Source organism: Pseudomonas sp. FG6, assembly GCF_057809015.1.
Window position 1 is genome coordinate 1 of record NZ_JBMDJD010000038.1, and the last position, 47,669, is coordinate 47,669.

Annotated in this window: 44 protein-coding genes and 1 pseudogene; 27 read left to right on the forward strand and 18 right to left on the reverse strand. The window is 61.3% G+C overall.

All coding sequences use genetic code 11. The annotated features are described in order from the left end of the window. Window positions 1–59 precede the first annotated feature (59 nt). The 6 genes from msrQ to ACODSJ_RS20885 form a co-directional block, all read right to left on the reverse strand. The gene (gene msrQ, locus ACODSJ_RS20860; RefSeq protein WP_489103539.1) at window positions 60–680 is read right to left on the reverse strand and encodes a protein-methionine-sulfoxide reductase heme-binding subunit MsrQ; all 621 of its coding nucleotides are present in this window, start codon (window positions 678–680) and stop codon (window positions 60–62) included. Continuing rightward, window positions 680–1,693 (reverse strand): protein-methionine-sulfoxide reductase catalytic subunit MsrP, encoded by a 1,014-nt coding sequence (gene msrP / locus ACODSJ_RS20865; RefSeq protein ID WP_489103540.1) that lies wholly within the window; start codon window positions 1,691–1,693, stop codon window positions 680–682. Before msrP ends, msrQ begins: the two co-directional genes overlap by 1 nt. A gap of 75 nt (window positions 1,694–1,768) precedes the next feature. After that, window positions 1,769–2,614 (reverse strand): CDP-diacylglycerol--serine O-phosphatidyltransferase, encoded by an 846-nt coding sequence (gene pssA, locus ACODSJ_RS20870; protein WP_260962668.1) that lies wholly within the window; start codon window positions 2,612–2,614, stop codon window positions 1,769–1,771. Window positions 2,615–2,758: 144 nt separating this feature from the next. Continuing rightward, window positions 2,759–3,775, reverse strand: coding sequence for a ketol-acid reductoisomerase (gene ilvC, locus ACODSJ_RS20875; RefSeq protein WP_489103541.1), 1,017 nt, complete (start codon window positions 3,773–3,775; stop codon window positions 2,759–2,761). 45 nt (window positions 3,776–3,820) lie between these two features. After that, a complete protein-coding gene (gene ilvN, locus ACODSJ_RS20880; RefSeq protein ID WP_003205610.1) occupies window positions 3,821–4,312 on the reverse strand; it encodes an acetolactate synthase small subunit in 492 nt (163 codons plus the stop codon). A 2-nt stretch (window positions 4,313–4,314) separates the two neighbouring features. Next, window positions 4,315–6,039 carry an acetolactate synthase 3 large subunit gene (locus tag ACODSJ_RS20885; protein WP_489103542.1) on the reverse strand — a complete coding sequence of 575 codons (1,725 nt, stop codon included), beginning with the start codon at window positions 6,037–6,039 and terminating at the stop codon, window positions 4,315–4,317. Between the two features lie 400 nt (window positions 6,040–6,439). On the opposite strand from ACODSJ_RS20885, the gene ACODSJ_RS20890 reads away from it, so the two are divergent. Next, window positions 6,440–6,862 (forward strand): DUF4124 domain-containing protein, encoded by a 423-nt coding sequence (locus ACODSJ_RS20890; RefSeq protein WP_489103543.1) that lies wholly within the window; start codon window positions 6,440–6,442, stop codon window positions 6,860–6,862. Window positions 6,863–6,868: 6 nt separating this feature from the next. On the opposite strand, the gene ACODSJ_RS20895 is transcribed toward ACODSJ_RS20890, so the two are convergent. The 3 genes from ACODSJ_RS20895 to mrcB are packed head-to-tail and all read right to left on the reverse strand — an operon-like array spanning window position 6,869 to window position 10,252. Continuing rightward, window positions 6,869–7,198 carry a YqcC family protein gene (locus tag ACODSJ_RS20895; protein ID WP_489103544.1) on the reverse strand — a complete coding sequence of 110 codons (330 nt, stop codon included), beginning with the start codon at window positions 7,196–7,198 and terminating at the stop codon, window positions 6,869–6,871. Further along, on the reverse strand, window positions 7,198–7,917 hold the full coding sequence (locus ACODSJ_RS20900; RefSeq protein ID WP_489103545.1) for a tetratricopeptide repeat protein: 720 nt from the start codon (window positions 7,915–7,917) through the stop codon (window positions 7,198–7,200). The genes ACODSJ_RS20895 and ACODSJ_RS20900 overlap by 1 nt, the downstream gene beginning before the upstream one ends. Window positions 7,918–7,933: 16 nt before the next feature. Then, window positions 7,934–10,252, reverse strand: a complete 2,319-nt coding sequence (gene mrcB / locus ACODSJ_RS20905; protein ID WP_489103546.1) for a penicillin-binding protein 1B — start codon at window positions 10,250–10,252, stop codon at window positions 7,934–7,936. Window positions 10,253–10,368: 116 nt separating this feature from the next. On the opposite strand from mrcB, the gene ACODSJ_RS20910 reads away from it, so the two are divergent. The 3 genes from ACODSJ_RS20910 (at window position 10,369) to ACODSJ_RS20920 (ending at window position 12,861) form a co-directional block, all read left to right on the forward strand. Beyond that, window positions 10,369–11,925: a bifunctional aminoglycoside phosphotransferase/ATP-binding protein gene (locus ACODSJ_RS20910; protein WP_489103547.1), complete on the forward strand. Its 1,557-nt coding sequence runs from the start codon at window positions 10,369–10,371 to the stop codon at window positions 11,923–11,925. Window positions 11,926–12,015: 90 nt separating this feature from the next. Beyond that, window positions 12,016–12,357, forward strand: a complete 342-nt coding sequence (locus ACODSJ_RS20915; RefSeq protein ID WP_489103548.1) for a pentapeptide repeat-containing protein — start codon at window positions 12,016–12,018, stop codon at window positions 12,355–12,357. A 231-nt stretch (window positions 12,358–12,588) separates the two neighbouring features. Then, window positions 12,589–12,861 carry a TfoX/Sxy family protein gene (locus ACODSJ_RS20920; RefSeq protein ID WP_003205623.1) on the forward strand — a complete coding sequence of 91 codons (273 nt, stop codon included), beginning with the start codon at window positions 12,589–12,591 and terminating at the stop codon, window positions 12,859–12,861. A gap of 223 nt (window positions 12,862–13,084) precedes the next feature. On the opposite strand, the gene ACODSJ_RS20925 is transcribed toward ACODSJ_RS20920, so the two are convergent. Next, window positions 13,085–13,933 (reverse strand): ChaN family lipoprotein, encoded by an 849-nt coding sequence (locus tag ACODSJ_RS20925; RefSeq protein WP_489103574.1) that lies wholly within the window; start codon window positions 13,931–13,933, stop codon window positions 13,085–13,087. A 108-nt stretch (window positions 13,934–14,041) separates the two neighbouring features. Between ACODSJ_RS20925 and ACODSJ_RS20930 the strand changes: the two genes are divergently transcribed. Continuing rightward, window positions 14,042–14,359 carry a Rieske (2Fe-2S) protein gene (locus tag ACODSJ_RS20930; protein ID WP_489103549.1) on the forward strand — a complete coding sequence of 106 codons (318 nt, stop codon included), beginning with the start codon at window positions 14,042–14,044 and terminating at the stop codon, window positions 14,357–14,359. Here the strand turns inward: ACODSJ_RS20930 and sfsA are convergent. Then, window positions 14,315–15,082, reverse strand: a complete 768-nt coding sequence (gene sfsA, locus ACODSJ_RS20935) for a DNA/RNA nuclease SfsA (protein WP_489103550.1) — start codon at window positions 15,080–15,082, stop codon at window positions 14,315–14,317. The genes ACODSJ_RS20930 and sfsA overlap by 45 nt on opposite strands. Further along, window positions 15,082–16,254: a pyridoxal phosphate-dependent aminotransferase gene (locus ACODSJ_RS20940; RefSeq protein WP_489103551.1), complete on the reverse strand. Its 1,173-nt coding sequence runs from the start codon at window positions 16,252–16,254 to the stop codon at window positions 15,082–15,084. The genes sfsA and ACODSJ_RS20940 overlap by 1 nt, the downstream gene beginning before the upstream one ends. A gap of 350 nt (window positions 16,255–16,604) precedes the next feature. On the opposite strand from ACODSJ_RS20940, the gene dksA reads away from it, so the two are divergent. The 14 genes from dksA (at window position 16,605) to ACODSJ_RS21010 (ending at window position 36,152) form a co-directional block, all read left to right on the forward strand. Next, window positions 16,605–17,048 carry an RNA polymerase-binding protein DksA gene (gene dksA, locus ACODSJ_RS20945; RefSeq protein ID WP_489103552.1) on the forward strand — a complete coding sequence of 148 codons (444 nt, stop codon included), beginning with the start codon at window positions 16,605–16,607 and terminating at the stop codon, window positions 17,046–17,048. A 236-nt stretch (window positions 17,049–17,284) separates the two neighbouring features. Continuing rightward, window positions 17,285–18,172 (forward strand): tRNA glutamyl-Q(34) synthetase GluQRS, encoded by an 888-nt coding sequence (gene gluQRS / locus ACODSJ_RS20950; RefSeq protein WP_489103553.1) that lies wholly within the window; start codon window positions 17,285–17,287, stop codon window positions 18,170–18,172. Between the two features lie 77 nt (window positions 18,173–18,249). Beyond that, window positions 18,250–18,426, forward strand: coding sequence for a hypothetical protein (locus ACODSJ_RS20955; RefSeq protein WP_003176118.1), 177 nt, complete (start codon window positions 18,250–18,252; stop codon window positions 18,424–18,426). Then, on the forward strand, window positions 18,410–21,364 hold the full coding sequence (locus tag ACODSJ_RS20960; protein WP_489103554.1) for a sensor histidine kinase: 2,955 nt from the start codon (window positions 18,410–18,412) through the stop codon (window positions 21,362–21,364). The genes ACODSJ_RS20955 and ACODSJ_RS20960 overlap by 17 nt, the downstream gene beginning before the upstream one ends. A gap of 22 nt (window positions 21,365–21,386) precedes the next feature. After that, window positions 21,387–22,823 (forward strand): sigma-54-dependent transcriptional regulator, encoded by a 1,437-nt coding sequence (locus ACODSJ_RS20965; RefSeq protein ID WP_489103555.1) that lies wholly within the window; start codon window positions 21,387–21,389, stop codon window positions 22,821–22,823. A 738-nt stretch (window positions 22,824–23,561) separates the two neighbouring features. Next, window positions 23,562–24,956 (forward strand): polynucleotide adenylyltransferase PcnB, encoded by a 1,395-nt coding sequence (locus tag ACODSJ_RS20970; RefSeq protein WP_489103556.1) that lies wholly within the window; start codon window positions 23,562–23,564, stop codon window positions 24,954–24,956. Window positions 24,957–24,959: 3 nt separating this feature from the next. Then, window positions 24,960–25,445 (forward strand): 2-amino-4-hydroxy-6-hydroxymethyldihydropteridine diphosphokinase, encoded by a 486-nt coding sequence (gene folK / locus ACODSJ_RS20975; protein ID WP_489103557.1) that lies wholly within the window; start codon window positions 24,960–24,962, stop codon window positions 25,443–25,445. A 348-nt stretch (window positions 25,446–25,793) separates the two neighbouring features. Continuing rightward, on the forward strand, window positions 25,794–26,594 hold the full coding sequence (gene panB / locus ACODSJ_RS20980; RefSeq protein ID WP_489103558.1) for a 3-methyl-2-oxobutanoate hydroxymethyltransferase: 801 nt from the start codon (window positions 25,794–25,796) through the stop codon (window positions 26,592–26,594). Then, a complete protein-coding gene (gene panC, locus ACODSJ_RS20985; RefSeq protein WP_489103559.1) occupies window positions 26,591–27,451 on the forward strand; it encodes a pantoate--beta-alanine ligase in 861 nt (286 codons plus the stop codon). The genes panB and panC overlap by 4 nt, the downstream gene beginning before the upstream one ends. A gap of 407 nt (window positions 27,452–27,858) precedes the next feature. Beyond that, window positions 27,859–29,523 carry a glucose-6-phosphate isomerase gene (gene pgi / locus ACODSJ_RS20990; RefSeq protein WP_489103560.1) on the forward strand — a complete coding sequence of 555 codons (1,665 nt, stop codon included), beginning with the start codon at window positions 27,859–27,861 and terminating at the stop codon, window positions 29,521–29,523. 171 nt (window positions 29,524–29,694) lie between these two features. Further along, window positions 29,695–31,632, forward strand: coding sequence for an acetate--CoA ligase (gene acs / locus ACODSJ_RS20995; protein ID WP_489103561.1), 1,938 nt, complete (start codon window positions 29,695–29,697; stop codon window positions 31,630–31,632). Window positions 31,633–31,791: 159 nt separating this feature from the next. Then, complete coding sequence (locus ACODSJ_RS21000) at window positions 31,792–32,808, forward strand: class I SAM-dependent rRNA methyltransferase (protein WP_489103562.1); 1,017 nt, start codon at window positions 31,792–31,794, stop codon at window positions 32,806–32,808. A 118-nt stretch (window positions 32,809–32,926) separates the two neighbouring features. Continuing rightward, complete coding sequence (locus ACODSJ_RS21005) at window positions 32,927–35,854, forward strand: DUF748 domain-containing protein (RefSeq protein WP_489103563.1); 2,928 nt, start codon at window positions 32,927–32,929, stop codon at window positions 35,852–35,854. Window position 35,855: 1 nt separating this feature from the next. Next, window positions 35,856–36,152, forward strand: a complete 297-nt coding sequence (locus tag ACODSJ_RS21010) for a DUF2845 domain-containing protein (RefSeq protein WP_489103564.1) — start codon at window positions 35,856–35,858, stop codon at window positions 36,150–36,152. A gap of 197 nt (window positions 36,153–36,349) precedes the next feature. Here ACODSJ_RS21010 and ACODSJ_RS21015 read toward each other — a convergent pair whose 3' ends face one another. Continuing rightward, window positions 36,350–36,703, reverse strand: a complete 354-nt coding sequence (locus ACODSJ_RS21015; protein WP_489103565.1) for a BON domain-containing protein — start codon at window positions 36,701–36,703, stop codon at window positions 36,350–36,352. Between the two features lie 296 nt (window positions 36,704–36,999). Beyond that, window positions 37,000–37,410, reverse strand: a complete 411-nt coding sequence (locus ACODSJ_RS21020) for a pilin (protein ID WP_489103566.1) — start codon at window positions 37,408–37,410, stop codon at window positions 37,000–37,002. A gap of 227 nt (window positions 37,411–37,637) precedes the next feature. On the opposite strand from ACODSJ_RS21020, the gene pilB reads away from it, so the two are divergent. Genes pilB through yacG form a run of 5 tightly spaced genes read left to right on the forward strand, consistent with a single transcriptional unit; the run spans window position 37,638 to window position 42,280 of the window. Further along, on the forward strand, window positions 37,638–39,338 hold the full coding sequence (gene pilB / locus ACODSJ_RS21025) for a type IV-A pilus assembly ATPase PilB (protein WP_489103567.1): 1,701 nt from the start codon (window positions 37,638–37,640) through the stop codon (window positions 39,336–39,338). 2 nt (window positions 39,339–39,340) lie between these two features. Next, a complete protein-coding gene (locus ACODSJ_RS21030; RefSeq protein ID WP_489103568.1) occupies window positions 39,341–40,558 on the forward strand; it encodes a type II secretion system F family protein in 1,218 nt (405 codons plus the stop codon). 1 nt (window position 40,559) lies between these two features. Beyond that, window positions 40,560–41,429: a prepilin peptidase gene (locus ACODSJ_RS21035; RefSeq protein ID WP_489103569.1), complete on the forward strand. Its 870-nt coding sequence runs from the start codon at window positions 40,560–40,562 to the stop codon at window positions 41,427–41,429. Between the two features lie 24 nt (window positions 41,430–41,453). Beyond that, complete coding sequence (gene coaE / locus ACODSJ_RS21040; protein ID WP_489103570.1) at window positions 41,454–42,077, forward strand: dephospho-CoA kinase; 624 nt, start codon at window positions 41,454–41,456, stop codon at window positions 42,075–42,077. Beyond that, window positions 42,074–42,280 (forward strand): DNA gyrase inhibitor YacG, encoded by a 207-nt coding sequence (gene yacG / locus ACODSJ_RS21045; protein ID WP_260962597.1) that lies wholly within the window; start codon window positions 42,074–42,076, stop codon window positions 42,278–42,280. The genes coaE and yacG overlap by 4 nt, the downstream gene beginning before the upstream one ends. A 10-nt stretch (window positions 42,281–42,290) precedes the next feature. On the opposite strand, the gene ACODSJ_RS21050 is transcribed toward yacG, so the two are convergent. Continuing rightward, entirely contained in the window at window positions 42,291–42,506 is a 216-nt protein-coding gene (locus tag ACODSJ_RS21050; protein WP_489103571.1) for a hypothetical protein, read from the reverse strand. A gap of 63 nt (window positions 42,507–42,569) precedes the next feature. Next, entirely contained in the window at window positions 42,570–43,256 is a 687-nt protein-coding gene (locus ACODSJ_RS21055; protein WP_489103572.1) for an energy-coupling factor ABC transporter permease, read from the reverse strand. Between the two features lie 155 nt (window positions 43,257–43,411). Between ACODSJ_RS21055 and ACODSJ_RS21060 the strand changes: the two genes are divergently transcribed. The 3 genes from ACODSJ_RS21060 (at window position 43,412) to ACODSJ_RS21070 (ending at window position 45,697) form a co-directional block, all read left to right on the forward strand. After that, window positions 43,412–44,038, forward strand: a complete 627-nt coding sequence (locus ACODSJ_RS21060) for a DUF1780 domain-containing protein (RefSeq protein WP_260962591.1) — start codon at window positions 43,412–43,414, stop codon at window positions 44,036–44,038. Window positions 44,039–44,146: 108 nt separating this feature from the next. Beyond that, window positions 44,147–44,320, forward strand: coding sequence for a DUF3094 domain-containing protein (locus tag ACODSJ_RS21065; RefSeq protein ID WP_003205686.1), 174 nt, complete (start codon window positions 44,147–44,149; stop codon window positions 44,318–44,320). 78 nt (window positions 44,321–44,398) lie between these two features. Continuing rightward, a complete protein-coding gene (locus tag ACODSJ_RS21070; RefSeq protein ID WP_489103573.1) occupies window positions 44,399–45,697 on the forward strand; it encodes an NAD(P)/FAD-dependent oxidoreductase in 1,299 nt (432 codons plus the stop codon). Between the two features lie 139 nt (window positions 45,698–45,836). Here ACODSJ_RS21070 and ACODSJ_RS21075 read toward each other — a convergent pair whose 3' ends face one another. Both ACODSJ_RS21075 and ACODSJ_RS21080 read right to left on the reverse strand, forming a co-directional pair. Then, window positions 45,837–46,700: a methyl-accepting chemotaxis protein gene (locus ACODSJ_RS21075; protein ID WP_489103575.1), complete on the reverse strand. Its 864-nt coding sequence runs from the start codon at window positions 46,698–46,700 to the stop codon at window positions 45,837–45,839. Beyond that, window positions 46,692–47,462: pseudogene (locus ACODSJ_RS21080) on the reverse strand (MCP four helix bundle domain-containing protein); the annotation flags it as partial. The gene ACODSJ_RS21075 and the pseudogene ACODSJ_RS21080, both read right to left, overlap by 9 nt. Between the last annotated feature and the right edge of the window lie 207 nt (window positions 47,463–47,669).

A 47,669-nucleotide genomic window follows, 5' to 3' on the forward strand; every position in this document is an offset into this window, starting at 1 on the left:
TCGACTGCGCCGGAAGTGGGGCGAATTATAGAGATCCAGAATCTGCCGTCAACCCTTAATTACACTTTTGTTGCAGAAAGGGCCTTTCGCCCCCATAAACGCGGGATCCGCCGCATAACCGGTGGAACCCGGAGGAGCAATAACACGCTGCCAATAACAGCGTAGATCGCCCACTCCTGCAGATCCGCCCGCACGATCCACAACATATGCAACAAACCGAGCCCAAGGATTAGATAAACCAAGCGATGCAACTTCTTCCAGCGTCCGCCCAACCGTCGCTGACTGTAACGATTAGAGGTAATAGCGAGCGCCAGCAAGCCCAGAAACCCTAGCGCACCGACAATAATGTAGGGCCGCTTGCTCAGCTCAACCCCCAACTGCGACCAGTCGAACCCCAATATGAATGCCGCATATCCACTCAGGTGCATCACCACATAAGCAAAGCACCACAAGCCCAGCTGGCGCCTGACCGCTATCCACCCTGCCCACCCCGTCATTTTCTGCAATGGCGTCATGCTCAAGGTGATCAACAAAAAGATCAGCGTCCCCAGCCCCAATCGATCCACCAGCACCTTGCCCGGGTCAGGTCCCAAGGTGTTTATGATCGCCTGGTAAAGCCAGATCAACGGCCAGACCGCCGCCGCGACGAAGACGCCGGCCCGCCATACTGCAAAGCGCATCAGTAGTCTTTCCTCAGATCCATCCCTGCGTATAAAGAAGCCACTTCATCCTGATAGCCGTTGAACATGAGCGTATCGCGAACATTGGGGCGCAACAGCCCGCTCGGCAGGCGCCGCTCATGGGCCTGGGTCCAACGCGGGTGATCGACTGTCGGATTGACGTTGGCATAGAAGCCGTACTCATTTGACGCAATGCTTTGCCAGGTGGTTTTGGGTTGCTCACTGACCAAGCTGATCCGCACGATGGATTTCACGCTTTTAAACCCATACTTCCAGGGCACCACCAAGCGCAACGGCGCACCGTTCTGGTTCGGCAGTTCCCGTCCGTACATCCCTACCGCCAGGATCGCCAGCGGGTTCATCGCCTCATCCAATCGCAAACCTTCCACATAAGGCCAGTCGATCAAGGCGAAGCTGGAGCGCTGGCCGGGCATGACCTTGGGATCTTGCAGCGTTTCGAAACGGATGAATTTTGCCTTGGAGGTCGGCTCGACCTGTTTAAGCAGCGCAGAAAGGGGAAAACCGATCCACGGGATGACCATCGACCACGCCTCGACACAGCGCAGCCGATAGATACGCTCCTCCAGCTGATAAGGCTTCATGAAGTCTTCCAGCCCATAGCGCCCCGGCTTGCCCACCTCCCCGTCCACCACCACGCTCCAGGGTTCGGTTTTCAAGGACCCGGCATTCGCCGCCGGATCGCCCTTGTCGGTTCCGAACTCATAGAAGTTGTTGTAATGAGTGGCGTCCTTGAACGGGGTGATGGCCTCGTCCTTGACCGTGACAGCACCCCATTGGGTAGACACGAGCTTCTCGGCAAACCAGGACGGCGCCTTGCCAGGGTCTACATCGGCATAACGGCCCCCTTCACCCGCATGAGCCCAGCGTGGCAAGCCACCCACGGCGATCCCCGCCACGGTGGCACCCAGTATTTGACGACGGGACAGATAGAAGGATTCCGGCGTGACGTCCGATTCACGGCAATCGGAAGACTTGGAGATCTTGATCAACATGGCAACTCCGCAGTATTGGAGGACAGATGCACCAATAGACTGCGGAGTATGGGGGAAATTACATTAAGGCAACGTTTAGCGTCGGCGAAGACGCAGCAGGTATTGCACCGGGCCGGAAGCGGCATAGGCGAGGAATACCAGCAGCAAGATACGCGGCGGATCACTGAACACCACGGCGAACACCAGCACCACCGCAAGAATCGCCACGAAAGGCACGCGCCCCTTCAAGTCCAGCTCCTTGAAGCTGTTGTACTTGATGTTGCTGACCATCAGCATTCCGGCCGCAGCTACCAGCAAGGCCACAAGGAACGACATCTTCGATCCCTGTATGCCGTAGTCGCTGAACGCCCAGACCACACCCGCCACCACACCCGCCGCAGCGGGACTGGCCAGACCGATAAAGTAACGCTTGTCAGCCTTGCCGACCTGGGTGTTGAAACGCGCCAGGCGCAATGCCGCACCCGCCACGTAGATAAAGGCAACCATCCAGCCGACCTTGCCCATGTCTCCCAGCGCCCAACCGAACGCCAGCAAGGCAGGTGCCACGCCAAAGGCGACCATGTCGGACAGCGAATCATATTCGGCACCGAACGCACTCTGGGTGTTGGTCATGCGCGCTACGCGCCCGTCCAGGCCGTCGAGCACCATGGCGACAAAGATCGCAATGGCGGCAAACGCGAAGTAGCGGCTTGCGCCCGCAGCATCGCCAGCGCTCAAGGCGGCCTGGGCACTCATGGAGTTGATGATGGAGTAAAAGCCGGCAAACAGGTTCGCCGTGGTGAACAGGTTCGGCAGCAGATAGATACCACGATGCCGGACCTTACGGCCTTCAGCATCGTGACCTTCTTCGACGTGTTCGTCGATGGGCAGCAGGCTTTCGGCGTCAGGAGCCTGGTTCGGCTCGTCGGGACGTTCGCTCATGGACAGTACCTTGCAACGGTGTGAAAAAATTCGACAGATGTCTGGGACGACGGTTCGACCGCAAACGATGCAGCTTTATACCAGAACCCACCGTCCAAACGAAAAAACGCGGCCTAGGCCGCGTTTTTCGCACAATTTCGCGACTTAGTTCTTGGCTTTGTCGACGATCTTGTTGGCGCTGATCCACGGCATCATCGAGCGCAGTTGCTCACCGATGATCTCGATACCGTGAGCGGCGTTGTTACGACGCTTGGCGGTCATCGAAGGATAGCCGGTGGCGCCTTCGCTGATGAACATCTTGGCGTATTCGCCGTCCTGAATACGTTTCAGGGCGTTGCGCATGGCCTGACGGGACTCGGCGTTGATCACTTCCGGACCGGTCACGTACTCGCCGTATTCAGCGTTGTTGGAGATCGAGTAGTTCATGTTGGCGATACCGCCTTCGTACATGAGGTCAACGATCAGCTTCAGTTCGTGCAGGCACTCGAAGTAGGCCATTTCTGGCGCGTAGCCAGCTTCAACCAGGGTTTCGAAACCAGCTTTGACCAGCTCGACGGTACCGCCGCAGAGAACGGCTTGCTCACCGAACAGGTCGGTTTCGGTCTCGTCCTTGAACGTGGTTTCGATGATACCGGTACGACCGCCGCCAACGCCGGCAGCGTAGGACAGGGCTACGTTCTTGGCGTTGCCCGATGCGTCCTGGTAGATCGCGATCAGATCAGGGATACCGCCGCCTTTCACGAACTCGGAACGCACGGTGTGGCCCGGGGCCTTCGGCGCGATCATGATCACGTCGAGGTCGGCACGCGGCACAACCTGGTTGTAATGGATCGAGAAGCCGTGGGAGAAGGCCAGGGTGGCGCCTTTCTTGATGTTCGGCTCGATTTCGTTCTTGTACAGGGCGCCCTGGAATTCGTCCGGGGTCAGGATCATGACCAGGTCGGCAGCAGCAACGGCAGTCGCCACGTCAGCCACTTTCAAGCCATGGGCCTCGGCCTTGGCAACGGTGGCCGAGCCGGTACGCAGGCCAACGGTGACGTCGACGCCGGAGTCTTTCAGGTTGCACGCCTGGGCGTGACCTTGGGAACCGTAACCGATGATGGCGACTTTCTTGCCCTGGATGATCGACAGGTCACAGTCTTTATCGTAGAAAACTTTCATGAATTTCCCCTATATCCGGCCGTTCAGGCCATTCGCTAATTTGGTTTAGATGCTCAGTACTTTGTCGCCACGGGCAATGCCGGTGACACCACTGCGTACGGTTTCCAGAATCGAGGCAGTGCCGATCGATTGGATGAAGCTGTCGAGCTTGTCGCTGGTACCGGTCAACTGAACGGTATAGACGCTGGCGCTGACATCAACGATCTGCCCACGATAAATATCGGTAGTGCGTTTGATCTCGGCGCGCTGGGCGCCGGTGGCCTTGACCTTGACCAGCATCAGTTCGCGCTCGATGTGAGCGCTTTCCGACAGGTCCACCAGCTTGACCACTTCGATCAGCTTGTTCAGGTTCTTGGTGATCTGCTCGATGATCTCATCGTGCCCCACGGTGGTCAGCGTCAGACGCGACAGGGTCGGGTCTTCGGTCGGCGCCACCGTCAGGCTTTCGATGTTGTAGTTGCGCTGGGAGAACAGGCCAACTACACGAGACAGCGCACCCGGTTCGTTTTCCAGAAGCAAGGAAATAATATGTCGCATGATTAGGTACGCTCCGTCTTGCTCAGCCACATATCGCGCATGGAGCCGTCTTTGATCTGCATCGGGTAGACGTGCTCGCTGGTGTCCACCGCAATATCGATCACCACCAGGCGATCCTTCATGGCGAACGCTTCCTCCATCTTCGACTTCAAGTCCTTCGATTCGGTGATGCGCACGCCGACGTGACCATAGGCCTCCGCCAGCTTGACGAAATCAGGCAGCGATTCCATGTACGAGTGCGAGTGACGACTGCCATAGCTCATGTCCTGCCACTGGCGAACCATCCCCAGTACACCGTTGTTCAGGATCACGATCTTCACCGGCAAGCCGTATTGCAAGCAGGTGGACAGTTCCTGAATGTTCATCTGGATGCTGCCTTCGCCTGTGATGCAAGCGACGTCCGCTTCCGGAAAGCTCAACTTGATGCCCATGGCCGCCGGGAAACCGAAGCCCATGGTGCCCAGGCCACCGGAGTTGATCCAGCGGTTGGGCTTGTCGAACTTGTAGTACTGCGCCGCGAACATTTGGTGCTGGCCCACGTCGGAGGTCACAAAGGCATCGCCCTTGGTCACTTCGCACAGGGTTTCGACCACAGTCTGTGGCTTGATCACACTGCCGTCGCCCTTGTCGTAAGGGAACAGGCCGCGGTCACCGCGCCACTCATCGACCTGCTTCCACCAACTGGTCACGGACTCCTTGTTGGGAACCTCACCGATTTCCTTGAGGATCGCGACCATTTCGGTCAGCACACTCTCTACCGGCCCCACAATCGGCACGTCTGCCTTGATGGTCTTGGAGATCGAGGCTGGGTCGATATCGATGTGGATGATCTTGGCGTTCGGGCAGAACTTCGCTGCACCGTTGATGACACGGTCATCGAAACGCGCGCCAACGGCCAGGATCACATCGGCATGGTGCATCGCCAGGTTGGCGGTATAGCTGCCGTGCATGCCCAGCATGCCGATGAACTGACGATCGCTGCCTGGGAAGGCGCCCAATCCCATCAGGGTATTGGTGACCGGCAGGTTGAGCATTTTCGCCAGTTCGGTCAGCGGCGCCGAGCCACCACCAAGGATCACACCGCCCCCTGAATACAGCACGGGACGCTTGGCCGCCAAGAGCATTTCGGCTGCCTTGCGGATTTGCCCGGAATGGCCGCGTACGGCCGGGCTGTACGAGCGCAGCTTGGCTTTTTTCGGATAGACGTATTCGAACTTCTCGGCCGGGTTGGTCATGTCTTTCGGAACGTCGACCACGACCGGGCCCGGGCGACCGGATTCGGCCAGGTAGAATGCCTTCTTCATGACTTCCGGGATTTCCGAGGCGTGCTTGATCATGAAGCTGTGCTTCACGATCGGCCGGGAGATACCGATCATGTCGGTTTCCTGGAACGCATCGGTACCGACCATGGTGCTAGGTACCTGGCCGGAAATGATCACCATCGGGATGGAGTCCATGTAGGCCGTGGCGATACCGGTGATGGCGTTCGTGGCGCCAGGACCGGAAGTCACCAGGACCACGCCGGCCTTGCCGGTGGCACGGGCGTAGCCGTCAGCCATGTGGGTCGCCGCTTGCTCGTGACGAACCAGGATGTGGGTCACTTCCGGCTCTTTGAACAGGGCATCATAGACATGAAGAAGAGCACCACCGGGGTACCCGTAGATATATTTGACGCCTTCGTCACGCAAGAAGCGGACGAGCATCTCACCGCCAGATAAAAGCTCCACGTTGTTCACCTCTAAAACGCCAGAATACCGACCCACGAAAGGGGACGGGTCTTAATAGGTTTACTTCTCGGCAGAGCATGAGCGACGGTGGTCGCCGACTACGTCAGCACTGACTGAGCAAGTATTGGGATCGTCCCAAGTGTTGCGGGCTTTTCCCACCCAGCGCGAGGTAACGCGTTGCGGGTGTAACAGGTCGACGCGGGTGTGCGCCTCATGATCTGCCGAGTGGGCCTGCTTCTGGCAGTCCCTCTACAGCGGACTTTGGATTCTTCTGTTTCGCCTTCTGCAAGTCAAGTCGTCAATGTGCTTTATTCGAAGTAAGCGCATGAGAACGCAAGAAAAAACCTTTAATCGACAACTGTGTTAGCTTCAATTGCGCAATCCACGACAAGGAAACAGCATGCGAACCTTCTTCCTGACAGCCAGCCTGTTGGTTGGCCTGAGCCCGATCTGCATGGCCGGCCAGGTCTACAAATGGGTAGACGCCCAAGGCGTGACGCACTTCGATGCCCAGCCGCCCCAAGGCACGCAAGCCACCACCGTGATCAACCCGACATCATCGACCAGCAAACCAGCCGCAGCGCCGTCCGGTGGGGTCATCGGTGACCAGAAGACCATCGACCAACAGGTCAAGAAGCAGATAGCCGAGCAGGAAACTCAGCTCAAGGTTTTCTGCGAGCAGGCACGGACCAACCTGGCCCAATTGCAGAACAATCCAAGGGTGCGTGAAGACGTGGAGGGAGAAATGCGCCGCCTCACGGACGAAGAGCGACGCCAGCGGGTCGAGGAGACCCGCAAGCAGATCGAGGAGAATTGCCAGTGACGGCGCTCAGCCCACGTTGCTGATCAGTTGGTCGAACTGCGCCAGCAATCGCTGCAACCCGATGCCCTGCCCTGGCCGCTGGGCATAGACCATTTCCGCCATGGCCAGGATGCCCGAGGCATTGGGTAGCGGCAGATCGTTTTCCAGGATGGTCTTCATCCGGGGCAGGAAAATCCACTGCAGCCATTGCTCGAAGTCCAGGGTATCGACGGCGAACGGCTCGACACTGGCCAGCGCTTGGGCCGACGGCGCAACGCTGCTCCACCAGCCCTGGACACGCAGTTCCCGCTCGATCAGCAGCAACTGGTTGGCAATCTCTGGAAAGCGGGTATCCATCAGAGCGAAACCTTGGCTTTCTGGCGGGCCAATGCCGCCCCTGCGGAATCGCCTTGTTTCTCACGCGCCTGGGCGATCAATTCCCACAAGCTGGCCTGAAGTGCCGGACGACCGCTGGTGAAGGTCAGGCCACGACGAGCCAGTTGCTCGGCTTGTGGTGCGTCGCCCTGGGCCATGCGCACCTGGGCCAGGCGATAAAGAACCTGGGGTTCGCGCGGTGCTACGCGCTGGGCACGCTCCAGGCTGGAGGACGCACCGTTGAGATCGCCGCTGGCCTGTTGCTGTTGTGCCGTGGTCAGCAGGGCCAGCACCGGACCGTCCAATTGCTCATCGGCAGCCAAGCCACCCGAACCGGACGAAGGAATGCTGCTCGGCGTCGACGGCATGCTGTAGCTGCCCTGATTGATCGGCGAGGTCTCGACAGGGCCCGGCGTGATGGGACCTGGCGTGATCGGCGTCGTACTGATCGGCGCCGAGGTCGTTGCGCCACCGCCGGGCACCATCACCACGACACCGGTATCGCCCTGCGGAATCGCCTGGGTCTGAGCCTGGACCGGGCGCTTCACTGTCGTTTGACGGAAGCCACCGTTGGCCGAGATCCGCTCGCTGTTGGAAACAGCCGTGCCGGAATCGACAACCGGGATAGAACCGCGCTGTACGGTGGAGCAGCCACTGAGCAAAGCCACGGCCGTTACCGCTGGAATCAACCACTTGTTCACTTGAAACCCTCTTTGCTTAATTCATCCAGTCCTTGACCCAATCCATCACCGACTCGGCAGGATTCTGACCGCCGCAGGCGGCACCGGGTGGCGGCTCGCTGCCGCGAATATACGGCATCTGTACCGCACCCGGGCAATTGGCATCGGAGCCTTGTCCAGTGCGCGAATCGACCCAGGCCTGAACGATGTTATCCGGTTGCGGCATGTCCAGCGGCAACGGATCGGCCTTGCGCATGAAACTGGTCCAGACCTGTAACGCGCCGGTGGCGCCGGTGAACGGCGTCTTGCCGTTGTCATCGCGTCCAAGCCAGACCACCGCCAGCAAATCCTGGCTGAAACCGGCAAACCAGCTATCGCGCGAATCGTTACTGGTACCGGTCTTGCCCGCCAGGGTCAGGGTCCGGGGCAGCACGTTATAGACCGAACTGCCGGTGCCTTCGCGCATGACCCGCTGCATGGCGCTCTGGATCAGGTAGATGGAAGCCGGATCGAAACGCTGCTGGATCTGGAACGGATACCGTTTGAGCGGCTCGCCCTCAGCGGTGAGCACGCTGCGGATCCCGCGCATCGGCGTATTGAAACCACCGTTGGCCAAGGTCTGGTACATGGCGGCGACTTCGATTGGTGCAAGACCGCCAGCCCCCAGCAACATCGACGGGAACGCCGGAAGCTCGCGACTCACCCCCAGGCGCGCCACGGTCTTGAGCACGTTCGGCACACCGACTTCCAGCCCGAGGCGAGCCGTCGAAAGGTTGTAGGAATGCGCCAGCCCCTGGTACAGGAAAACCGTACCGTGGGAACGACGGTCGTAGTTCTGCGGCGTCCATACCTGGCCGTCCGCGCCCTTGACCGAGAACGTCTCGTCCGACAGCCAACTGGTCAGCGTGTACTGGCTCGGTTTTTCCAGGGCCGTCAGGTACACCGCCGGCTTGATCAACGAACCGATCGGCCGGACGGCATCCAGGGCCCGGTTGAAACCGGCAAAACTGGCCTGGCGGCTGCCGATCATGGCCTGGACTTCGCCGGTTTCCGGGTTCGTCACCACCATGGCGGCTTCGACTTCATCGGCGCCCTTGCGCGCACCCAGTCGCTTGAACGTGTCTTCCACCGACGCTTCGGCTTTCATCTGCAGGATCGGGTCGAAGCTGGTGAAGATCCGCAGGCCTTCTTCGGTCAAGTCTTCGTCGCGGTAGTCTTCACGCAGCTGGCGCTTGACCAGGTCCATGAAACCGGGGAACGAGCTGTCCGCCAGGCTGCCGCGCTTGGTCACGCCCAGCGGCATCTTCTTCGCGGCTTCAACTTGCTCGGCCGTGGCCACGCCTTGCTCTTGCAACAGGTCGAGCACCAGGTTGCGCCGCTCCAGGGCGCGCTCGGGATTACGCCGCGGGTTATAGGAAGACGGCCCCTTGACCATGCCCACCAGCAGCGCCACCTGATGCAACTTGAGCTCGGACAACGGCTGGCTGAAGAAGAACTGGCTGGCGAGGCCGAAACCGTGCACCGCGCGCTGGCCGTCCTGGCCGATGAACACTTCGTTGAGGTAGGCCTCCAGGATCTCGCGCTTGTCGTAATGCATTTCCAGCAGCAGCGCCATCATGGCTTCGGTGAGCTTGCGGGTCAGGCTGCGCTCGTTGGTCAGGTAGAAGTTCTTGACCAACTGCTGGGTCAGGGTGCTGCCGCCCTGGCGCATGTGGCCCGAGGACGTGTTGACCCAGACCGCCCGGGCGATCGACTTGGGCGAGACGCCGAAGTGATGATAGAAATCCCGGTCTTCGACGGCGATCAGCGTATCGAGCAGGAACGGCGGCACCTGGTCGATCTTGATCAGGATCCGGTCTTCGAGGTTCTTGGGGTACAGGCCGCCGATCAACAGCGGTTCGAGACGCACCACCGACAGGCTGGCGTTGTTGGCACCGGTCAGCGCCGCCACATAATCGCCGGAAAACCGCACCCGCACCGATTGCGGCTGTTCCATGCCCTCATAGAACTGGAAGCCACGGGTATTGAGGTCGACGGTGTTGCCATTGACCGAGGCCGCGCCGGGGCCGTTGGCCACGCTTTCACGGCGATAGCCCAAGGCATCGAGCTCGGTCAGGAAGTCCTCCCGGCTGAGTTTTTGGCCGACGAACAGCTCCAGCGGCCTGGCATAGACCTTGGCTGGAATGGTCCAGCGCTTGCCGGAGAACTTCTCCTGGACAATCGCGTCGAGGTAGACCGCAAAGCCGGCGAGCACAACAAGGCCCACCAGGCTGAGTTTAAGGGCCCAGCCCAGCCATGGCCGCAGGCGGCTGGCGGGTGGTTTCTTGGGGGTACGGGGGGATCGGGTACGAGTCATGGCGGCGGATTATACGCACTTTGCGGCGGTTCAACATGAGGCCATGCGGTTTGCGTTAGCGGCACTTGCCGCCATAATGAGGCCCTCGAATTTTCCCAGACTCTGAAGGATCGCCCGTGAGCCAATCCCTGATCGCTGCCCTGCAAAATCCTGCCCTCTACCCGCATCCCGTCGAAGGGTTCCAGGTCATCGAAACCCATATTTCCTGGGTGTTGCTCACCGGACCTTACGTCTACAAATTCAAGAAGCCGGTCAACTTCGGCTTCCTCGATTTCACCAGCCTCGAGGCGCGTCAACATTTTTGCGGCGAAGAGTTGCGCCTGAACCAGCGCCTGACCCAGGACCTGTACCTGGAAGTCCTGCCGATTACTGGCAGCACCGAAGCGCCCCAACTGGGTGGCGACGGCCCGGCGATCGAATACGCGCTGAAAATGCGCCAGTTCCCCCAGAGCCAACTGCTCAGCACGCTGCAAGCCAACGGCGAACTGACCACCGCGCACATTGATGAAATGGCCGGTCAAATCGCCCAGTTCCACCTTTCCACGCCCAAAGTGCCCGCCGAAAATGACGCCGGCACTCCGCAAAGCGTGATGGCGCCGGTGCTGCAAAACTTCGAACAGATCCGCCCCTTCCTCAATGACAAGGCCGACCTGTTGCAACTCGAAGCCCTGCAAGCCTGGGCCGAAAGCAGCTTCGAACGCCTCAAGCCGCTGCTCGCCCAACGCAAGGCCGACGGTTTCATTCGCGAATGCCATGGCGACATCCACCTGGGCAACGCCACCGTAATCGACGGCAAGGTGGTGATTTTCGACTGCATCGAATTCAACGAACCCTTCCGTTTCACCGACGTCTATGCCGATACCGCATTCCTGGCGATGGACCTGGAAGACCGTGGTCTCAAGTCGCTGGCGCGGCGTTTCGTCAGCCAGTACCTGGAACTGACCGGTGACTACCAGGGCCTGGAGCTGCTGAACTTCTACAAGGCTTACCGCGCCCTGGTCCGCGCCAAGGTCGCGCTGTTCAGCATGCCCGCCGAGGCCGACCCGGTGCAACGCGCCACCACCCTGCGCCAATACCGCAACTACGCCAACCTGGCCGAAAGCTACAGCACTATTCCTTCGCGCTTCCTGGCCATTACCCACGGTGTTTCGGCCGTAGGCAAAAGCCACGTCGCCATGCGCCTGGTAGAGGCACTGGGTGCCATTCGCCTGCGCTCGGACGTGGAGCGCAAGCGTCTGTTCGGCGAGCAGCAAGTACCCAACGATCCACAGGCCGGCATTTATAGCAACGACGCCAGCACCGCCACCTATGCGCGCCTGCATGAAATCGCCGACGGCATCCTGCGCGCGGGGTTCCCGGTGGTGGTCGATGCAACTTACCTCAAGCAGGAGCAGCGTGACGCGGCGGCGAAAATCGCCGAAGCCACGGGGGCGCCGTTTCTGATCCTGGATTGCAATGCACCGCAGGCGGTCATCGAAAGCTGGCTGGCGCAGCGCCAGGCCGACCAGAAAGACCCTTCGGATGCGACCCTGGCGGTCATCGCCGCACAACAAGCCAGCCGCGAGCCGCTCACTCCGGCGGAAATCCTTTGCAGCAAACGGGTCCAAACCAACGAAAGCGGTACGCTCGACGTCGTCGTCGCGCAGATTCGCCAACGCTTGCCAGGCCTGTAGCAACTATTTCGGTCGTGAAGCCATCCCCGGCTTCACGGCCGTCAGGTGGTGGCACTATACTGGCGTCATAAAACCAACAGGTGCTATGCAATGAGCCTTCCCAAGCTTCTCAATACCCCGCTTTATGCCTTGCTGCGCAAAGACGATATCGCGGGTTTCAACAGCGAACGCCCTCAAGGCCCGGTCGACATGCGCGGCGGTGATTTTCGCGGACTTGATCTGCGGGAACTGAACGCCGACGACGTCGACTTCACCGATGCCTACTTCCGCTCCGCCGACTTGCGTGGTGTCGACTTCCGCAAAGCATCACTGGAAGGTGCGAGCCTGGCGCATGCGCAGATTTCGGGCGCCTACTTCCCTCCCGAGCTGTCTGCGGACGAGATCCTGATGTCGATGAACTTCGGCACTCGCCTGCGCTACCGCACCCACTGATTTTTCGTGGACCGGGTCGCCAGACGCGCGAGCCGGCCACACGCCAGACTGACCTCCAGCGCCCCTGCTTGCGCTGGACGATGGCTTTCGCCGCCTTCTGCACGTCATCGTGCGTATTGCCTTAGAAGCTTTTGCGTCATATCCCTCCAAAGAATCACGCTTTTCCTACTGACCGCTACACTCCTCAGAAAACTTGCCCATTGCACCAGTCGGCCGTCGCAAGGAGGCTCGATGAATGATGAACTGCAACACCTGAAGAACCTGGGCAAGACATCAGCCCAGTGGTTGCATGCCGTGGGCATCCACAGCGCTTCGGACCTGCGCCGGCTTGGCGCGGTCGACGCCTATCGTGCGGTACGCACCCGCGGCTTTCGCGCCTCCAAGGTATTGCTGTATGCCATCGAAGGCGCCCTCATGGACGTGCATTGGAACGACATTCCTGCCGAACGCAAGGAAGCACTGAACAAGCAACTGGACGCCATTTCGACGCGCCACAAGGCCTGACGCCCCTGGCCGTTACGTCATACACCACGACCCCAGCCAATTTTCAGCGCATCGAAAAACAATGTTTGACATGGTAATGAGAATCGCTATGATTACCACATCCGGTCGCGAGACTGGTCGATATTTGAACTGGCCTTGGTTCGGACGCTCAAATATCTCCTCATCAGGCTAATCACGGTTATTTGACCCGGCTTTTGCCGGGTCTTTTTTTGTCCGCAGAACGTCATTTCCCCATCTGCTCACGCATCTGCGCGCAATAATCCTGCGCCGCAGTGGCGGGCGTGTACCACACGTAGTCCGCCATGGCCGGCGTCACCTCACTGCCTTCCTCGGCCAACATCAGGACGACCGGTTCCTCACGGGCATTCAGGTCCAGGGCGTGCAGCGCTACGCCGAGGTCCTTGCGTCCGTGCCATGCGCCCGCGAACAACCACGCCGGGGTCGGAGCGGCCAGCAGGCGTTCGGCCATGCGCCGGTCGCGCTGTTGCTGTACAGCCAGCATTGCCGGCATCTGCGATTCCGGCAGCAGCCCGCAGTGGGATGCTCGAATCTGCCCCATCAACTCATCGCGCACCGACGGCGCATTGACGTGAGCACCGCTCAAATCCGGCGTCTGTCGATAGAAGCGCTGGACCTCGACGGTGTCCAGATTGGCCGCCAGCAACGGATAGGGTTGTACCAGGGCGAATTCGACGATGGGCCCATACAAGCGCCAGTCCCAGCCCGGCGACCACTCCAGCGCAGCAGGCAAATCCTTCGGCATTGTTGTTGAGCGGCGCAGCGCATCCACCCGTGGCTGTTGCGAGGGGGTCAACATCTCCAGCACCAAGCTGCCCTGGACACGTTGCTCAGCCACAGACTGGAGCAGCCATAGCTGCAGCGCGTGATGATCTCGATTATCGTGCTGCTCACCCACCACCACCCGCGGCGCCCGAGCCAGGCGTTCGACCAGCTCCCGGGGCGTCACGGCCTCGCCGTTGTGCAAGTCACGGATTCGCCCGCTAACCGGAGGCGGTGCGACGCTCTGGCAGGCGGCCAGTGCACTCAGTACCAGAATCAGGATCAGGCGCATGTTCATTCTCTCAAGACGCCCTCGACGGGCGCGCTCCATTGATGCTCATGGCAGAATCCACGGTCGATGAGCCCCATCAAGGGGAACACTCCACAGAATAGAGCCCCCATGAAGTTTCTTTGCGCCACCGCCCAATTGCCTGACAACCACAGCCGTGGCTTCGACATCGATGGACACAAGTTACTGGCCGTGCGCCGCGCAGGCCAGGTCTATACCTACCTGAATCGATGCCCGCACCGTGGCGTGCCACTGGAATGGCAGCCCGACCAGTTTCTGGACGCCAGCGCCAGCCTGATCCAGTGCGCCACCCATGGCGCACTGTTCTTGATCGAAAGTGGCGAATGCGTGGCCGGCCCCTGCGCGGGTCAGTTCTTGACCGCGCTAGACAGCCGGGAGGATGAGCAAGGTGTCTGGGTTGCGCTGTAGCGGTTCGAGCAGCACCGGCAACGGACGGTCGACCAGGATCTGCCCAGGTGTCAGCGTGACCCCGTAGGCCAGCACTTCCACCCCCGCCGCCACCGCATCGCGCAAGGCAGCCGCGTAGAGCGGGTCGATTTCCTCGGCCGGGCGCACGGCATCGATGCCGCTCAGGTTCACACAATACAATTGCACCGCCCGCACCCCCTCTCGGGCCAGGCAGGCGAGTTCCCTCAGGTGTTTCGCGCCGCGCTGGGTCACGGCGTCGGGAAATGCCGCCACGGCCGTGCCCTCGAACCCCAGCGTGACGCTCTTGACTTCGACCCAGGCCGTGCCGCGTGCATGTTCCTGTGGATAATCCAGCCGAAAATCGATTCGGCTGTTTTCCTGCCCGTACGCCACTTCACGCTTTAGCCCGGTAAAACCGTTCAACTCACTGATGACGCCGGCGCGCAGGGCCTCCTCGATCAAGGCGTTGGCCCGTGCCGTATTGATGCACGCCAGCCGGCCCTGAGGGGTTTCGCCGATTTCCCACGTCCCGGGCAGCTTGCGCTTGGGGTCGCTGGAGCGGCTGAACCAGACGCGCGCGCCCTCGGCCATGCAATTGAGCATCGACCCGGTATTCGGACAATGGATCGTCAGCAACTCGCCGTGAACGGTCTCGATATCGGCGAGAAAACGCTTGTAACGTCGGATCAACCGACCTTCTTCCAAAGCGGGATCGAAATGCATCAGCCTTGCCAGCTCCGCAGCCCACGCTCGATCCGCTCAACCGCTTCCTGTAGCCGCGGGAGGCTCTGGGTATAGGCGAAACGCACATGGTGACCGGCCTGGTGACGACCAAAATCCAGGCCCGGCGTGAACGCCACGTGTTCGGTTTCCAGGAAGTGCTGACAGAACCCATAGGCATCACCGCCGAACGCACTGATATCGGCATAAAGGTAAAACGCGCCCTGGGGTTCTACCGCAATACCGAAACCCAGCGCCCGCAAGGCCGGCAGCAGGTAATCGCGACGCAGCGCGAACTCGGCGCGACGCTGCTCGAAAATTTCGATGGTGGCCGGCTCGAAACAGGCCAGGGCCGCATGCTGGGCCATGCTCGGCGCACTGATATAGAGATTTTGCGCGAGCTTTTCCAACTCGCCCACGGCAGCCGACGGCGCCACCAGCCAGCCCAGCCGCCAACCGGTCATGCCGAAATATTTGGAAAAACTATTGAGGACAAAAGCGTCGTCGTCCACATCCAGCACGCTGGCGGCGTCGGTGCCATAAGTCAGGCCGTGATAGATCTCGTCCACCACCAAATGGCCGTGGCGGCTCTTGATGGCCTTGGACAACCCGGCCAGTTCCTCGCGGGACAGAATCGTCCCGGTCGGATTGGCCGGCGACGCCACCAGCGCACCGACGCTGTCCTGGTCCCAGTAACGGTTCACCAGGTCGGGGGTCAGTTGGTAACGCACCTCCGGCCCCACCGGCACCAACTGCGCCGCGCCTTCCACCAGCCGCAGGAAATGACGGTTGCACGGATAGCCAGGGTCGGCCAGCAGCCAATGCTTGCCCGGGTCCACCAGCAAGGCGCTGGCCAGCAGCAACGCACCAGAGCCGCCCGGGGTGATCAGGATGCGCCGGGGATCGATGTCCACCCCATGGCGCTGCGCATAGAAACCGGCAATGGCTTCGCGCAGTTCGGGAATGCCACGAGCCGCCGTGTAACGGGTCTTGCCCGCCGCCAACGCCGCCTGGCCGGCGCGGATGATCGGTTCGGCGGTGGTGAAGTCCGGCTCGCCGATCTCCAGGTGAATCACATCATGCCCGGCGGCCTGCAATTCGTTGGCGCGGGCCAGCAGCGCCATGACATGGAACGGTTCGATGGCGCGGCTGCGTGCACTATAGGGCTGGGCCATTAGCCTTCCTTCACATGAAAAAGAACCGATTCTACCCAACTCTCTGGCCAAGTCAGAAACCGGGTGTGGGAACGAGCAAGACGCTGAAGTTGTCTGACCCCTTGGATCGTGGGAAATGACTCCGGCGATTGACCCAGGCTTGGCTAGAATCAAGCATTGAGCAGGGTGATATCCCCCGTGCCCCAAACCCGACCACGCCTTGCAGGCCCCAGCCACCGCAGGCTCGACAACCGGGAGTAGCGCGGCCCGATTCGATCTGGTAAGTTCGCCCGCTTGCAGCCGCAGGGCCGGCAGGTGTCGGTATGGAGCATTCCTGCGTAGTGGATTACAAGAGTAGAGGCGGTCCATTCATGCCCACCCAAGCACAGCAACATCCAAACCAGTCGCTCAGCGGGTTCGAGCCTTATGTCCCGGCAGCGGGCGAAGAGTACATGGGCGCCCCCATGCGCGCGCACTTCACCAAGATCCTGAACAAGTGGAAACAGGACTTGATGCAGGAAGTCGACCGTACCGTGGACCACATGAAGGACGAAGCGGCCAACTTCCCCGACCCGGCCGACCGTGCCAGCCAGGAAGAAGAATTCAGCCTCGAACTGCGTGCACGTGACCGTGAGCGCAAGCTCATCAAGAAAATCGACAAGACCCTGCAACTGATCGAAGACGAAGAGTACGGTTGGTGCGAGTCCTGCGGCATCGAGATCGGCATTCGCCGCCTGGAAGCCCGTCCAACCGCCGACCTGTGCATCGACTGCAAGACCCTGGCGGAAATCAAGGAAAAACAGGTCGGTAAATAATTGCCGGCGCTGTAACCGAAAAACGGAGCGTTCATACGCTCCGTTTTTTGTTTCCAAAAACTTTATCCAAACTCAGTACCCCCCTGTGGGAGCGAGCCTGCTCGCGATAGCGGCGGATCAGTCGGCATAGATGTGACTGGTCCACCGCTATCGCGAGCAGGCTCGCTCCCACAGGGGGATATGCTTGCTCATCAAGCGCTGTATTCCTACCAACTGGACCCAGTAACATCCGCCCTATGACTGCCTCCCCCTACATCGGCCGCTTCGCCCCGACCCCCAGCGGCCACCTGCATTTTGGTTCGCTGGTCGCCGCGCTGGCGTCGTACCTCGATGCCCGGGCCGTGGGTGGACGCTGGTTGTTGCGCATGGAAGACCTCGACCCGCCCCGGGAAGAGCCCGGCGCACAAGCGGCGATCCTCAAGGCGCTGGAAAGCTACGGGTTCGAATGGGACGGCGAGATGGTCCGCCAGAGCGAGCGTCACGAAGCCTACGATCAAGTCATCGATCGTTTATTCAGCCAAGGCCTGGCCTACGCCTGCACCTGTTCGCGCAAACAATTGGAGCCGTACCAGGGCATTTATCCGGGGCTTTGCCGCAACGCCGGGCATGGCGCCGACGACGCGGCCATTCGCCTGCGCGTCCCCGAACTTGAATACCACTTCATCGACCGGGTGCAAGGTGAGTTCCGCCAGCACCTGGGTCGTGAGGTCGGCGATTTCGTGATCCGCCGCCGCGACGGGTTCTACGCCTATCAACTGGCGGTGGTGCTGGACGACGCCTGGCAGGGGGTGACCGATATCGTTCGCGGCGCCGATCTGCTCGACTCCACGCCGCGCCAGCTCTACCTGCAAGAACTGCTCGGGTTGTCGCAACCGCGTTACCTGCACGTGCCGTTGATCACCCAGCCGGATGGCCACAAGCTCGGCAAATCCTACCGCTCCCCGCCCCTGGCGGCCCATCAGGCCACGCCGCTGCTGTTGCGGGCATTGCGTGCGCTGGGCCAGCAACCGGGGATCGAACTGGTCGATGCCAGCCCCCGGGAACTGCTGGCCTGGGGCATTCGCCACTGGGATGCAGGCAAGATCCCGCGCACACTGACGCTACCCGAAGCGCAAATCCGTTGACGGCGCTTGCAGCTTGGCGCCCATCCGTTACCATCGCCGCACGTTTTCGGGCACGCATTTAGAAGAGAGAGGCCGGGATGTACATCTATCGCTTGGTCCTGCTCCTGGTAGTGGGGATCTATCTGTTCTCCCCGGCCATCATGGATTGGTGGATCGACGCCACGGGTGCCTGGTATCGGCCGTATCTGCTGTGGCTGATCCTGATTGTCGTGACCTTTATCCTGCAGAGCCAAAAAGATGCCGATGAGCTTTAGCCTGACCCAGATGATCCTGATCAGCGCGGCCTATCTGGCGGTGCTGTTCAGCGTGGCCTGGATCAGCGAACGAGGCATGATCCCCCGGGCGATCATCCGCCACCCGCTGACCTACACCTTGTCCCTGGGCGTTTACGCCAGCGCATGGGCATTCTATGGCACGGTCGGTCTGGCCTATCAGTACGGCTATGGCTTCCTGTCCAGCTACCTGGGCGTATCCGGCGCCTTCCTGTTGGCGCCGGTGCTGCTTTACCCGATCCTAAAGATCACCCGTACCTATCAACTGTCGTCGCTGGCCGACTTGTTCGCCTTTCGTTTCCGCAGCACCTGGGCCGGTGCGCTGACCACGATCTTCATGCTGGTGGGTGTGTTGCCGCTGCTGGCGTTACAGATCCAGGCCGTGGCCGATTCCATCAGCATCCTGACCCATGAACCGGTGCAGCATCGGGTGGCGTTGAGCTTCTGCGGCCTGATCATCCTGTTCACGATTTTCTTCGGCTCCCGGCACATCGCCACCCGGGAAAAACACGAAGGCCTGGTGTTCGCCATCGCGTTCGAATCGGTGATCAAACTGATCGCCATCGGTGGCGTCGGCCTCTACGCGTTGTACGGCGTGTTCGGTGGCCCGCAACAGCTCGAACTGTGGCTACTGCAGAACCAGACCGCCCTCGCCGCCCTGCACACGCCCCTGCAAGAAGGGCCGTGGCGCACGCTGTTGCTGGTGTTCTTCGCCTCGGCGATCGTGATGCCGCACATGTACCACATGACCTTCACCGAAAACCTCAACCCGCGTTCGCTGGTCAGCGCGAGCTGGGGCCTGCCGCTGTTCCTGCTGCTGATGAGCCTGGCGGTGCCGCTGATCCTATGGGCCGGATTGAAGCTGGGGGCCAGCACCAACCCGGAATACTTCACCCTCGGCATCGGCATCGCGGCCCACAGCGAAGCCCTGGCCCTGATGGCTTACGTCGGCGGCCTGTCGGCGGCCAGCGGCCTGATCATCGTCACCACCCTGGCCTTGTCGGGCATGGCCCTGAACCATCTGGTGCTGCCGCTCTACCAACCACCGGCCGAAGGCAACATCTACCGCTGGCTGAAATGGACCCGCCGCGCGCTGATCGTGGCGATCATCATGGCCGGCTACGGCTTCTACCTGATGCTGGGCGAGGGGCAAGACCTGGCCAACCTGGGCATCGTCGCGTTCGTCGCCACGTTGCAATTTTTGCCCGGCGTACTGTCGGTGCTGTACTGGCCGACTGCCAACCGTCGCGGCTTCATCGCCGGGCTGCTGGCGGGCATCCTGGTGTGGCTGGTGGCCATGCTGCTGCCGCTGCTGGGCAACTTGCAGGGCTTCTACATTCCGCTGCTGAACATGATCTATGTGCTCGACGACACCAGTTGGCACATGGCAGCCATCGCCTCGCTGGCGGCGAACGTGCTGATGTTTACCCTGATCTCGCTGTTCACCAACGCCAGCAGCGAAGAGGCCAGCGCTGCCGAAGCCTGTGCGGTGGACAACGTTCGCCGCCCACAGCGCCGGGAATTGCATGCCGCTTCGCCACAGGAATTTGCCACGCAACTGGCCAAGCCCCTGGGCGCCAAGGCTGCGCAAAAAGAAGTCGAACAGGCCCTGCGCGACCTCTACCTGCCCTTCGACGAGCGCCGGCCCTACGCGTTGCGCCGCCTGCGCGACCGGATCGAAGCCAACCTGTCCGGCCTGATGGGCCCCAGCGTGGCCCAGGACATGGTCGAAACCTTCCTGCCCTACAAGGCCGGCGGCGAAAACTACGTCACCGAAGACATCCACTTCATCGAAAGCCGCCTCGAGGACTATCACTCGCGCCTCACCGGCCTGGCCGCCGAACTGGACGCCCTGCGCCGTTATCACCGCCAGACCCTGCAGGAATTGCCGATGGGCGTATGTTCCCTGGCCAAGGACCAGGAAATCCTCATGTGGAACAAGGCGATGGAAGAGCTGACCGGCATCGCCGCGCAACGCGTGGTCGGTTCACGCCTGAGCACCTTGGGCGAGCCGTGGAAAGGCCTGCTGCAAGGGTTCATCGACCTTCCCGACGAGCATTTGCACAAGCAGCACCTGGCACTCGACGGCCAGACCCGCTGGTTGAACCTGCACAAGGCGGCCATCGACGAACCGCTGGCGCCGGGTAACAGCGGCCTGGTGCTGCTGGTGGAAGACTTGACCGAAACCCAGATGCTCGAAGACAAACTGGTTCACTCCGAACGCTTGGCGAGCATCGGTCGGCTGGCCGCCGGGGTGGCCCACGAGATCGGCAACCCGATCACCGGTATCGCCTGCCTGGCCCAGAACCTGCGCGAAGAACGCGAAGACGATGGCGAACTGACGGAAATCAGTAGCCAGATCCTCGAACAGACCAAGCGCGTGTCGCGCATCGTCCAGTCACTGATGAGCTTCGCCCATGCCGGCAGCCACCAACATAACGACGAACCGGTCTGCCTGGCCGAAGTGGCCCAGGACGCCATTGGCCTGCTGGCGCTTAACCGGCGCAACTTCGAAGTGCAGTTCTTCAACCTGTGCGATCCGGATCACTGGGTCGATGGCGACCCGCAACGGCTTGCCCAGGTACTGATCAACCTGCTGTCCAACGCGCGCGACGCCTCGCCGGCCGGCAGCGCGGTACGCGTCAGGAGCGAAGCCAGCGAACACACGATCGACTTGATCGTCGAAGACGAAGGCAGCGGCATTCCCCAGAGCATCATGGACCGATTGTTCGAACCCTTCTTTACCACCAAGGATCCTGGCGAAGGCACCGGTCTGGGCCTCGCACTGGTCTATTCCATCGTTGAAGAGCATTATGGACAAATCACCATCGACAGCCCGGCTGATGTTCAAAGCCAGCGCGGCACCCGTATCCGGGTCACCTTGCCGCGTCATGTCGAAGCGACGTCCGCTGTGAACTGAGACCGTCGAGAGAATTGAATCAATGCCGCACATTCTGATCGTCGAAGACGAAACCATTATCCGCTCCGCCTTGCGCCGCCTGCTGGAACGCAACCAGTACCAGGTCAGCGAAGCCGGTTCCGTGCAGGAAGCACAAGAACGTTTCAGCATCCCGACATTTGACCTGATCGTCAGCGACCTGCGCCTGCCCGGTGCCCCGGGCACCGAGCTGATCAAGCTCGGCCAGGGCACGCCGGTACTGATCATGACCAGTTACGCCAGCCTGCGCTCGGCAGTCGACTCCATGAAGATGGGCGCGGTGGACTACATCGCCAAGCCGTTCGACCATGACGAGATGCTCCAGGCCGTGGCCCGCATCCTGCGCGACCGACAAGCGGCGACCAGCAACCCATCGGAACCCGCCGGCAAGACGTCCAGCTCGGCAAAAGCCGGTGCGAGCGCCAACAACAACGGCGAAATCGGCATCATCGGCTCCTGCCCACCCATGCAGGACTTGTACGGCAAGATTCGCAAAGTGGCGCCGACCGACTCCAACGTGCTGATCCAGGGTGAATCCGGGACCGGCAAGGAACTGGTGGCTCGCGCACTGCATAACCTGTCACGTCGGGCCAAGGCGCCGATGATCTCGGTGAACTGCGCGGCTATTCCCGAAAGCCTGATCGAGTCTGAGCTGTTCGGTCATGAAAAAGGCGCATTCACGGGCGCCAGCGCCGGACGCGCAGGGCTGGTCGAAGCGGCGGACGGCGGCACCTTGTTCCTCGATGAAATCGGCGAGCTCCCGCTCGAAGCCCAGGCCCGTTTGCTGCGGGTGCTGCAAGAAGGCGAAATACGCCGGGTTGGCTCGGTGCAATCGCAGAAAGTCGATGTCCGCCTGATCGCGGCCACCCACCGGGACCTCAAGAGCCTGGCGAAGATCGGCCAGTTCCGTGAAGACCTGTATTACCGCCTGCACGTAATTGCCTTGAAACTGCCGGCCCTGCGCGAACGTGGCGCGGACGTCAACGAAATCGCCCATGCCTTCCTGGCCCGCCAGAGCGCGCGGATCAACCGCACCGACCTGAAGTTTGCGCCGGACGCCGAACAGGCCATTCGTCATTATTCCTGGCCCGGTAACGTCCGTGAGCTGGAAAATGCGGTCGAGCGCGCGGTCATCCTGAGTGAGAGCCCGGAGATTTCCGCGGACCTGCTGGGCATCGACATCGAACTGAGCGACCTGGACGACGAAGAGTTCATCGGCCTGGCCCCTCAACAGGGCGGCGCAGCCAACAACACCAGTCACGAGCCGACCGAAGATCTGTCGTTGGAAGACTACTTCCAGCATTTCGTCCTGGAGCACCAGGACCACATGACCGAGACCGAACTTGCCCGCAAGCTGGGCGTGAGCCGCAAGTGCCTGTGGGAGCGCCGCCAACGCCTGGGCATTCCACGACGCAAGACCGGCGTGGCCAGCGAAAGCTGATGGTAGAGCCCTCCGCAGAGGGAACGCTTGAGTACACACGTATGTGAAAAAACTGTTACCTCAGCTTTTTCACGTAACAGAAGCCGGGGTTTACGGTAACGAAACCCCGGCTTTTTTTTGCCCCTGAAAAACCGGAATAACCTTAGAACCCCCGGTTTCGCTGGGCCTCGCAAAAGTTGGCACGCACCCTGCTATAGCTTTGGTACAAGAACAATAACAAGCAATGCACAAGACAATAAAAATAAGACGAATCGACTCACGCACAATAAAAACAAGACGGCGAGAGGCGTAGCTAACTGATTCTTTTGGAGAGGCGTTGTATTTGGGGCTTGCCCCACAACCAGGCCGAGAACAATAAAAAGCTGTCTCAAGACAGGTGCCTGAACTGGTTGGATCGATTGATCACCGCAACACAGCGACCAAAGCAATCCGTTTGCTCTTGGCTCCCGATTGGGAGGGTCACGAAGGGAAAACCTCGTGACGCGGGCACTCAACAAAAACAAGAAGCCCGAAAACCATAATAAGAACAGAGCGCGTAACTAATTCTGGGGGAGCTTCGGCTCCCCTTGTGGTTTCTGTCATTCGCCCTTTTCCCTGAAGCCTACAGCGCTTACCGCTTGAAGCTTGCAGCTCAAAACGCCTGTGTCCTACACCATCCCCTGACTAAATGCTAGAATCCCGGCCCATCATGCGGTCATCCTTCGTTTTGGCCGAACATTCCTTCAAACAGTGCATCCCATGCTGAAGAAGCTGTTCCAGTCATTCCGTTCTCCCTTGCGTCGTACGCAACACATTCGCAGCACGCCTGAAGTGCTCAACAGCGGCCAGCATTCGTTGCAAAAGGCCCAGTTCAGCCGTTATGCGGTGAACATCGTCGAACGCCTGCAGAACGCCGGCTACCAGGCTTACCTGGTTGGTGGCTGCGTGCGCGACATGCTGCTCAACATCACTCCCAAGGATTTCGACGTGGCCACCAGTGCCACGCCGGAACAGATACGCGCCGAATTCCGCAACGCCCGGATCATTGGCCGGCGTTTCAAGCTGGTCCACATCCACTTCGGTCGCGAGATCATCGAAGTGGCGACCTTCCGCGCCAATCACCCGCAAAACGAAGAGGACGAGGACAGCAACCAGTCTTCGCGCAACGAGAGCGGGCGCATCCTGCGCGACAACGTCTACGGCACGCTGGAAGAAGACGCGCAACGCCGCGATTTCACCATCAACGCCCTGTATTACGACCCGGTCAGCGAGCGCATCCTCGACTACGCCAACGGCGTACACGACATTCGCAATCGCCTGATCCGCCTGATCGGCGATCCCCGCCAGCGCTACCAGGAAGACCCGGTGCGGATGCTGCGGGCCGTGCGCTTCGCCGCCAAACTGGATTTCGGCATCGAAAAACACAGTGCCGCGCCGATTCGCGAGCTGGCTCCGATGCTGCGCGAGATCCCATCGGCCCGCCTGTTCGAGGAAGTGCTCAAGCTGTTCCTGTCGGGCAACGCGGCAGACACCTTCGAAATGCTGGTGGACCTGCAGCTGTTCGATCCGCTGTTCCCGGCCAGTACCGAGGCCCTGGAGCACAATCCGACCTACACCCACACGTTGATCAGCGAAGCGCTGATCAACACCGACTTGCGCATCCAGCAGAACAAACCGGTGACGCCGGCCTTCTTGTTCGCCGCCCTGCTCTGGCCTGCCCTGCCCGCCCGCGTGCTGCGCCTGCAAGACCGTGGCATGCCGCCGATCCCGGCGATGCAGGAGGCCGCCCACGAGTTGATTGCCGAACAGTGCCAGCGCATTGCGATTCCAAAACGCTTCACAATGCCGATCCGCGAGATCTGGGACATGCAGGAGCGCCTGCCACGGCGCAGCGGCAAACGCGCCGACCTGCTGCTGGACAACCCGCGCTTCCGTGCCGGCTACGACTTCCTGTTACTGCGCGAAAGTGCTGGCGAGCAGACCGACGGCTTGGGGGAATGGTGGACCGATTACCAGGACGCCAACGACAGTGAGCGTCGCGAGATGATCCGCGAGCTCAGTGGCAAGGACGACGGTACCGGCCCACGCAAGCGCCGTCGCAGCGGTGGCGCCAAGCGCAAGCGTTCGGGCGTGTCGAGCGCTTCGGACGAATAATCGATGGAACGCATCTACATCGGCATGGGCAGCAACCTGGCCGAGCCCGCCGAACAACTGCGCAGCGCCCTCCAGGCGCTGGCACAACTGCCCGACACACAGTTGGCCGGTGTGTCGGCGTTCTATCAAAGCGATTCCCTGCTGCCCGGCCAGCCGCGCTACACCAATGCAGTCGCGGCGCTGGACAGTCGCCTGGCACCGCTGCAATTGCTCGATGCGTTGCAGGCCATCGAAACCGGCCAGGGTCGCGAACGCCTGGAACGCTGGGGGCCACGCACCCTGGACCTGGACATCCTGCTGTTTGGCGATCGCCTGATCGACGAACCCCGTCTCAAGGTGCCCCACTACCACATGCAAGCCCGGGCCTTTGTGCTCTATCCCCTGGCCGAACTCGCCCCCGCCGACCTGCGCCTGGCCGATGGACGCTTGCTCAAGGACCTGCTTGCGGCGTGCCCGTTCGCTGGCCTGGAGCGCCTGCCCTACAACTGACAAAGCCCATCCCCTGTGGGAGCGAGCCTGCTCGCGATAAGGGTGTGTCAGCCAACCACTATATTGACTGGACCACCGCTATCGCGAGCAGGCTCGCTCCCACAGAGTCCAGCGCCAGGTAACGCCCCCCAGCTGAACCGCATCAGTAACCCCGGTAACACCCATCGGTAACACATCCAATTGACTTCCCCGGTGCTCCTCACGACTATAGGCGTCCCGTTGCCGCCAACGCGGCGCCGAAGGGCGCAATCCAGGCCTTACAAGCACCACGCATAGAGGGTGCGCCTGTATAAGTAACGAATCATGCGCGTTACTCGCAGTTGTCGAGCGCCTAATGAGGACTTTTTCATGCCAGCTATTACCCTGACCACGCTGCAAGGTCTCAAGCAACAAGGTGAAAAGATCACCATGCTGACCTGCTATGACGCAACCTTCGCCCACGCCTGCAACGAGGCCGGTGTCGAAGTGCTGCTGGTGGGCGATTCCCTCGGCATGGTGCTGCAAGGTCACGACAGCACGCTGCCGGTGACCACCGCCGAGATGGCCTACCACGTCGCCGCCGTCAAACGCGGTAACACCGATGCACTGATCCTCGCCGACCTGCCATTCATGGCCTACGCCACCCTCGAACAAACCATGACCAACAGCGCGATGCTGATGCAGGCCGGCGCCCACATGGTGAAGGTCGAAGGCGCGTTGTGGCTGGCCGATTCGATCCGGCTGCTGGCCGAGCGTGGCATACCGGTGTGCGCGCACCTGGGCCTCACGCCCCAGGCGGTGAATATCCTCGGTGGCTACAAGGTGCAGGGCCGCAATGAAAACCAGGCGCGGCAGATGCGCGCCGATGCGATTGCGCTGGAGCAGGCGGGCGCCGCAATGCTGCTGCTTGAATGCGTGCCCAGCGAATTGGCTGAAGAAATCACCCAGGCGGTGAAAATCCCGGTGATCGGGATCGGTGCCGGCAATGCCACCGACGGCCAGGTGCTGGTGCTGCACGACATGCTCGGTTTGTCGATCACAGGCCGCATGCCCAAGTTCGTGAAGAACTTCATGACCGGACACACCACCATCCAGGCCGCCTTGAGCGCTTACGTTGCCGAAGTCAAGGCAACGACCTTTCCTGGCGTCGAACACGGATTTTCCGCATGAACACCGTCAAGACCGTACGCGAACTGCGAGCCGCCGTGGCCCGTGCCCGGGGCGAAGGCAAACGCATCGCCTTCGTACCGACCATGGGCAACCTGCACAGCGGCCACATGGCATTGGTGACCAAAGCGGCACAGCGGGCCGACTTCGTGGTGACGAGCATCTTCGTCAACCCGCTGCAATTCGGCGCCGGCGAAGACCTGGACAAATACCCCCGCACCTTGGCGGCGGACCAGGAAAAGCTGCTCCAGGCCGGTTGCCACCTGTTGTTCGCCCCCACTGTCGAAGAGATGTACCCCGACGGCATGACCGGGCAGACCCGGGTCAGCGTCCCGCAACTGTCCGAAGGCTTGTGCGGCGCCAGTCGTCCAGGGCACTTCGAGGGCGTGGCGACAGTGGTCAGCAAGCTGTTCAACATGGTCCAGCCCGACCTGGCGGTATTCGGCCAGAAAGACTTCCAGCAACTGGCGGTCATTCGCGCACTGGTCCATGACCTGAACATGCCGATCCAGATCATCGGCGAACCCACCGTCCGCGCCGATGACGGCCTGGCGCTGTCCTCGCGCAACGGCTTCCTCAGCCCTGAACAGCGCGCCGTCGCGCCGGTTGTCTACCGCGGCTTGAGCCAGATCGCCGAGGCGATCCGCCAGGGCCAACGGGATTTCCCGGCCCTGATCGCCGAGCAGATCAAGCAACTCGAGACCGCCGGCCTGCGTCCCGACTACCTGGAAATCCGCCACGCCAGGACCTTGCGGCCCGCCACGCCGAAAGATCGCGACCTGGTGATCCTGGTGGCGGCGTTCCTCGGCACCACGCGCCTGATCGACAACCTGCACCTGGACCTCGACGCGTCCGTCTGAACGCTGCAAAGTCCCTGTGGAGATGTGCCTGTGGGAGCAAAGCTTGCTCGCGATAGCGGTCTGATAGTCAACATAGGTGTCGACTGTGACCGCATCGTCGCGAGCAAGCTTTGCTCCCACAGGCATTTGCTCCAACAAGGCCTGCTCCAACAGGGCTCGCTTGCACTGTGGTCAAGTGTGCCCATAACACCTCGTCGCACCTCCATCTGTCGGAGCGTTCCCACTCCCTGTATAAAAAAGTACCGGGAAGCGGTCTGACAAAGCCAAGACAGATCGCAGCGCGAGGTTTACTGTAGGCGCCCTGCGTCCACCGATCGTGTCGATGCAGTGTCCGGACGCCCACCTCGAGCTGCGCCGGAATTTTTAGTGTACAAAAGGTCGTTCAAGTAAAAAGGAAACCCGCAGCGATGGCGTATTACCGAACCCCTCATGACGTGACCGCTCTGCCTGCCTGGCAAGCGCTGAATGACCACCGCAAAGCCATGCAGGATTTCAGCATGCGCGAAGCGTTCAATGCCGATCCGCAGCGTTTCACTCAATTCACCCTGTCGAGCTGTGGCCTGTTTCTCGACTACTCGAAAAACCTGATCAACGCCCAGACCCGCGACCTGCTGGTGGGCCTGGCCAACGAAGTCGACCTCAAGGGCGCGATCAAGTCGCTGTTCGAAGGCGAAATCGTCAACGCCACGGAAAACCGTCCTGCCCTGCACACCGCCCTGCGTCGGCCGGTGGGCGACAAATTGCTGGTGAACGGCGTCAACGTGATGCCGGACGTGCACAAGGTGCTGAACCAGATCACCGACCTGGTGGGCCGCATCCACGACGGCCTGTGGCGTGGCTACACCGAGAAACCGATCACCGACGTGGTGAACATCGGTATCGGTGGCTCCTTCCTCGGCCCGGAACTGGTCTCCGAAGCGCTGTTGTCCTACGCGCAAAAAGGTGTTCGCTGCCACTACCTGGCGAACATCGACGGCAGCGAATTCCATGAATTGACCATGAAGCTGCGCGCCGAGACCACGCTGTTCATCGTCTCGTCGAAATCCTTCAACACCCTTGAAACCCTGAAGAATGCCCAGGCTGCCCGTGCCTGGTACCTGGCCCAGGGCGGCTCCGAAGCGGAGCTGTATCGTCACTTCATCGCCGTGTCGAGCAACAACGCCGCCGCCGTGGCGTTCGGCATCCGCGAAGAAAACATCTTCCCGATGTGGGACTGGGTCGGCGGGCGCTACTCGCTGTGGTCGGCCATCGGCCTGCCGATAGCCCTGGCCATCGGCATGTCCAACTTCAAGGAACTGCTGTCCGGTGCCTACACCATGGACCAGCACTTCCAGACCGCGCCGTTCGAACAGAACATGCCGGTGCTGCTGGCCCTGCTGGGCGTGTGGTACGGCAACTTCTGGGGTGCGCAAAGCCACGCGATCCTGCCGTACGACCACTACCTGCGCAACATCACCAAGCACCTGCAGCAGTTGGACATGGAATCCAACGGCAAGAGCGTGCGCCAGGACGGCACGCCAGTGTCCACCGACACGGGTCCGGTGATCTGGGGCGGTGTCGGCTGCAACGGCCAGCACGCCTACCATCAGTTGCTGCACCAAGGCACCCAGTTGATCCCGGCCGACTTCATCGTGCCGATCGTCAGCTTCAACCCGGTTTCCGACCATCACCAGTGGCTGTACGCCAACTGCCTGTCCCAGAGCCAGGCACTGATGCTGGGCAAGACCCGCGCCGAGGCCGAAGCCGAGCTGCGTGACAAGGGCGTGAGTGAAGAAGACGTGCAGAAACTGGCGCCCCACAAGGTGATCCCGGGCAACCGTCCGAGCAACACCCTGGTGGTCGAGCGCATCAGCCCGCGTCGTCTTGGCGCGCTGGTGGCGTTGTACGAACACAAGGTCTTCGTGCAAAGCGTGGTCTGGGGCATCAACGCCTTCGACCAATGGGGCGTGGAACTGGGCAAGGAATTGGGCAAAGGCGTCTACAACCGCCTGGTGGGCAGTGAAGAAAGCCCGGCCGAAGATGCCTCGACCCAGGGCCTGATCAACTACTTCCGCGGGCGTCACCGCGGCTGATCCACAGGTTTACATCTCCCAGTGGAATGAACCTTGTGGGAGCGGGCCCTGTGGGAGCAAGCTTTGCTCCCACAGGGCCCGCTCCCACAGTTGCTTTGTGCATGACTTGAACCCTCTGGCGACTGGGCGCATCTTTATGACTTGTTGCAAAAACAAGAATAAGGAACCGTCATGTTCGATATCAGCCAGTTCCCCCAAGCCGATGCCGTACGCCGGGCTGCGCAACTGAGTCAGGACAAGTACCAGCGGCTCTACAAAGAATCCATCGAACACCCCAGCACCTTCTGGGCCGGACAAGCCACCCGCTTTCTCGACTGGATGGCGCCCTGGCAGACCGTCCAGCGCTATGACCTCAAGGTCGGCGAAGCCACCTGGTTCGCTGGCGGCAAGCTGAACGTCAGCGCCAATTGCATCGACCGTCACCTGGAAACCCGCGGCGACCAGACAGCCATCATCTGGGAAGGCGACAACCCCGCCGAATCGGCGCAGATCACCTACAAGAAACTGCACAACCATGTGTGTCGCCTGGCCAACGTCCTTAAAAGTCGCGGCGTGAAGAAAGGCGATCGGGTGTGCATCTACATGCCCATGATTCCGGAAGCGGCCTACGCCATGCTCGCTTGCACCCGCATCGGCGCGGTGCATTCGGTGGTGTTCGGCGGCTTTTCGCCGGACTCTCTGCGCGACCGGATCCTCGACGCCGACTGCCGCACCGTAATCACCGCCGACGAAGGCGTGCGCGGGGGGCGCTTCATCCCGCTCAAGCGTAACGTCGACCAGGCGCTGGAAAGTTGCCCGAATGTCAGCACCGTGCTGGTGGTCGAGCGCAGCCAAGGCGAGGTGGATTGGGTCGAAGGTCGCGACCTGTGGTACCACCAGGCCATGCACGAGATCAGCGACGACTGCCCGCCCGAGCCGATGGACGCAGAAGACCCACTGTTCATCCTCTACACCTCCGGCAGTACCGGCAAACCCAAAGGCGTACTGCACACCACCGGCGGCTACCTGCTGCAAGCGGCGATGACCTTCAAGTACGTGCTCGATTACCGCGACAACGAAGTGTTCTGGTGCACCGCCGACGTCGGCTGGGTCACCGGCCACAGCTACATCGTCTACGGCCCCCTGGCCAACGGCGCCACCACGCTGATCTTCGAAGGCGTGCCCAGCCACCCCAGCAGCTCGCGCTTCTGGCAGGTGATCGACAAACACCAGGTCAACATCTTCTACACCGCGCCGACCGCCCTGCGTGCGTTGATGCGTGAAGGCCCCGGCCCGTTGCAGCAAACCTCGCGCAAAAGCCTGCGCCTGCTCGGCAGTGTCGGCGAGCCGATCAATCCGGAGGCATGGGAATGGTATTTCAACGCCGTGGGCGAGCAGCGCTGTCCGATTGTGGACACCTGGTGGCAGACCGAGACCGGCGGCATCATGCTCAGCCCGTTGGTGAGTGCGCCGCGCCTCAAGCCCGGCTCTGCCACCCGCCCGATGTTCGGCGTGCAACCGGTGCTGCTCGATGAAGCCGGCAAGGAAATCAGTGGCCCCGGCAGCGGTGTGCTGGCGATCAAATCCAGCTGGCCGGGGCAGATCCGCAGCGTCTATGGCGACCATCAGCGCATGATCGACACCTACTTCAAGCCATACCCCGGCTACTATTTCACCGGTGACGGCGCTCGCCGCGACGAAGACGGCGACTACTGGATCACCGGACGCATCGACGACGTGATCAACGTCTCCGGGCACCGTATCGGCACCGCCGAAGTGGAAAGTGCCCTGGTGCTGCACGACAGCATTGCCGAGGCAGCGGTCGTCGGTTACCCCCACGACCTCAAGGGCCAGGGCATTTATGCATTCGTCACGCCCATGAACGGGGTCGAGACCAATGACCAGTTGAAGAAAGAATTGCTGGCCCACGTCAGCAAGGAAATCGGCGCCTTCGCCAAGCCGGAATTGATCCAGTGGGCGCCGGCGCTGCCCAAGACCCGTTCGGGCAAGATCATGCGGCGCATCCTGCGCAAGATCGCCTGCAACGAACTCGACAACCTCGGCGACACCTCGACCCTGGCCGATCCGAGCGTGGTGAAGGGACTGATCGACAAACGCCTGAATCGCTGAGGCCATACGATGCAATTTCCTTGAATACCGGTTTCCCTGTGGCGAGGGGATTTATCCCCTCGCCACAGATGCCCCTCAACATAAATCCTTCACTGCAGCTAAGTGTCCAATCCATAACTGCTAAACTCCCGCGCCTCATTTCTTTAAGGCGCGCCCGGCATGTCTTCCTTGAATCAGGCGCTGTGCGCCGCCCTCGACCAGCGTCAGGAACTGCTCGGCCAATTGCACCAGCAAGGCACCGACTGCTATCGCCTGTTCCATGGCAGCCAGGAAGGCGCACCCGGCCTGACCATCGACCGCTACGGCCCGCAATTGCTGGTGCAGAGTTTCCACCAGTCGCTGGAACGCGACGCCCTGCTGCACCTGCATGGCATCGTCAACGAGCGGCTCGGTCTCGACAGCCTGCTGGTCTACAACGACCGTTCCCAGGGCAATTCGCGGATCGATCGCCAGGACACCGTCTATCAGGCTGAAGAGGCCGCCCTGGCGGATCTGGTTGGCCATGAGTGGGGTCTGAACTACCGCGTTCGCGGACGCCATGCCGGACAGGATCCGCTGCTGTTTCTCGACCTGCGCAACGCCCGGGGCTGGGTCAAGGAACATAGCCGTGACAAAAGCGTGCTGAACCTGTTCGCCTACACCTGTGGCGTCGGCCTGAGCGCCGCGGCCGGCGGTGCGCGCGAGGTGTGCAACCTGGACTTCGCCGAGGGCAACCTGGCGGTAGGTCGGGAGAATGGCCTGCTCAACCCCGATTTGCCGACCATGCAGTTCATACAATCGGATTACTTCCCGGCGATCCGCCAGTTGGCCGGCCTGCCCGTCAGTCAACGGCGCGGGCAAAAACTGCCCAGCTACGTTCACCTGGAACAGCGCCAGTACGACCTGGTCCTGCTCGATCCACCGGCCTGGGCCAAAAGTGCGTTCGGCACCGTCGACCTGTTGCGCGACTACCAGAGCCTGTTGAAACCTGCATTGCTCGCCACCGCCGACGATGGCGTGCTGATCTGCTGCAACAACCTGGCAAAAGTACCGATGGACGACTGGCGCGAACAAGTACTGCGTTGCGCAGAAAAGGCGGGCCGGCCAGTGCGCGAATGGCGCACGCTGAGCCCCGCCAGCGATTTTCCTTCGCAGGATGGGCAACCACCGCTGAAAACCCTGATCCTGCAACTCTGAGGCCTCGGACGAGTTCCTACGCGAAAAACGGATAAATCTCTTAGATCACAGAGGCTTCGGAACCGTAAACGCATGCCATACTCCAAGGCACTCCGATTCACATCAGATGAAACCGCACATGTCCAAAGGATTGATTCGCACTTTCGGCGCCCTGTTGACCGCACTGGCACTCTACAGCCTGTTGGGTTTTCTGATACTGCCGGGCATTGCCTTGCGGATCGCCAACCAACAGTTGGCCGAACACGCCACGGTACCGGCGCAGATCCAGCGCATCGAACTCAATCCATTCAGCCTTGAACTCACCCTGTGGGGCCTGACCATCGGCGAACCCGGCAAGGAGCAGGTCGGTTTCGATCGACTGTATGCCAACCTGCAGATCGACAGCCTGTGGTCGGGGGCGCTGCACCTGGCCGACATCGAACTGGACAAGCCCAAGACCGAGGTCGCATTCGCCAAGGACGGCCAGTTGAACCTGCTGGGCCTGTTCAAGCTGCCGGCCAGCGAGCCAACACCCGCCAACCCCGAGGCCAAGCCGTTCCCGCTGCGAGTCGATCGGATCAAACTCGCCAGCGGTTATGTCCATTTCCAGGACCTGCGCCCCAGCGAGCCCATCGAATTTCTTTACGACACCCTCGATTTCGAACTGAAAAACCTCAGTACCCTGCCCGATGACAGCGCCGACATGACCTTGGTCGCCGTCGGTCCCGAAGGTGGGCAAATCGACTGGAGCGGCAACTTCAGCCTCTCGCCGATTGCCTCCGAAGGCAAACTCAAGGTCACCGATGGGCAGATGAAGGCCTGGTGGCCCTACGTGCGCGATGCCGTGCCACTGGTGCTGGAGAACGGCGTTCTCAACCTGAGCACCGACTACAAGCTCAACCTGGGCAAGGGCACCGAACTGCTGCTCAACAACGCGGCGGTCAGCGTCGCCCCCTTCTCGATCAAGGCCCCCGATGGCCGCCCGTTGGTGAAGCTCGAACGCCTGGATGTCAGTGAAACCACGGTAGACCTGGCCAAGCAGCAAGTGGTGGTGGGCAAGGTCCGCAGCCAGAAACTGGAAACCTGGGCCGCGCGCGAGGCAGACGGGCAGCTCGACTGGCAGAAGCTCTTCGCCAGCCAACCGGCCAAGCCATCAACCAAGGTCGAACCGGCCTCCGCGCCGGCGGCGGCCGACTCGCCCAAGCCGGCCCCCGTCGCCAGCAAGCCGTGGCAGGTGTTGCTCAAAGACGTGCAACTGCGCAATTACCAGGTGCACCTGACCGACCGCCAGGCCCAACCGGCCGTTGCACTTGAAGTCGGCCCGCTGAACCTCGACCTGCAGGACTACGACACCCTCAACGGCTCGCCTTTTACCCTCAAGCTGGACACCGGGCTCGGCAAGCAAGGCAAGATCCTCGCCGACGGCCAAGTCAACTTGAACCCGATCACCGCCAAGCTCAACGTCAAGACCCAGGACATCGACCTGCGCGTCGCCCAGGCCTACATCAGCCCGTTCATTCGCCTGGAGCTGCGCTCCGGAATGCTCGGCAGCAACCTGGCCGTCAACCTCAAGAGCGTCGAGCCGCTGGCCTTTGCCATCACGGGCCGCGCCCAGGTCGACCAGTTGCACACCCTCGACACCCTCAAGACCCGCGACTTCCTCAAGTGGCAGAGCCTGGTGGTCGAAGGCCTCGACTACGAACACGGCGACAGCCTGTCGATCGACAAGGTCAACCTGTTCCAGCCTTACGCGCGCTTCATGATCAACGAAGATCGCACCACCAACATCGATGACCTGCTGATCCCGCAACCGGCCGACAGCGGCGCGAAGAAACCTGCGGCCAAACCGGCGTCCCAGCAGAAACCGCTGGGTATTCACATCGGCGGTATCGCCATCAATGACGGCTCGGCGAACTTCGCCGACTTCAGCCTGACCCCCAACTTCGCCACCGCCATCCAGCAGCTCAACGGCCAGATCGGCACCATCGACAGCCGCCAGGCAAAACCGGCCAGCGTGGACGTCAAGGGCAAGGTCGACCGCTACGCGCCGGTCACCATCAAGGGCGCGGTCAACCCCTTCGACCCGATAGCCAGCCTCGACATCGCCACCAGCTTCAAGCGGGTCGAACTGACCACCCTGACCCCCTATTCCGGAAAGTTCGCCGGCTACCGTATCCGCAAGGGCCGACTCAACCTGGACCTGCACTACCGCATCACCCAGGGCCAGCTCCAGGCCGAGAACAAAGTGGTGGTCGAACAGTTGCAACTGGGGGAAAAAGTCGACAGCCCGGACGCCGTGAGCCTGCCGTTGAAGCTGGCCGTTGCCCTGCTGAAGGACTCCGAAGGCCGGATATCCATCGAACTGCCGGTTTCCGGCAACCTCAATGACCCGCAATTCAGTGTGATGCCCATCATCTGGCAGACCCTGCGCAACCTGCTGGTCCGGGCAGCCCAGGCGCCATTCAAACTCATCGGTGGGCTGGTCAGCGGCGGTTCCGAAGACCTGGGCAGTGTTGCGTTCGCGCCCGGCTCCAGCGACCTGAGCAAGGAAAACGAAGGTGTGCTGCTCAAGCTGTCCGAGGCCCTCGCCAAACGTCCGGAGCTGCGCCTGGAGATCGAAGGTACCGTCGCCGAAAGCAGCGATGGGCCGCTGCTCGCCGCCCAGCGCCTGGAGCGCGAGTACCAGTACACCTATTACAAGATGCTCCAGCGCCGGGGCGACAAAGTACCGGCCCAGGCCTCGTTGCTGCAGGTGCCAGAGGATGAAAAGGCGCCGCTGCTCGAAGGCATCTACCGCACCCGTCTCAAGGGCCAGCCGCCGGCCGAATGGGCGCAACTGGAGAAGAAGGCCCGCACCGACAAATTGCGCGAGAGCCTGATCCAGTTCTGGAGCAACAGCGATGTGCTGTTGCGTCAACTGGGACAGGAACGGGCCAGCAGCATCAAGGACTTCCTGGTGGACAAGGGCCATCTGGCCGACGACCGCGTTTACTTCATCGACGCCAACATCGGCCAGGCCGAAAGCGACGGCAGCGTGATCACCCCTATGCACCTGGATGCCGAATAAGGTGCCGCGCCTGTCTTGCCTCAGCCTGGGTTTGCTGCTCGCCGCTGGCTCGGCCTCAGCCGCCGACACGCTGCGCTGCGGCAGCCAGTTGATCAGCGTCGGTGACCGCGCAAGCGAAGTGCTGCAAAAATGCGGGCAACCCATGGCGCGTGACGACCTGGGCTATAAGCGCAGTGTCAATCGCCGCGAAGAATACCCGGTGGAGGAATGGACCTACGGCCCCAACAGCGGTATGTACCAGTACCTGCGCTTCGAGGGCAATCGGCTGGTGCAGATCACCAGCAAGCGCGGGCGCTGACCGTACCACCACACCCTCGGCGGTCAGGTGACTTTCCCGACGCCTTCCCTTGAATAGAACAGGCCCCCGACACAACTGCCGGAGGCCTGTAATGGCCACGTCCCTGTGGCCTTTCGCATGAACTGCAAAGCAGCGGCAAGCGTATGACTCAGCCCGCTTGCCGCGCCCTCTCCCGGTCCAGGCGAGAAGTCTTGGCCTTATTGGGCCTTCAGGCCATCAGCCGATACGGCTTGTACGCCTTTGATTTTCTTCGCGATGGCCACAGCCGTTTCCTTTTGCGCCTTGGTCACGGCCACATCGGAAGACAGGGACACAACGCCCTTGTTGGTTTCAACCTTGATGTCGGTGCCTGGGATGCCTTTTTCGGTGACCAGGTCAGCTTTGACCTTGGTGGTGATCCAGGTGTCTTGGGTCCCTTCCTTGGCTTTGGTCATTTCGCCGGCCGCCAGTGTCATTGGCGCCTGAGTGGCTTGAGGGGTCTCGGCGAAAGCGCTAGCCATGGACAGGGTCAGTGCGGTCGCAGCGGCGGCAGTGATAGCGAACTTCTTCATACGAGTAACTCCTGTTTTCCTCAGAAACTGCCGGACGTGCTTCCCGGCAGGGGTATCAGGAGTAGTGCGAAGGCTGTGCCAATTTTGAAATATGGGGTAATTACTTATAAATCAAACAGTTAAGCGAAACGGCTTTTTTCAGGATCATGCAAAATGCAAGACCGGGCGATTCCAGACATGCAACTTGCCGGTTTTGGACCTTCCCTTAAGCATTTGAATTGCGAAGGCTTTCGAGAACCAGACGCTAACTCCCGCCAGAAACGTTGCCTCAAGCGGGAGCGAGCGTTCTCACCCTATCAAACGCCAGGGCAACCAGCCGGCAAGTAGTCTTTGGAGGCCGTGGACGCACAGGTCCACACGCCAGTGGCATCACGACTGAGCGTGATCGTCTTGCCCACGACAGCCGCCGGGGCTTTGAGCAGCGTACAGACAATGGTGCCTGTCCCCGCCGAAGCAGTGCCGGTAACCGCAACGGTGCAGTTACTGGTGGGTGAAGTGACGCCCATGTTGGCCAAAGTGGGGTCGGTCCCCTGATTCATCATATCTTCGTAGGGCACCTTCATCGCGGTGATCTCACCCAACCCCGCCGTCGCCTTGGCCCGTGCCTGGTACTTGGAATATTGCGGCAACGCAAACGTCGCCAGGATGCCGATGATCGCCACGACGATCAGCAGTTCGATCAGGGTAAAACCATTCTGCTTGCTCATAGACCTCTCCATAGCATGAGGCGAAATCTCATGTCCTGAATCAGTCATAGCACAGCACATGCCAACCTGCGCGCCCTCCCGCCAGTAAAGGCGCCCAAAGCGCGTCAGCCTGCCAGGCAAGCCTCAACAACCGCACTATCTGACATTTTTTGTCACCCTGCCCCGCTGGTTTGGCGTCGATGCTTGACTAGGCTATAAGTCATGAACTGTCCGCGTCCGGTATTTCCATGAACGACATCGCCCTCAGCGGCCTGACCAAGCAACTGGTGCAGGCCGAACTGATCACCGAGCAAAACGCCCTGCAGGCCCATCAACAGGCCCAGCGCAATCACATGCCCCTGGTCAGCTACCTGGTACAGAACAAACTGGTCCAGAGTCGCCAAGTGGCGGAAATTGCCTCGGAGCATTTTGGCGTCGCCCTGCTGGACCTCAACAGCCTTGACAAAGACAGCCAGCCGGCCGGCCTGGTCAGCGAGAAACTGGTGCGCCAACATCACGCCCTGCCGTTGTGGCGGCGCGGCAACAAACTGTTCATCGGCATCTCCGACCCGACCAATCACCAGGCCATCAACGACATCCAATTCAGCACCGGACTGACCACCGAAGCCATCCTGGTGGAAGACGACAAGCTCAGCGACGCCATCGACCGGTTCTTCGAATCCAGCAGCACCGGCCTGGAAGGCATGGGCGACGTCGACCTCGATGGCCTGGACATCGAGTCGGCCGATGACCACAAGCAGGACAGCATCGCCGGCCAGGACACCGACGACGCGCCCGTGGTGCGGTTCGTCAACAAGATGCTGCTGGACGCGATCAAGGGCGGCTCCTCCGACCTTCACTTTGAACCCTACGAAAAAAGCTACCGGGTTCGGGTGCGTACCGACGGCATGCTGCGGGAAGTGGCCAAGCCCCCGATCCAGTTGGCCAACCGAATCGCCGCGCGCCTGAAAGTCATGGCCAGCCTGGACATTTCCGAGCGGCGCAAACCCCAGGACGGGCGACTGAAAATGCGCCTGTCGAAAACCAAGTCCATCGACTTCCGGGTCAACACCCTGCCCACGCTATGGGGCGAAAAAGTGGTGATCCGGATCCTCGACCCGTCCAGCGCGCAGATGGGCATCGATGCCCTGGGCTACGAGCCAGACCAGAAAGAGCTGTACCTGGCCGCCCTCAAACAACCCCAAGGCTTGATCCTGGTGACCGGGCCGACCGGCTCGGGCAAGACCGTCTCGCTCTACACCGGGCTGAATATCCTCAACACCGTGGACATCAACATTTCCACCGCCGAAGACCCGGTGGAAATCAACATGGAGGGCATCAACCAGGTCAACGTGAATCCGCGCCAGGGGCTGGATTTCGCCCAGGCCCTGCGCTCGTTCCTGCGCCAGGACCCGGACGTCATCATGGTCGGCGAGATCCGCGACCTGGAGACTGCCGAAATCGCCATCAAGGCCGCCCAGACCGGGCACCTGGTGCTCTCCACCCTGCACACCAACAGCGCCGCCGAAACCCTGATCCGCCTGCAGAACATGGGCATCCCCGGCTTCAACATCGCCACCGCCGTGCATTTGATCATCGCCCAACGGCTGGCGCGCAAGTTGTGCAACCATTGCAAGAAGGCAATCGAGCTTGCGCCGGAAACACTGCTCAAGGAAGGCTTCCCCCGGGAACGCATCGGCACCTTCACGATCTATGAGCCGGTCGGTTGCGAACAATGCAACAACGGCTACAAGGGGCGCACGGGGGTCTACGAGGTGGTCAAGAACACACCCGAGCTGCAACGGCTGATCATGGCCGAAGGCAACTCGCTGGAAATCGATCTGCAAATGCGCAAGGACGGCTTCAATGACCTGCGCGCCTCGGGGCTGCTCAAAGTAATGCAAGGCGTCACCAGCCTCGAAGAAATCAACCGGGTCACCAAGGATTGAACATGGCGGTCAAGGCAGTAAAAACCGATGTCTACACTTGGGAAGGCAAGGACCGCAAAGGCACGAAAATGACCGGTGAGCTGACGGGCCAAAGCCCGGCGCTGGTCAAGGCACAGCTGCGCAAGCAAGGCATCAACCCGGGCAAGGTCCGCAAGAAATCCACCTCGATCTTCAGCAAGGGCAAGCGCATCAAGCCGCTGGACATTGCCCTCTTCACCCGGCAGATGGCGACGATGCTCAAGGCGGGCGTACCCTTGCTGCAAGCCTTCGACATCATTGGCGAAGGGTTCGACAACGCCAACATGCGCAAGCTGGTGGATGAGGTGAAGCAGGAAGTCGCCGCCGGCAACAGCTTCGCCGCTTCGCTGCGCAAGAGCCCGCAATATTTCGACGAGCTGTACTGCAACCTGGTGGATGCCGGCGAACAGGCCGGTGCACTGGACACGCTGCTGGACCGGATCGCGACGTACAAGGAAAAGAGCGAAGCGCTCAAGGCCAAGATCAAGAAAGCCATGACGTATCCGGCGGCCGTGGTGGTGGTCGCGGCCGTGGTGACCGGCATCCTGCTGGTCAAGGTCGTGCCACAGTTCGAATCGGTGTTCAACGGGTTCGGCGCGCAACTGCCGGCCTTCACCGTGATGGTCATCGGCCTGTCGCAATTCATGCAGGAGTGGTGGTGGGTGCTGCTGGGCGGGTTGGTGGGCGGCTTCTTTGGCGTGAAACACGCGCTCAAGCGTTCCCAGGGTTTCCGAGACTGGCGGGACACATGGCTGCTCAAGCTGCCGCTGATCGGCGCCCTGATGTACAAATCCGCCGTGGCCCGCTTCGCCCGCACACTGTCCACGACCTTCGCGGCCGGCGTGCCGCTGGTGGAGGCCCTGGAATCGGTTTCGGGCGCCACCGGCAACGTGGTGTTCAAGCGGGCGGTGCAACGCATCCGCCAGGACGTCTCGACCGGCATGCAGCTGAATTTTTCCATGCGCGCTTCCGGCATCTTCCCCAACCTGGCGGTCCAGATGACCGCGATCGGCGAGGAGTCCGGGGCGCTGGACGACATGCTCGACAAGGTGGCGGGCTTCTACGAGGCCGAGGTGGACAACCTGGTGGACAGCCTCACCAGCCTGATGGAGCCATTCATCATGGTGGTCCTGGGGGTGGTCGTCGGCGGCCTGGTGGTTGCCATGTACTTGCCCATCTTTCAACTCGGCTCGGCGATCTGACATGCCCCTGAGCGAATTTTTCGCGCTTTACCCCCTGGCCTTCACGCTGACCGCCTTATTGCTCGGATTGATCATCGGCAGTTTCCTCAACGTGCTGGTGTGGCGCCTGCCCAAGATGCTCAGCCGCGAATGGCGCCTGCAAGCCCACGACCTGCTGGGCCTGCCGGCCGAGACCCCGGGCCCGGTGTACAACCTGATGCTGCCGCACTCGCAGTGCCCGCACTGCGGGCACCGCATCCGGGCCTGGGAGAACATCCCGCTGCTCAGCTACCTGTTGTTGCGCGGTCGCTGTTCGAGCTGCGCCGCGCCCATCGGCCGGCGCTACCCCCTGACCGAATTGGCCTGCGGTGCGCTGTCGGCCTTCGTCGCCTGGCATTTCGGCTTCGGCTGGCAGGCGCTGACGGTGATGGTGTTGACCTGGGGCCTGCTGGGCATGAGCCTGATCGACGCCGATCATCAACTGCTGCCCGACACATTGGTGCTGCCGCTGTTGTGGCTGGGCCTGATCGTCAACAGCTTCGGGCTGTTCGTTTCCCTGAACCAGGCGATGTGGGGCGCCGTGGCCGGCTACCTGGCCCTGTGGTCGGTGTTCTGGGTGTTCAAGCTGCTCACCGGCAAGGAAGGCATGGGCTACGGGGATTTCAAGCTGCTGGCCATGCTGGGAGCCTGGGGTGGCTGGCAAGTCCTGCCGTTGACGTTGCTGTTGTCTTCGCTGGTAGGGTCCGTTGCCGGGGTCATCGTGCTGCGCCTGCGCGAGGCACCGACGTCCACGCAAATCCCCTTCGGACCTTACTTGGCGATTGCCGGCTGGATTGCGTTGCTCTGGGGTGGTCAAATAACCGACTTCTATTGGCAGTCTCTCGGTTTCTGACGTCGATTTCTTATGACTTTCTCTATGAGCAACCCCGTGAAAAAAACCTGGATTCTCGGCCTCACCGGTGGCATCGGCAGTGGCAAGAGCGCAGCGGCGCAGCACTTCATCGACCTGGGCGTGCCCGTGGTCGATGCCGATCACGCCTCGCGCTGGGTGGTCGAACCGGGGCGCCCGGCGCTGGTGAAGATCGCCGAGCACTTCGGTCCTGGCGTATTGCAGGCCGACGGGCCCCTGGACCGGGCAGCCCTGCGCAAGCTGATCTTTGAAAATGCCGAGGAGCGCCGCTGGCTCGAGGCGCTGTTGCACCCACTGATCGCCGAGGAAATCGCCCATCACCTGGCCCAGGCACAATCGCCCTACGCCATCCTGGTTTCGCCGCTGCTGATCGAATCAGGACAGTACGCCATGACCCAGCGAATCCTGGTGATCGATGCGCCGGAACACTTGCAGATAGAACGCACCTTGCAGCGTGACCAGACCAGCGAACAGCAGGTCCAGGCGATCCTGAAGGCTCAATCCAGCCGCCAGGATCGACTGAGCCATGCCGATGACGTGGTGGTCAATGACCGCGACCTTGCCTGGCTGCACGGCGAGGTCGAGCGCCTGCATCACTTTTACCTTACTTTGCGTGGAGGCCAGTCATGAGCCAAACCCCAACCGTTGATTGCCCGACCTGTGGCGCCCCTGTCGAATGGGGCCCACAGAGCAAGTTCCGGCCGTTCTGTTCCGATCGCTGCAAACTGATCGACCTGGGCGCCTGGGCTTCGGAAGAACACAAGATCCCGGTCGCCCCCGAGGCCGAGGACGAGCTGTTCAGCGAAGACTTCAATCCTCGCTCGCACCATTAAACAACGACAATCAAGGCCGCATGAAACCATAGTCTTGCCGGTCGTCGAGGTTCTCCGCCAGGAAACTCAACTCGTCGGCCAGGTCTTCAACACTGCGCACATCCTTGCTCTGCTGCACGATGGCACTGAGCAAGGCCCGCAGGCTCAGGCCCGGGTCAAAGCCGATTTCCATAGCCAGGTCCTGGCTGCGCCTGATCTCTTGTCTTGCCCACTCATAAACACTCATGGTCGTGCTCCTGGAAATTTTCCAAAGCATGCAGGGCACGTGGTGGCGCAGCCTTGACGTGAATCAAGGCTCTTCCTCATCGTTCCAAGGCGCCGACAGGTAGCGCGTGCGATTGAAGGTTTCCAGCCATTCGGGGCTGAACACCACCAACGCACTGACCACCATGCCGTTGATGAACGCCTCGGGGAAGATGATCAGCCAGAGGTAACCGATGAAATCCTCGAGCCAGAACGGCATGGCGAATCGCCCGTCGTACCACAGCAACCCGAGCCCCAGCAGCAGGCACGCCAGCGCCGACAACGCAGCGGCGAGAAACCCGGAACAGAAGATATACACGAACAGGTTGCGCGGCTGGGCACGCTCGACCAGGATCGCGCAGCATTCGGTCACCAACACGGGCAACACAATCAACAGCACGGCGTTGACGCCCAGCGCCGCCAGGTCCTGGCGCCCCAGCAGCACCAGGGCAAGCTGGGCGACGAGACCGCCGAGGATCGCCAGCGGCCAGTCCAGCAAGAGCGTCACGGCGGTCATGCCGATGAAGTGATACGACACGCCGGTATCGAAATCCCGTCGCACCAGCCACAACATGAACAGCGCCAGCACCGTACCGAACAACAGGTGCTGGCGACGACTGTCGGTGAACAACTCGACCCACGGCGCCCGCGACACGGCCCAGATCGACACCGGCACGTAAATCAGCCAACCGGCCGCCAGGGTCTGCGGTGAGAGCAGTTCGGCACCGATCATGGGGACTCCTTTGACTTGTCCTTGGAACACCTCGTGGCCGGGCCGCTTGCGTCCTCGCCACGAAGACTGCATGGCGGCAGTCTACACCCCACCCCACCACCATTAATCAACGCAACGCTTCCAGCTTGTCGCAATTGAACGCTAAGCTTGGGTGCATGGATGACTCCGATTATTTACGCCTGCTGACCATCGCGGCCGAGCAAGCCAACGCCTTCCTCTCCAATGCCCGCAAATGGGAGCGTGAGCGTTGGGTCTGCCAGCGGCTGCTGCAAGGGTTGAACGTGCCCTACCGTGCCGACGAGTTCACCCCGGCGGGAGAGCCGCCGGACGTGCTGTTTCGCGACGCCAATTTCGAAGTGTTTTTTGTCCTCGACGAGGGGCGCCGGCTCAATGACGAATGGCGCGATGAACTGCAACGCCGTCGCAGTGCGTTCTCCTTGAGCCAACTGGTGCGCCGCGAAGCCAAGCCCAGGCGAATTCCGGCCAATGAATTCCTGCTTCGACTCGCCCCAACCCTGCGCAAGAAGGCCCATAACTACACCGAGCGCGGCATGGACCTGGGGGACCTGGACATCATCGCCTTCGCCAGTCTCAAGCGTGAAGTGCTGGACCTCAACAGCCACTTTCCACCGCCCACCGAATATTTGCGCCAGGGTTGGCGTTCGTTGTCGCTGGTGGGCCCGACCTTCGCCCGGGTACTGTTCGCCCACCCCGATGCGCCGGACTTCTTGCGCAGCAACCTGGGACGCAGCATCGTCTTCGATGTCGGGATCAGCCTGTGATCGCGCAACGAGCGGATCGGGCCGACAGGCGGTCAAGCGACTTGCGGCACCGACCACTGGACGCTGTAACGTCTCTACATTTCGCAACGTCTACCTGACGAGGCCTTTATGACCAGCCGCCTGAACCCAGAAGACCAGAAGCATGTCGAAGAGTACCTGCAACTGTCCCAGCACCGAGTCGAGCGCCGGCCTTTCCGGCCGTGGATGCTCCTGGTGGTGGTACTGGCCGTGACCATCGGCCTGGGTCTGTTGAGCCGACTGATCAGTTACCTGACGCTATGAGCCAATGTTTGCGAGACACCACAATGAAGCTCGCGCGGGTAACGGCACCGATTTCCTTTAGCCTTGCGAGATATCCCCATGACTCATCGTATTGTCATCGTCGGCGGCGGCGCCGGCGGCCTGGAGTTGGCTACCCGCCTGGGTAAGACTCTGGGCAAGCGCGGCACGGCCAGCGTCATGCTGGTCGACGCGAACCTGACCCACATCTGGAAGCCCTTGCTGCACGAAGTGGCCGCCGGTTCCCTGAACTCCTCCGAAGACGAACTCAACTACGTCGCCCAAGCGAAATGGAACCACTTCGAGTTCCAGCTTGGCCGCATGAGCGGCCTGGATCGCGAGAGCAAGAGAATCCAACTGGCGGCCACCTATGACGAGGCCGGCGTCGAGCTGTTGCCCGCCCGGGAATTAGGTTACGACACCCTGGTGATTGCCGTCGGCAGCACCACCAATGACTTCGGCACCGAAGGCGCGGCGCAGCATTGCCTGTTCCTCGACACCCGCAAGCAGGCCGAACGCTTCCATCAGCAATTGCTCAACCATTACCTGCGTGCCCACGCCGGCCAGGCCGACGCCCAGGAGCGCATCAGCGTGGCCATCGTCGGTGCCGGTGCGACCGGTGTCGAACTGGCGGCAGAGCTGCATAACGCCGCCCACGAACTGGCGGCCTACGGCCTGGACCGGATCAAACCGGAAAACATGCACATCACCCTGATCGAAGCCGGGCCACGCGTGTTGCCGGCCTTGCCCGAGCGTATCGGCGGGCCGGTGCACAAGACCCTGGAGAAACTCGGGGTCAATGTCATGACCAATGCGGCCGTCGCCCAGGTGACCGCCGACAGCCTGATCACTGCAGAGGGCAAAGTGATCGACGCGAGCCTGAAGGTCTGGGCCGCCGGGATTCGTGCACCAGGCTTCCTCAAGGACATCGACGGGCTGGAGACCAACCGGATCAACCAATTGCACGTGCTGCCCACGCTGCAAACCACCCGCGACGAGAACATCTTCGCCTTCGGCGACTGCGCGGCCTGCCCACAGCCAGGCAGCGAACGCAACGTGCCACCTCGCGCCCAAGCGGCGCATCAACAAGCATCGCTGCTGAGCAAATCCCTGAAGCTACGGCTTGAGGGCAAGGCCCTGCCGCACTACAAGTACACCGACTACGGTTCGTTGATTTCGCTGTCGCGCTTCTCGGCGGTGGGCAACCTGATGGGCAACCTGACCGGCAGCGTCATGCTCGAAGGCTGGTTGGCGCGGATGTTCTATGTGTCGCTGTACCGCATGCACCAGATGGCGCTGTACGGCGTGTTCCGCACGGCGATGCTGATGCTGGGCAGCAAGATCGGCCGTGGGACCGAGCCTCGGCTGAAGTTGCACTGAGTCAGCAAAACTGGGATCGAATGATCCAGCGCAATCGTCGGATCGCCGCCCGGAGCAGGCTCGCTCCCACAGTTGATCGCGATCATTCTGTGGGAGCGAGCCTGCTCGCGATGAAGGCGCCACGGTCAAAACACTGCGATCAAACCTGAAACCGCTGCACCATCGTGCGCAGCGAATTCGCCAGTTGCGACAGCTCATGGCTGGAAGCGCTGGTCTGGTCCGCGCCGGTGGCCGAGCGCACGGACAAGTCACGGATGTTCACCAGGTTGCGGTCCACTTCGCGGGCGACTTGCGCCTGCTCTTCGGCGGCGCTGGCAATCACCAGGTTGCGTTCGTGGATTTCGTTGACCGACGCGGTGATGGTCTGTAGTGCCTCCCCCGCCCGCTCCGCCAACGCCAGCGTACTGGCGGCGCGACTGGAGCTGGCTTGCATGGAGTCCAGTGCCTGGGTGGCACCGCTGCGCATGCCCTGGACCATTTGCTCGATTTCCTGGGTCGATTGCTGCGTGCGATAAGCCAGCGCCCGCACTTCGTCCGCCACCACTGCAAACCCGCGACCGCTTTCACCCGCGCGAGCCGCTTCGATGGCGGCATTGAGCGCCAGCAGATTGGTCTGCTCGGCGATGGCCCGGATCACGTCCAGCACCTTGCCGATGTCCTGCGACTGATTGGCCAGCGATTGCACCAGGCCACCGGTTATCTGCACATCGCTGGCCAAGGCGCCGATGGCATCGACCGTATCGCTGACGCGCTCCTGCCCAAGCGACGCCGAGGCGCTCGACTGACGTGTGGCGTCAGAGGTCGACACGGCATTGCGCGCGACTTCTTCCACCGCGGTCGTCATTTCAGTGACGGCGGTGGCAGCCTGTTCAATTTCGTTATTCTGCTGTTGCAGGCTATGGGTGCTGTCGAGCGTGACAACATTCAACTCATCGGCCGCCGTGGCCAGCTGCGTAGCCGAACCGCTGATGCCCTGCAGGGTCTCACGCAGATTCTGCTGCATGGTCGCCAAGGCCTCAAGCAAGCGGCTCACTTCGTCGTTGCCACGGGCCTCGATCGGTCGGGTCAGGTCACCGCGTGCGACGTTCTGAGCGGCGTTCAGTGCCTCACCCAACGGCTTGACGATGCTGCGGGTGAGCAACATCGCCAGGGCCACCGTCGCCAGGGCAGCAAGCACAATGAACAGGCTGACGATCAACCTGGAATTGGCGTAGTGCTCCTGGGACTTCTGGCTCTCGATGGACACTTGCTTGGAAAACAGCTCGGCAAGGTCGTTGAGCTGCTTGCCGGAACCGTCCACCACGGTCTTCATGTCCACCAGCAACAGCTTGATCAGATCGTCACGACGCCCCTGCTCCGCCAGGGCGAAGGATTGCGCAATACCCGTGCGGTAAGCGGCGAAGGTCTGTTTGAACTGATCGTAAAGGGCCTTGCCTTCAGGCGTGACGACCAGCTTGTCGTAACTGGCAATCTTCTCGCTCAGCTCCTTATCGCGCGTGTCCATCTGCCCGCGATACACCGGGATGTTCTTGGGATCCTGGTCAAGCGCCATGCGCAGGGAAATCGTGCGGATGCGCAGCATCAGCTCACGAATCTCATCGCCACCGCGAATGCTGGGCAACCATTGGGTTTCCACGGCGACTTCGCTGTCGCGAATGCTCGACATCTGCCCCAGCGCAAACACCCCGAGCAACGCCACCAACACGGCAATCACGGCAAAGCCCAGCGCGGCACGGGGGGCTATATTCAGCTGACGAAGGTACATAACGAGTGCCTTTTTTATTGTTTGGCCTGAAGAGGGGGCGCTCGCTCCATGCCCCTGTCGGCGGGTTATCGGCAACTTGTACGATGACTTAAGACTATTTGTCTTTTTTGCAGGCAAAAAAAATCCCCGTATCTTTCGATACGGGGATCTTCAATATGGTCGGGGTAAGGGGATTCGAACTCCTGACATCCTGCTCCCAAAGCAGGC

Coding starts and splice junctions, on each gene's coding strand:
- msrQ (WP_489103539.1), bottom strand. CDS start 680: ATGCGCTTTGCAGTATGGCGGGCCGGCGTCTTCGTCGCGGCGGCGGTC.
- msrP (WP_489103540.1), bottom strand. CDS start 1,693: ATGTTGATCAAGATCTCCAAGTCTTCCGATTGCCGTGAATCGGACGTC.
- pssA (WP_260962668.1), bottom strand. CDS start 2,614: ATGAGCGAACGTCCCGACGAGCCGAACCAGGCTCCTGACGCCGAAAGC.
- ilvC (WP_489103541.1), bottom strand. CDS start 3,775: ATGAAAGTTTTCTACGATAAAGACTGTGACCTGTCGATCATCCAGGGC.
- ilvN (WP_003205610.1), bottom strand. CDS start 4,312: ATGCGACATATTATTTCCTTGCTTCTGGAAAACGAACCGGGTGCGCTG.
- ACODSJ_RS20890 (WP_489103543.1), top strand. CDS start 6,440: ATGCGAACCTTCTTCCTGACAGCCAGCCTGTTGGTTGGCCTGAGCCCG.
- ACODSJ_RS20895 (WP_489103544.1), bottom strand. CDS start 7,198: ATGGATACCCGCTTTCCAGAGATTGCCAACCAGTTGCTGCTGATCGAG.
- mrcB (WP_489103546.1), bottom strand. CDS start 10,252: ATGACTCGTACCCGATCCCCCCGTACCCCCAAGAAACCACCCGCCAGC.
- ACODSJ_RS20915 (WP_489103548.1), top strand. CDS start 12,016: ATGAGCCTTCCCAAGCTTCTCAATACCCCGCTTTATGCCTTGCTGCGC.
- ACODSJ_RS20920 (WP_003205623.1), top strand. CDS start 12,589: ATGAATGATGAACTGCAACACCTGAAGAACCTGGGCAAGACATCAGCC.
- ACODSJ_RS20925 (WP_489103574.1), bottom strand. CDS start 13,933: ATGCGCCTGATCCTGATTCTGGTACTGAGTGCACTGGCCGCCTGCCAG.
- ACODSJ_RS20930 (WP_489103549.1), top strand. CDS start 14,042: ATGAAGTTTCTTTGCGCCACCGCCCAATTGCCTGACAACCACAGCCGT.
- sfsA (WP_489103550.1), bottom strand. CDS start 15,082: ATGCATTTCGATCCCGCTTTGGAAGAAGGTCGGTTGATCCGACGTTAC.
- ACODSJ_RS20940 (WP_489103551.1), bottom strand. CDS start 16,254: ATGGCCCAGCCCTATAGTGCACGCAGCCGCGCCATCGAACCGTTCCAT.
- dksA (WP_489103552.1), top strand. CDS start 16,605: ATGCCCACCCAAGCACAGCAACATCCAAACCAGTCGCTCAGCGGGTTC.
- gluQRS (WP_489103553.1), top strand. CDS start 17,285: ATGACTGCCTCCCCCTACATCGGCCGCTTCGCCCCGACCCCCAGCGGC.
- ACODSJ_RS20955 (WP_003176118.1), top strand. CDS start 18,250: ATGTACATCTATCGCTTGGTCCTGCTCCTGGTAGTGGGGATCTATCTG.
- ACODSJ_RS20960 (WP_489103554.1), top strand. CDS start 18,410: ATGCCGATGAGCTTTAGCCTGACCCAGATGATCCTGATCAGCGCGGCC.
- ACODSJ_RS20965 (WP_489103555.1), top strand. CDS start 21,387: ATGCCGCACATTCTGATCGTCGAAGACGAAACCATTATCCGCTCCGCC.
- ACODSJ_RS20970 (WP_489103556.1), top strand. CDS start 23,562: ATGCTGAAGAAGCTGTTCCAGTCATTCCGTTCTCCCTTGCGTCGTACG.
- folK (WP_489103557.1), top strand. CDS start 24,960: ATGGAACGCATCTACATCGGCATGGGCAGCAACCTGGCCGAGCCCGCC.
- panB (WP_489103558.1), top strand. CDS start 25,794: ATGCCAGCTATTACCCTGACCACGCTGCAAGGTCTCAAGCAACAAGGT.
- panC (WP_489103559.1), top strand. CDS start 26,591: ATGAACACCGTCAAGACCGTACGCGAACTGCGAGCCGCCGTGGCCCGT.
- pgi (WP_489103560.1), top strand. CDS start 27,859: ATGGCGTATTACCGAACCCCTCATGACGTGACCGCTCTGCCTGCCTGG.
- acs (WP_489103561.1), top strand. CDS start 29,695: ATGTTCGATATCAGCCAGTTCCCCCAAGCCGATGCCGTACGCCGGGCT.
- ACODSJ_RS21000 (WP_489103562.1), top strand. CDS start 31,792: ATGTCTTCCTTGAATCAGGCGCTGTGCGCCGCCCTCGACCAGCGTCAG.
- ACODSJ_RS21005 (WP_489103563.1), top strand. CDS start 32,927: ATGTCCAAAGGATTGATTCGCACTTTCGGCGCCCTGTTGACCGCACTG.
- ACODSJ_RS21015 (WP_489103565.1), bottom strand. CDS start 36,703: ATGAAGAAGTTCGCTATCACTGCCGCCGCTGCGACCGCACTGACCCTG.
- ACODSJ_RS21020 (WP_489103566.1), bottom strand. CDS start 37,410: ATGAGCAAGCAGAATGGTTTTACCCTGATCGAACTGCTGATCGTCGTG.
- pilB (WP_489103567.1), top strand. CDS start 37,638: ATGAACGACATCGCCCTCAGCGGCCTGACCAAGCAACTGGTGCAGGCC.
- ACODSJ_RS21030 (WP_489103568.1), top strand. CDS start 39,341: ATGGCGGTCAAGGCAGTAAAAACCGATGTCTACACTTGGGAAGGCAAG.
- ACODSJ_RS21035 (WP_489103569.1), top strand. CDS start 40,560: ATGCCCCTGAGCGAATTTTTCGCGCTTTACCCCCTGGCCTTCACGCTG.
- coaE (WP_489103570.1), top strand. CDS start 41,454: ATGAGCAACCCCGTGAAAAAAACCTGGATTCTCGGCCTCACCGGTGGC.
- yacG (WP_260962597.1), top strand. CDS start 42,074: ATGAGCCAAACCCCAACCGTTGATTGCCCGACCTGTGGCGCCCCTGTC.
- ACODSJ_RS21050 (WP_489103571.1), bottom strand. CDS start 42,506: ATGAGTGTTTATGAGTGGGCAAGACAAGAGATCAGGCGCAGCCAGGAC.
- ACODSJ_RS21055 (WP_489103572.1), bottom strand. CDS start 43,256: ATGATCGGTGCCGAACTGCTCTCACCGCAGACCCTGGCGGCCGGTTGG.
- ACODSJ_RS21060 (WP_260962591.1), top strand. CDS start 43,412: ATGGATGACTCCGATTATTTACGCCTGCTGACCATCGCGGCCGAGCAA.
- ACODSJ_RS21065 (WP_003205686.1), top strand. CDS start 44,147: ATGACCAGCCGCCTGAACCCAGAAGACCAGAAGCATGTCGAAGAGTAC.
- ACODSJ_RS21070 (WP_489103573.1), top strand. CDS start 44,399: ATGACTCATCGTATTGTCATCGTCGGCGGCGGCGCCGGCGGCCTGGAG.
- ACODSJ_RS21075 (WP_489103575.1), bottom strand. CDS start 46,700: ATGCAGCAGAATCTGCGTGAGACCCTGCAGGGCATCAGCGGTTCGGCT.